We start from the raw sequence: 56,335 nt of genomic DNA on the forward strand, positions 1-56,335 counted from the left end.
CGCGCGCCCTCGCGCGCGGTCGAGCTTGGCCATTTTCTGAAGGAAGGCCGGCACGGCAGCATGCAATGGATGGAGGAAACGGCGGACCGCCGCGCCCATCCGCGCGATCTGTGGCCGCAGGCGCGCTCTGTCATCATGCTGGGCATGAACTACGGCCCGGACGAAAACCCGCTGGAGATTCTGGAGCGCCGGGACCGGGCGGCAATCTCCGTTTATGCGCGCAACCGCGATTACCACGATGTCATCAAGGGCAGGCTGAAACAGCTTGCCGGCAAACTCGCCGCCCGCACCGGCGAGGATGTGAAGGTGTTCGTCGACACCGCGCCGGTGATGGAAAAACCGCTGGCCCGCGAGGCTGGCCTCGGCTGGCAGGGCAAACACACCAATCTGGTGAGCCGCGAATACGGTTCCTGGCTGTTTCTCGGTTCCATCTTCACCACCGCGGAGCTTGCCCCGGATGCGCCCGAGCACGACCATTGCGGGTCCTGCCGTGCCTGCCTCGACATCTGCCCGACCAGGGCCTTTCCGGCCCCCTACCAGATCGATGCACGGCGCTGCATCTCCTACCTCACCATCGAAAACAAGGGGCCGATCCCGCGTGAGTTCCGCGTGCCCATGGGAAACCGCATCTATGGCTGTGACGACTGCCTCGCCGCCTGCCCGTGGAACAAGTTTGCTCAAGGCGCCGCCGAGGCGAAGCTTCAGGCGCGCGAGGATCTGAAGGAACCGCCGCTGTCCGCGCTTCTGGAGCTGGATGATGCCGGTTTTCGCGCTTTGTTTTCCGGCTCACCGGTCAAGCGCATTGGCCGCGACCGTTTCATCCGAAATGTGCTGATTGCGGCGGGCAATTCCGGCGAAGCCAGCCTGGTTGACCCGTGCAGGCGCCTCGCCGAAGATGATGCGCCGCTCGTGCGCGGCGCGGCCGTCTGGGCGCTTTCCCGACTTCTGGACGACAAGGCCTTCCGGGCAATCGAAACCCGGCTGCGCCCGCAGGAAACGGACGCACAGGTGCAGACTGAATGGGACGGGCGATCATGACCAAGAAATTTTTCATCTTCGGCGCAGGCTATTCGGGCCGGGCCATCGCCCGTGAGGTCGCCGGCGAAGCCGCCCTGGTGGCCGGCACCACGCGCAGCGCAGGGAAGGCCGAAAGACTGAAGCACGCAGGCATTGTGCCCTTTTTGTTTCAGGACACCGTTTCTCCCGATGCGAAGGAAGCGCTGGCCACCACCACGCATCTCATCGTCAGCGTTGCACCGGATGCGGCGGGCGATCCCGTATTGACCGCCGCCCGTGAGATCATTTCCGGCGCCATGCCCGCGCTCAAATGGATCGGCTATCTCTCCACCGTTGGCGTTTACGGCGATCACGGCGGTGCCTGGGTGGATGAAACAGCGCCCTGCGATCCGGTCTCGGATCGCTCGAAACAGAGGCTCGTTGCGGAGAACGACTGGCTTCAGCTCGGCGAGGAGCTCGGCCTCCCGGTAGCCATCATCCGCCTGTCCGGTATTTACGGGCCGGGCCGCAACCCCTTCTGCAATCTCGAGGCCGGCAAGGCGCGGCGCATCGTCAAGCCGGGCCAGGTGTTCAACCGCATTCATGTCGACGACATCGCGGGCGCGACGGCCCATCTCGCGCGCCGTTTCGAAACGGGCATTTTCAATGTGACCGATGATGCTCCCTCGCCCCCGCAGGACGTGGTGGCATATGCGGCCGCACTGGCCGGACAGGCCGCCCCGCCGGAAGTTGCCTTCGAAGATGCCGGTCTCTCCCCCATGGGTCGGTCGTTTTACGGCGAATGCAAACGTGTCTCGAATGCGCGCCTCAAAAGCACGGGCTACCGGATGCGGCATCCGGATTATCGCGCAGCGCTCGAAACCATGTGGGCGGATGAAAGCTGGCGCGCAGAAGAATCGTAAACGACAGCGGTAAGCGAATCGCAAGCTGTGCTATGATTCGATAATCGCGGGGGTAGGCTCACAACGAGGAAGCGATGCGATTCCAACGGACTCTGAAACTGGTGGCCATGGCCCTGCTGGGACTTTCCACCACGGTTGCCGCCGTTCAGGCCGAACCTCTCGCCAAGGAGCTGTTCGGAGCCAAAAAGCTCCCCGCCGCCACCAGGCCGGCAGCTTATGGTTTCTACTCGAAAGGGTGTTTTTCCGGTGGTGTCGCCATCGCGCGCGACGGGCCGCACTGGCAGGCCATGCGCCTCTCGCGCAATCGTCGCTGGGGGCACCCGGTCCTCATCTCCCTGATCGAGCGCCTGTCGCGGGAAGCCGCGCAGGATGGCTGGCGCGGCCTTCTCGTCGGGGATATTTCGCAGCCGCGTGGCGGCCCCATGCTCACGGGTCACGCCTCGCACCAGATCGGCCTTGACGCCGACATCTGGTTCACGCCGATGCCGGCGCAGCGCATGAGCGTGGCCGACCGCGAACGCATCAGCGCCATCTCGATGCTGAAAAAGGATTCGCTCTACGTGGATGACCGCAAATGGACCCCGGCTCATGAGGGGGTCCTGCGGCGTGCGGCGAACTATCCGGAGGTGGAGCGCATTCTGGTGCATCCCGGCATTAAGAAAGAGCTCTGCGACACGGTGCGCGGCGATCGCTCCTGGCTCAGCAAGGTCAGGCCATTCTGGGGACATCACTATCATTTTCATGTCCGCATTGGCTGCCCCGCCGGCTCCACCGGCTGCAAGCCGCAAAGCCCGCCACCGCGCAGCGAGGGATGCGATGATTCACTCGCCTGGTGGTTTACCGACGAGCCGTGGAAGCCGGCAAAGGGCCCGGCCAAGCCGAAAGCCCGCGACGTGATGACCATGGCGGCCCTGCCCTCCGCGTGCCGCGCCGTGCTCAATGCGCCGAATCCCGCTTCGGAAGCCGCCGTCACCGTCGCCGGCCAGGGTGGTGTTCCGCAGGCCGCCGCAGCGGATCTGCCGGCACTCGGCTATCAGGCGGTCAGCCCCGCAAATGTCCTGTCCGCGATGCCGCCGGCTCAGGTGCCGAGGCCGAGCAGCCGGCCCGGATTTCAGTAAAACCGCCCGGCGTTGAAGTGGTGGGCGCATCGACTTTTTGCCGCCGATGCGCTTGCCTTCCGTCTTCAACCGATTTAATCCGCTTTAACCTGGTCTTTGGAGCGGCAAATCGTCAGAGTCTGTGCCATGCATTTCAAGAATGAGAACGATACAGCCCTGCGATTTCCCGTCCTGATCGGCGACATCGGCGGCACCAATGCGCGCTTCGCCATCCTGGTGGACTCCAACGCCGAGCCCAAAGCCTTTCCCGTGGTGCAGACCGCGGACTACGCCACCATCGACGAAGCCATCCAGAGCGCCATCCTCGATCGCACCTCCATCATCCCGCAATCGGCGGTGCTGGCGGTGGCTGGTCCGGTGGAGGGCGACGAGATCGACCTCACGAATTGCGACTGGGTGGTGCGCCCCCGGAAGATGATGGAGACGATGGGCTTTAGCGACATCGTCGTCATCAATGATTTCGAGGCGCAGGCGCTGGCCGTGGTGGCGCTCGACGACGACAATCTTGAGATGGTCTGCCCCGGCACATCGCAGCCCACGGGCAGCCGCGTGGTGCTTGGGCCCGGAACGGGGCTCGGCATGGCCGGGCTTGTTCACGCGCAGCACACCTGGTTTCCCGTGCCGGGCGAAGGCGGGCATGTGGATCTGGGCCCGCGCACCGAGCGCGATCTGGAAATCTTCCCGCATCTGGAGCGGATCGAGGGCCGTGTCGCCGCCGAGCAGATCCTGTGCGGGCGCGGCATGGTCAATCTTTACCGCGCGATCAACGCAGCCGACGGCAACAAACCCGTTCACGAGACGCCGGCGGAGATCAGCAGCGCCGGGCTCGACGGGTCCGATCCCGTGGCCGTGGAAACGCTCGATCTCTTCGTGACCTATCTGGGGCGGCTGGCTGGTGACATGGCGCTCATTTTCATGGCGCGCGGCGGTGTCTATCTGAGTGGCGGCATTGCGCAGAAGATCGTTCCAACGCTCAAGAATGGCCATTTCCGGGCGGCATTCGAAGACAAGGCGCCCCACAGCGCTCTGGTGAAAGACATCCCCGTTTATGTCATCACCCATCCAAAAGCTGCCCTTGTCGGCCTCGCCGCCTATGCGCGCACACCGGTCCGTTTCGGCATCGAAACCCAGGGGCGGCGCTGGAAGGCCGCATGAAAAGCGCCGGCCAGAGCCGGATTCACCGTTGCATGAGCGCAGTCGAACGGGCATAGCCTGTTGCTGGAAAGCGCGGCTGCTCAACGCCCGGTCGCCCGGCTGAACAGGAACGGATGTTTTGAAGCTTGGAAAGAACAAGGCGGATGTGGGAGAGGTTCTCCCGGTCATTCGCCGCATCTTCGCGGAAAACGGCCGCGACTATATCGGCCACTATCTGATCGCGATTGCCTGCATGCTGGCCATTGCCGCCACCACCGCCTTCAGCGCGTGGATCATGCGCGACATCATCGACGAGGTCTTCTATCGCCAGCGCTGGGAGCTGGTTGGCTGGATTTGCGGCGCCATTGTTGCTGCCTTCGCCATTCGCGGCTTCGCCACCTATGGCCAGTCGGTCATGCTGGCAAAGATCGGCAACAACATCGTCGCCCGCTATCAGCAGCGCATGTTCGACCATCTGATGCGGCTCGGCATCGACTATTTTACGACCACCCGTTCTGGCCAGCTCGCCGCCCAGATCAGTCAGAACGTGACCGGCATCCGCGACCTGCTTAACATGACGGTCGCCTCCATCGCCCGCGATCTCGTCACCCTCATCGGTCTCGTTGCCGTGATGGTGATGCAGGATCCCCTGCTCTCGGTCATCGCGCTGGTGATCGGCCCGCCGCTCATCTATTCGGTCAACTATCTGATGCGCCGGCTGCGCCGCGTCACCCGCGAGGCGGTCGATGTGAACTCGCGCCTTCTGGGCGCGATGCAGGAATCAGTGCAGGGCATCGCCATCATCAAGGCCTTCACCATGGAAGACCAGCTTTCGGGCAAGATGTCCGGGCTGATCTCCTATGCCGAGGACCGTTCCAACAAGATCGCCCGTGTCTCCGAGCGCCTTGGGCCGATCACCGAGCTTCTGGCCGGTCTCGCGATTGCCGGCGTGATCGGCTATGCGGCGTGGCGCGCCTCCGTCAGCGCGCAGCCGCCGGGTTCCGTCTTCGCCTTCATCACCGCCCTGCTTCTCGCTTATGACCCGGTGCGCAAGCTCGCCCGCGTGCAGGTCAATCTCGAACGCGCGCTGGTCAATGCCCGCATGATCTACGAGATTCTCGACACCGAACCCCAGCAGCGTGATGCGCCGGGGGCGGGCACGCTGGCCGTAAAAAAGGGCACTGTCACCTTCGACAAAGTGGCCTTCTCCTATGGCGACGACCTGCCGGTGTTGTACGGCATCAGTTTTGTCGCCAGAGCGGGTGAGACCACGGCCATTGTCGGCCCGTCCGGTGCCGGCAAGTCCACGCTCTTCGCGCTTCTCCAGCGCTTTTACGATCTCGATGGCGGCAGGATCGAAATCGACGGGCAGGACATATCCACCGTCACCAAGAGCTCGCTGCGCAATGCCATCGCCTATGTGTCGCAGCAGCCCTATCTCTTTGAAGGCACGATTCGCGACAACATCCGCTATGGCCGCCCCGATGCGACCGATGCCGAGGTTGAGGAAGCGGCAAGGCTTGCCTTTGCCGACGATTTCATCCGCCAGCAGGCAGAGGGTTACGCCACTCTGGTGGGCGAGAACGGCGCAAACCTCTCCGGCGGCCAGCGCCAGCGCATTTCCATTGCCCGCGCCATTGTGCGCGACGCGCCGATCCTGCTGCTGGACGAGGCGACGTCCGCGCTCGACAACGAGTCTGAGGCGCGTGTCCAGCAGGCGCTGGAAGGCATTATGGAAACCCGCACCACGCTCGTCATCGCGCACCGGCTTTCCACCGTTGTCAATTCCGACCGCATCGTCGTGCTTGAAGAAGGCCATCTGGTGGAAGAAGGCACGCATGAGAGCCTTCTTGCCAAACCGCACGGCATCTATGCGCGTTTCCACCGCATGCAGAGCCAGAAGGGCGAGAACCTGCTCGCCAACACCACAGCCGAGCCGCAGGAGCAGAACACATGAGCGATATGGGGCTTGTCATCGTTGGGGCGGCTGGTCGCATGGGCCAGACGCTGATCCGCACCGTGCACACGATGGACGGGCTGCGCGTCGCCGCAGCCGTGGAACGGCCTGGTTCCTCCTTCCTGGCGCGCGATGCGGGCGAGCTTGCCGGCATCGGCACGATCAATGTCTCCATCACCGACGACCCGCTCGCCGCCTTCGCAAAGGCCGATGGCGTGCTGGACTTCACCTCGCCGGACTCCAGCGTGGAGTTTGCCGGCTACGCCGCGCAGGCGCAGATCGTCCACGTAATCGGCACCACCGGTCTTGCTCCGGAACACGAGGCGAAAATCAGGGCCGCCGCGCATCACGCCACCATCGTCAAGTCGGGCAATATGAGCCTTGGCGTGAACCTGCTTGCCGTGCTGGTCGAAAAGGCCGCCCGCGCGCTGGAGGCGTCCGATTTCGACATCGAGGTGCTGGAAATGCACCACCGTCACAAGGTCGATGCTCCTTCTGGCACGGCGCTGCTCCTGGGAGAGGCCGCTGCAAAGGGCCGCGAGATCGCGCTGGCGGAAAAGAGCGTGCGCGTACGCGACGGCCATACCGGCCCGCGCGAGGAGGGCACGATAGGCTTTGCCACGCTGCGCGGCGGTTCGGTCGTTGGCGAGCATTCCGTGATTCTCGCCGGTTCCGGCGAGCGCATCACGCTGTCGCATCAGGCAGAGGATCGCGGCATCTTCGCCCATGGCGCGGCGAAGGCGGCCCTTTGGGCGCATGGCCGCAAGCCCGGCCTCTATTCCATGCTCGATGTGCTCGGGCTCAACTGAACCTTCCACCACGAAGCAACAAGGAACGCACCATGTCCGGTACCCTTATTCTCGTTCGTCACGGTCAGAGCGAATGGAACCTGAAGAACCTGTTCACCGGCTGGCGCGATCCGGGCCTCACCGAAAAGGGGCATGAAGAGGCAAAGGATGCCGGCCGCCGGCTCAAGGCGCGCGGCTTCAAGCCGGACATCGCCTACACGTCGGTCCTCTCCCGCGCGCAGGTCACCAATGATCACATCCTGAAGGAGCTCGGGATGGAGGATCTGGAAACCATCCGCGACCAGGCGCTCAACGAGCGCGACTATGGCGACCTATCGGGCCTCAACAAGGACGATGCGCGCGAAAAATGGGGCGAGGAGCAGGTGCATATCTGGCGCCGTTCCTACGACACCCCGCCCCCCGGCGGCGAAAGCCTGAAGGACACGGGCGCGCGCGTGTGGCCCTACTTCCTGCATGAGATTTTGCCGCATGTGCTGCGCGGCGAGACGGTTCTGGTGGCCGCGCACGGCAATTCGCTGCGCTCTCTCGTGATGGCGCTCGACGGCCTTTCGGGCGAGGAGATCGTGAAGATGGAAATCGCCACCGGCGTTCCCATCGTCTACCGGCTCAACGCCGATTCGACCGTAGCCTCGAAAGAGGTTCTGGACGACTGAACGCCTTTCCGGGGGCGTCCAAATGCGCCCCCGCCCGCTTTTGCGCGAGGCCCGCGCGGGGCTTTTGTCATTTTCCTGACAAACAGCAAGAATCCGCGTTGACACGAACCGGCTTGGCCCTTACATCGGCATCGCACACCTGCCCAGGTGGCGGAATTGGTAGACGCGCACGGTTCAGGTCCGTGTGCCGCGAGGCGTGGAGGTTCGAGTCCTCTCCTGGGCACCATTCTTCCAGTTCGATACGAGCATTTCCCGGCGCTGCGCGTTTGCTCCCGCAGCGTTTTTTGTATGTCGATCAGGATGGCCGCTTCACGAAGCCGTGCGCAGCTGCACGGTCGCGCTCTGCATCTCCGGTACGGAAACCTGGTTTCGGCCGCGCCGCTTCGCCATATAAAGCTGCTCGTCAGCGGTCGCCATCAGGGTGGAGAAGTCTGCGGCTTCCTCGACAAAGGCGATGCCGATGCTCACGCTGAGCCGGGCGAGCCCGTTCCGTTCCGTGTGAAGCTCGATGCGCTCGACGCCGCGCCGCAGCCGTTCGGCAAGCGCTTCGCCTTTTGAAAGTGTGGCCGCTTCGAGAAACACGCCGAATTCCTCGCCGCCGATGCGGCCGGCAAGACCGCCTCCGCAAAACACGTCCCGGATGACATCTGCGATGGTCGCCAATGCGCGGTCCCCGGTCAGATGCCCGTGGGTGTCGTTGATTCCCTTGAAGTCGTCCGCGTCAATGACGAGCAGAACGCCACCGGCGCCCCGCTGCCCGGCCTGGTTCAGTTCCGCGATGAACGTGCTGCGATTGAGCAGCCCCGTCATCTCGTCGATGCGCGCCGCCGCGGCAAGTCTGCGATAGACACCGGCCAGCTCGCGATGGGTCGCCTCCAGCTCCTGATGCGCCAGCGCGATCCTGTGGTTCTGGTAAAATGTGTACATGCTGGCAGGAAAAGCGATGAGCAGCGGGCAGAGCGCGCTCAGCAGCGCCGCAAACCAGTTCATGGAGCCGCCGGTCAGATGGATGGCAATCCAGCAGATCGCCAGAGAGGCGATGATGGACAACAGCGTTGCAATGACAGCTTTGAGGACAACCAGTTTCATGATCTGCCGGATATCAGCCGCCCCTTACCCCAACGTTAAGGGCGTTAGAATCTGCCGTTGGGGAAAGTGCCCCGTCCTCGCCTCATTTGGCCGTTAGGCCCCCGGCAACGACAATCCTGGACGAAAAAATGCACAAGCGACTTTCCCGCGGCGCGAAGATAGCGCCCGCAGCCGCCCTGTTCGTCAGCGTGCTTTCTGCGCCGGCCTTCGCGCAGTGCGGTAGCGCATCATGGTACGCGCTGACCTCCATGACCGCTTCCGGCGAGCGAATGAACCCCGCGGCGATGACAGCGGCGCATCGCACCCTTCCCTTCGGCACGAAGCTGCGTGTGACGAACAAGCGCAATGGTCGCAGCGTGGTGGTGCGGATAAACGATCGCGGCCCCTTCGTGCGTGGCAGGATACTGGATCTGTCGAAAGCCGCCGCCGCAAGGCTCGGCTTCATCCGGACCGGGCATACCAGGGTCTGCCTCAAGACACAGTGACGCCCTGCGCGCGACCCGGTCAGATGACGCTTTGCGCTGCGCCGGCGCCTCGTTGTTCTGGCGAAGATAGCCAAGCGTCGCATCGGCGTTGCAGGGGCGGCCGAAGAGATAGCCCTGCCCGCCCGCGCAGCCAAACTGCACCAGCCGGTCGGCCTGTGCTTCGGCCTCGATGCCTTTTGCGACAACATCCATGCCCAGCCCTTCGCACATGGCAAGAATGGCCCGGATGATGTGTTCCGACGGCCGGTCGTCGAGGATAGATGCCACGAAGGCGCGGTCGATCTTCAGCTTGTCGAAATGGAACTCGCGCAGCCGCCCGAGGCTGGACTGGCCGGTGCCGAAATCATCCAGCGATACGCGGATGCCGACACGGCGCAGATCTTCCACGATGCGACGCGCCGAGGCGGGGTCGTTCATCAGGCCGGTTTCGGTGATCTCGATCTCCAGCCGGCGCGGGTCGAAGCCCGTCCGTTCCAGAATGGAGAGGATCTGCAGGCCGGTATTGTGGTCGACGAGCTGCGATGGCGAGAGATTGAACGACAGGAACAGGTCCTTGGGCCAGTCGCGCGCGGCTCCGTGGCCTTGCGCAGAACGAGCTGCGAAAGCTGGCCGATAATGCCGCGTTCTTCGGCGATGGGAATGAAGATGCCGGGGGAAACCGGCCCGAGATCCCTGTCTGTCCAGCGGGCGAGCGTCTCGAAACCCACCGTATGGCGTGTGTTCAGGTCCACGATCGGCTGGAAATGCGGCTCCACCTCGCCTGCGGCCACGGCGCGTCTCAGCGCCTGTTCGATATGGGTCACGCGCTTGGCGGCTTCTTCCATTTCGCGTGTGTAGACCACCACGGCCCCGCGGCCGGTACGCTTGGCCTGGTAGAGCGCAGTCTCCGCCTTGTTGAGCAGAACCTCGCTCGTTTCCTCTTCCGAATAATAGAGCGAGCAGCCGGCCGAAGCCGAAAGCCTGGCCGTGCGCTGCCCCACATCATAGGGGGCGGAAAGGATTTCGATCAGGAGCCTGGTTTTCTCGCGCGCCGCCTCCTCGCTGAAGACGAGAGGAAACAGAAACGCAAACTCGTCGGCACCGATCCGCGTCACCGTGGAGTGCGCATCCATCGCCGCCCGAAGCCGCATGGCAACCTGTTGCAGGATTTCGTCGCCGGCAGCGCGGCCGAAGAGGTCGTTGATCGGCTTGAAGCCGTCAAGGTCGAGAACGCCAATCGCAAAGGGGGCGGGGTCGTCGGCGCGTTCTTCGATCAGTCGGTTTATCTTGTCGAAGAACCGACGCATGTTTCCCAGGCCCGTCAACGCATCGGTGAAGGCAAAGTCGGACTGGTCCGCCGTTATCGTCCGTTCTTGTGCGGGCGCCGGCTGCATCGAAACTCCGTTGCTCTGGCGATTTTTTGATCACATGCGCCGAACCATGGACCTAAATTGTTTAGGAATCGTATCCAATATTCGGATAAAGCGCACCTGATTGTCGCCGATCCGGCGCGGCACCGCGCCCGGACCGCTCCACCGGCTTGACACGGGCGCGCTCGCGCCGTCATCTGCTGCCGCCATTGGAATGAATTTGACACCGATATTTGCGTGGTCCCACCTTGAGATCGAATGTCGAATTCATAAATTCCATCAGGGTCCCGACCCAGGAAATATAAAGCGGCCAGTGGCACCATAGTTTCCGGCCTTTGCTCTCGCCGTCGAAGCGGATGGGATGCGAATGTTGGAAGTGAGCTGCCAGTTTCCCTCCGGAGTTTATTCCATGCCCCTTAAAGTCGCGGTCCAGATGGACCACATTTCCACCGTCTCGATTGCCGGCGACACGAGCTTTGCGCTCGCTCTGGAAGCGCAGGCGAGGGGCCATGCGCTCTGGCATTACACGCCGGACAGGCTCTCCATGGTCGATGGAAAGGTCATTGCCTGGGCCGAGACGCTGGAAGTGCGGGACGAAGAGGGCAATCACTTCACGCTGGGCGCGCCGCAGCGGCTCGATCTGTCGGAAATGGACGTGGTGCTTCTGCGCCAGGACCCGCCCTTCGACATGAATTACATCACCACCACCCACATCCTCGACCGCATCCACCCGAAGACACTGGTCGTCAACGATCCGTCCTGGGTGCGAAACAGTCCCGAAAAGATCTTCGTCACCGAGTTTGCGGACCTGATGCCCGAAACCCTCATCACGCGCGACACGCGCGAGGTTGACGATTTCCGGAAAAAGCATGGCGACATCATCGTCAAGCCGCTTTACGGCAATGGCGGTGCGGGCATCTTCCATTTGAGGGAGGGCGACCGCAATCTCGCCTCGCTGCTGGAAATGTTCATGGGCGCCTTCCGCGAGCCTTTCATCGTGCAGCGCTATCTGAAAGAGGTGCGGGGTGGCGACAAGCGCATCATCCTCATCGAGGGCGAGCCCGTCGGTGCCATCAATCGGGTTCCCGCCGAGCATGATTCCCGCTCCAACATGCATGTCGGCGGCCGCGCGGAACATGCGGAACTGACCAACCGCGAGCGCGAGATCTGCGCGCGCATCGGCCCGTCCCTGCGCGAACGCGGCTTCACACTGGTCGGCATCGATGTGATCGGGGACTGGCTGACGGAAATCAACGTGACCTCGCCCACGGGCATCCGGGAGGTGAAAAGGTTCGGCGGAGCCGACATTGCCGCCCTGTTCTGGGAGGCCGTTGAGGCGCGTCGGGCCGGCGGCTGATATGACCCTGTTCCGCCGGCACAACCGCCTGCAACCCGAAAACAACCCTTACGCATCCCTGTTCCCGAAACGTTCTTGATCTGATCGCCGGAACCTGCTTCAATGAAGTTGCAGGGCGATGAGATTTCTTGTTCTGGCTGTATTTCTGATGCGTCTTGCCGGGATGCAGGCCTGCCTGCGTCTTGTGGATGCTGTGTCTTGTGGATGCTAGGGCATCGGACCGAAAAGTGGGTACCGGTTTTCGGGTTGTTCCGATGCCCTTTCAAAGACCTGGATCGCCCTTTTGCGCCCGAATGGGCGCATGGCGATCCAGAAACAGCCGGTTCGGGCGTGGCTGGGGGGATAACACATGGTTTCGCATGTCCGCACTGTGGCCTTCCAGGGGGTGGAGGCCGTTCCCGTCGACGTGCAGGTCATGGTTGCCCCCGGCAAGATGGGAATGCAGATCGTCGGGCTCGCCGACAAGGCGGTGGCGGAAAGCCGGGAGCGGGTGCAGGCCGCACTTCATGCCTCCGGCCTGTCCATGCCGCCGAAGAAGGTGACGGTCAATCTCGCCCCCGCCGATCTGCCGAAGGAGGGAAGCCATTATGATCTCCCCATCGCCCTCGGCCTCATGGCGGCGCTCGGCGCTGTCCCTTCAGATGCGCTGGCGGGCTACGTCGTTCTCGGCGAACTGTCGCTCGATGGCACGGTCGCTGCGGTCAACGGTGTTTTGCCGGCTGCCATTGGCGCAAACGCCATGGAACGCGGCCTGATCTGTCCCCACGCCTGTGGCGCGGAAGCGGCATGGGCCGGCGCGGATATAGATATTCTCGCTCCGCGCAGCCTCATCGCGCTGGCCAATCATTTCCGGGGTAGCCAGGTCATGAGCCGGCCGGAGCCGGCGCTCTATCCGCCACCGTCCACGGTGCCGGACCTTGCCGATATTCGCGGGCAGGAAGCCGCCAAGCGAACGCTCGAAGTGGCGGCTGCCGGTGGCCACAATCTCCTGATGGTCGGGCCACCGGGCGCCGGCAAGTCCATGCTGGCGCAGCGCCTGCCGTCCATCCTGCCGCCGCTCTCGCCGCGCGAGCTTCTGGAGGTTTCGATGATCGCCTCCATCGCCGGCGAACTGGCGGATGGGAAACTGTCGGACCGTCGCCCCTTTCGCGCGCCGCACCATTCCGCATCCATGGCGGCCATCGTGGGCGGCGGGTTGAAGGCCCGGCCCGGCGAAGCCTCGCTATCCCATCATGGCGTTCTGTTTCTCGATGAATTGCCGGAGTTCTCCCCGCAGGTTCTCGATTCCCTGCGCCAGCCACTCGAGACCGCCGAGTGCGTGATCGCCCGTGCCAATCACCGGGTCAGCTACCCGGCGCGCATCCAGCTTGTCGCCGCAATGAACCCGTGCCGCTGCGGCATGGCGGGGGAGCCCGGCCATCGTTGCCGGCGCGGGCCGCGTTGCGTGACGGATTATCAGGCGCGCATTTCAGGTCCGCTGCTCGACCGCATCGATCTTCGCATCGATGTTCCGGCGGTTTCTGCCGGAGATCTCATCGGCGGGGCAGGGCGGGCCGAAACGAGCGCTGCCGTGGCCGAGCGTGTCGCCATTGCCCGGCAAAAACAGCAGGCAGCTACGCGGCGCATGGCCTGCCGGCGTGGACCACGAATGCATCCTGTTCCGCAGCACTTATCGAAGACGTCGTTTCTCTCGATGCCGATTGCACGGCCCTGATCCGTCAGGCGAGCGAGAAACTTGGCTTTTCTGCCCGCGCCTATCATCGCGTGCTCAAGGTCGCGCGCACGCTGGCGGATCTCGACGGTGCCGATGCCGTTGCGCGACCGCATATCGCCGAAGCGATTTCCTATCGCATGGCCGGGCAGGCAAGGGCGGAGATTGCCTGAATCTGTTGCGCGCGGGGAGCGAGGTTGCTGCAGTCTGAAAAGCACCGCATAGTTGCGCTGGCGGCTCTGGAGCATTTTGCGGTCAGATGGGATCATCTGGTGTCCGCATCGATGGGGAAGAGTGCAGAGATTGAACGTCTTTTAAGTGCCCGCAAGCGCATGGCGCTTCACAGAGAGGATGAAATGATCGAGACCGGAACCCTGTTGACCTACGTACTCGTTGTCCTGGGACTGTTTCTGATCCCCGGTCCTGCAGTGCTGATGACACTTGCCCGTGCCGCCAGCGGCGGTCGGCGGATCGGCATCGCCACGGGGCTCGGCATCGCGGCGGGCGATCTTGTTCACACGATCATGGCGACAGTCGGTCTGTCCGCGATCCTCATGACCTCGGCGCTGGCCTTCACCATCGTCAAGTATATCGGTGTCGCTTATCTGATCTACCTTGCATCAGCGCTTTTCTGGAGAAGACGGATCGGTTTGATCTGCCCGTCGTGCGGCCGCTGACGGCGCCGCGGGCCTTTCGGCAGGCACTGTTTGCCGAGGTGCTCAACCCGAAGACGGCTTTGTTCTTCCTTGCCTTTCTGCCGCAGTTCGTTCAGCCGGTAGGCTCGGCCGTCCTCCAGCTCGCGACACTGGGATTTGTCTTTGTCGTGATGAGCGCGGCCTTCACCTCGCTCATTGCGATCGGCGCCGGCTCGGTCGGTGCGTGGCTGCGGCGCAACCCTACGGTCGCACGCTGGCAGGGGCGCGTCGTCGGCACCATCTATCTGGCTCTCGGCGCACGGCTTGCCCTGCAGGAAAGATGATGGCTCTGACGAGGAATAAAGCTGGCTAATTAATGCACCGCGCCAGGCGTCGGGATTGGATCATGAAACGGTGAACTGTTCCAGAGCATCGGACCGAAAAGTGGAAACCGGTTTTCGGGTTATCCCGATGCTCCATCATTAGTCTAGATCGTCCTTTGTGCGTCCGGACGGACGCACGGCGATCCAGAGCATCGGGCCGAAAAGTGGGAACCGGTTTTCGGTTTATTCCGATGCTCCATCAATAGTCTAGATCGTCCTTTGTGCGTCCGGATGGACGCACGGCGATCTAGGGCACCCAGCCGGGCAGGGCGGATGCCTGCCGCACCCATGAGGTGAAGCGGGCTTCGTCGAGCACTTCATCCTCATGAAGGTGAAAATAGCGCGTGTTGGCGTCTTTGGATGCCACGGGCGGCAGCGGCTCAAGCGCGGCGCCGTGAAAGAACGCCATTTTGATATAGCGCGTGTAGCAGTGCATCCCGAGAAACCAGCCCTGGCCTTCGATCCCATAGAGCGGTGAGTTCCACTTCACCGCCTTGCGAACCTGGGGAAGCTCGCGCACGATCAACCGGTCGATCAGGCGACCGGCCTCACGCTTCCAGCCTGGCATCGCCGCGATGTAGGCCTGAACGGGTGCATCCCCATCGCCCTTGGGTATCTGCGGGTTTCCGCCGGAGAGGAGGCGTGGCGGTTCCGTCTTGCCCTGTGCTTTACCGGAAGGCTTCGCAGGCATTTGCTGCCTCCTATGCGCTCGCTCTTCCATGCGCGCGGCGGCGCGTCACATAGGGAAGCGCAAAAAGATAAAGTCCGGTGATCAGCAGCAAGATGAGCGGGCCACCGGCCAGAAAGTAAACCCAGACGGGCGGTTCCTGGCCGCGCATCGCCGCGATGGTGTTGATGATCACGCCAAGCGTGAAGGCGATCGAAATCCAGCGATGCGCCTGTCGAAGCCAGAGATTCCACTTCATCTGGTGCGCTCCCGCTTGTGCGTCGATGCGTTCAGTCGGGCGGCGGCGCGAAGAAGCGCCTTCAGCGCGTCCTCGTCGATGGCATCCCCTTCATGGAAATCGATGGCGCGCCGTGTGTTCCCTTCAAGACTGGCATTGAAGAGGCCGGAAGGGTCTTCAAGCGAAGCGCCCTTGGCAAAGGTCATTTTCACGGCCTTCTTGTAGGTCTCTCCGGTGCAGAGCATACCGTCCTGATACCAGACCGGCACGCCGCGCCATTTCCACTCCTCGGTCACGTCGGGAAGCGCCTGTTTGATGATGTCGCGAAGCCTTGAAAGCAACTCGCCGCGCCAGTCGCCCAGTTCCGCGATCCTGGCGTCGATCAGCTCGGGCAATGATTTTCCGGTATCGGCTGTGGTCATGTATCGTCCTCATGCATTCCAGGTTCGCATTCGTTCGGCTTTGCGCACCCGCCTCAGTCGAGCCTCTCGACCACCCGTTCGAGCGCGGAGATAAAGCGCGGCCATCCCACACTTGCGCCCTGAAAATAGGGTTTCTGGTTCGGCTGAAACCCTTCCTGCTCCATGCGCAGGAGCGTTCCGTCCTTTGTGGGAGTGAGGGTCCAGCTGACGGTGCTGCGCAGGTCCTTCGTGTCCCAGGCATAGGAAAGCGCCCTGTGCGGCTCCACCGTCTCTACCACGCAGTCCACTCCGCCCCAGTCGGCGGTCAGGCTGAACCGGTGGCCCTCACGCGCTTCGAAATCGTTTTTCATCAGCCATTCCGCGATCAGGTGGGGCTGCGTGAGCGCGCGCCAGATCTTTTCCGGCGGGTGCGGAATTTCACGCTCGACCACCACGGAGCGCGTTTCGGTTGCGGCATGTGTCATTGATCCATCCTGTTGAGCAGGTCTTCAAGGTCGTCGAAGCGCCTTTGCCAGAAGCCGTTCATCTCTTTTGTCCAGTCGATGAGGGGGGCCAGCGCTTCGATCTGCGCGCTGTAGCGGGTCTGCCGGCCCTCCTGATGATCGCGTACGAGCCCCGCGCGTTTCAGCACGCCGAGGTGTTTTGAGACGGCGGGTTGCGACACACCGGCGCCGGCCGTCAGCGCCCCGACCGTCAGGTCGCCGTCACGGCAAAGACGTTCAAAGAGCGCGCGGCGCGTCGGGTCCGCCAGCGTACGAAAGAGGGCATCGCGGGACTGCTGCATCACAACTCATAACTAGAGGGCTATGAGTTTAACCGATAGCTCTCCAGTTATGAGTTGTCAAGACCATGCCATGGAGCCTGGCGCGTTGCAGTGCGCGCCGATCTAATGTGCGCCCGCAGCCTGCAATATCTCAACGATCTCCGCATAGCCGCTGCGCTTTGCATGCTGCAGGGCGGTCACGCCCGCGCGGTCGGCGATGTCGGTGTCGGCACCGGCGTCGACCAGCAGTTTGACGATGGCCACATGGTCCGGCCCTCCGTCGCCGAGGATCACCGCCTCGAGCAGCGCCGTCCAGCCAAGCCTGTTGATGTGATCCGGGTCCACGCCGGCAGCGATCAGCGTCTGCACGGTTTCGACATGGCCGCGCTCGGCAGCGGGAATGAGTGCCGTGCCACCGAACCGGTTGGTGCTTTCAAGATCGGCCCCGTTTTCGAGCGTCAGGCGAAGAATTTCCAGATAGCCCCGCGCGCCCGCGAGAAGATAAGGGCTGTCCTCTATCTCGTCCCGCGCATTGACGTCGGCACCCGCTTCGATGAGAAGGCGTGCGGCGTCGGTCTGGTTTGTCTGGACGGCCGCCATCAGCGCCGTTCTTTGCCGCGCGTCGCGCTCTTCAAGGGCCGCGCCGGCCTGCAGCGCGCGTTGTAGCGCGGCGAGGTCGCCGCTTTCGGCAGCCGCGATGAGAGGGGTCTGCGCAAAAGCGCCGGTGTGAGAGGCCACAGCCATCAGAAGCGCTGCCACAAGGCACAAAACCTGTCGGCCGGGCAAAGACATGAAGCCATGCATCCAGAACTCCCGTTTCAGCAGGTTCGGAGAGTTTAGGGCATCGGACCGAAAAGTGGAATCCGGTTTTCGGGCTATTCCGATGCTTTATCAATGGTTTAGATCTCTGTGCGTCCGGATGGACGCACAGAGATCTAGAAGCCAATGGTGACGAAGATTGGGGCGGACGTGATCTGTTATTCGCTGACCGCGCCGACAACCGGGTTGTTGCCCTCCCGAAGGCTGACCCACCGTCCCGTGTGGTTGCTGGCCTGCCGTTTCAGGTAGCGATAGTTCGTGGCGCTCCACAGCTTCACGCTGTCATTCAGGTTGTCGAGCACAAAGTCACCCCGGTCGGTGCGCACGGTCAGGACGGCATGACCCTCGCCATTGGGCTTGCGGACAACGGTGATCAGCAGGTTGGTAAGCGATAACCCCGCGCGCTTCAGCGCCCGGCGCTTTTCCAGAACATAGTCCTCGCAGTCGCCCACCCCGGTCGAGGGATAGGTCCAGACTTCTTCCGCGCCATAGATGTCGATGTCGTTCATCGGCTTCACGGCGCGATTCACCGCCGCGTTGACATCGCTGACCGTCTTCCAGAGCGTTTTCGTCATGTGCTCCGGTCCCTGGTCGCGCATGCGAATGGAGCATTCAACGGGATTGGCCTTGCAGAACTCATAATGCCCGATCGGCTGGGACGTGAATCCGCCGGTCGCCATCATGCCCGTCGCTCCGGCCGGTGCCGTCATGGCGCCAGCCAGAATCAGGCCCGCAAAAACCCCGTTGCGGATTACCCCCCGCAAAGCAGCCATCATGCCGCTCCCCGCTTGTTTCTATCGTTAACGAAACGTTAAGAAACGCGAGGGGTCGCTGTCAATCGGCGGGCGGGCAATCTTACCAGCTATGGTTACCAACGCCGGGTCGCGGCGCTGGTTTCATCCGCTCTGTTGCTGAAATGCACAGCGGGTTGAGGTTGCTGTTCAGCAGGGGTCTTCGACGTGCCCTGAAATTCTGGAAAACGGTCCCGTTTTCCGGAATTTCAGGGCCGTTTAGCCCGAATTTGTCGTTTCTGGACCTTTTTCCGGGAAACGCCGGTGGGTGCTTTTGTCGTGGTTTTCAGCCCGCCGGCAGGGTGGCTGCGCATGAAGTCGAGAATGCGTGGCGCGATCTCGGAGCGGAAACGCGAACCGTTGAAGACGCCATAATGGCCAACTGTCGGCTGCATGTAGTGATGGCGCATGTCTTCGGGAATGTTGACGCATATATCATGCGCGGCCTTCGTCTGGCCGACGCCGGAAATGTCGTCGTTCTCGCCTTCCACGGTCAACAGTGCCACACGGCGAATGGCGGCGGGATCCACCAGCTCGCCACGATGCCGCATCCGTCCGCGCGGCAGGTCGTGGCGAATGAACACGGTCTCCACGGTCTGCAGGTAAAACTCGGCGGTCAGGTCCATGACGGCGAGATACTCGTCATAGAAGTCGCGGTGCTTCTCGGCGGAGTCGCCGTCATTCTTCACAAGGTGCATGAAGAAGTCCTTGTGCGCCGTGATGTGCCGGTCGAGGTTCATGCTCATGAAGCCGGAGAGCTGAAGAAAGCCGGGTAGACATGCCGCATGAAGCCGGGATTGGGCCACGGCACCGGCATGATCACATTGTCGCGAAACCAGGAGATGTCCTTCTGCTCGGCCAGTTCGTTGACGGCCGTCGGGTTCTTGCGCGTGTCGATCGGCCCACCCATCAGCGTCATGCTGGCGGGCACGTTTTTCTCACCGCGCGCTTCCATCAGCGCGATGGCCGCAAGCACCGGAACGGAAGGCTGGCAGACTGCCATCACATGCGTGTCGGGCCCCATATGGTCGAAGATGTCGATCAGGTAATCGATATAGTCGTCGAGATCGAATGACCCATCGGTGACCGGCACCATGCGTGCGTCTGCCCAGTCCGTAATGTAGACATCCGCATAGGGCAGCATGGTCTCCACCGTGCCGCGCAGCAGCGTGGCATAATGGCCCGACATCGGTGCGACCATCAGGATCTTCGGACCCGGATGCGCGCTTTCAGGCAGGTCACGTTTGAAGCGTATGACATCACAGAAAGGTTGCGACCAGACGGTCTGTTCGCGCACAGCCACCTTCACGCCATTGACGCTGGTCTCCGTGAGGCCGAATTCGGGCTTGGTATAGCGGCGTGTGCTGCGCTCGAAAACCTCGGCGGCCGCAGCCACCGTGCGACCGAAATAGGTCTTGGCGACGGGGTTTAAAGGATTGCTGTAAAAGAGCCGAACCGCGTCGGCATAAGCCCGCGCCGGTTGAAGCGCGGCGTGGTTGAATTCATAGAGCTGATAATACATTGCTAGGTTTCCTGGGAGGACCTTCGCTATGGCCAGACCGCCGGGGGAGGTGTGTGTAGAACGGTGTAGCCTTGGTCGTTTGCATACCAATTAGAGTAAACGACTTTTGCTGCGTTGCAATAGAACCGCTGGTTTCTCGGCAATTGCCGCAGTGTAGAATTTGCAACACACTGATATTAATAGATAATTAGGCATGCAATATTAGCCGGGTCTGTTGCGACGCAGCATCAAAACACGGCTTCCCGCTTCAATTCCCGGCGGAATCTCGGAGAAAAAACGCTCTCTCAGCGCTTCTGGCGCTGAAATGAGTGGCTGCTCCACAAAGCCATGACGCGCATAAAACGGCGCATTGAACGGCACGGCCCGAAAGGTGGAGAGGGACACACCGTCAAGCCCGCGAGAAACGCTTTCTCCAACCACCGCCGAAAGCAGCGCCGTGCCCAGCCCCCGCTTCCCGTGCTCCGGCGCGACGGAAAGCTCCTTCAGATGAAGAAACGGACCGATGGTGCCGCAAATGGCGAAGCGACGGCGCCATCGGTTTCGTGCTCCGCGACAAGGGTTTGGTTCTCAAGGGCGATCCTGTCGAACGCTTTCGACGCCATGGCCGGAGTGGCGGCCAGGGCGGCATACCCATGTGTGGCAAAAAGCTGTGCGGCGCGCGCCTCCACCCCCGGCAGCAGCGCAGCGTCTGCGCTCCGATAGGGCCGGATCGTATAATTCTCAGGCAGATCGATCGTGGCTCTGTCCTCTTCGTGCGCCGCTTATTCCGCACCCTCGACAAGGATCATGTCGGCCTGCGCAACGGTCGTGCGGATCGCCTTTGCGGCCTGATATTCAGGCGAGTTGTAGCAATCGCGCGCTGCCTGAAGCGAGGGAAACTCGATCACCACATTGCGCCCGCGCCCCGTGCCTTCCAGCCCTTCCCAGTCGCCGCCGCGTGCGAGAAAACGCGCACCGAACTTCTCGAAGGCCGGTTTGGCCGTAGCCACATAGTCCTTGTAGCGCTCGGGATCGCGCACATCGACATGGGCAATCCAGTAACCCTTGGGCATGATTTCCTCCTCCGTGGACGACGTCCGGCCCACTCTGTCAGGCTGCGGCCATCTCGTCGAGAATGGATTGAGCTGCGGCCTTCGGATCCTGCGCCGCCACGATCGGGCGGGCCACCACCAGGTGGGAGCCTCCCGCGCGGATCGCGTCGCCGGGCGTCATCACACGCTTCTGGTCGCCATGGTCGCTGCCTGCCGGGCGAATGCCGGGGGTCACCAGCGCCATGCCGGGACCTGCCACATCGCGCATTTCGTTCACCTCGGTCGGTGCACAGACAATGCCGCCCATGCCTGCTTCGCGCGCCTGCGCGACGCGCTTCTTCACCAGCTCACGCGCCGTCAGCGCATAACCGGCCTCGTTGAGGTCCGCATCGTCCATCGAGGTCAGAACTGTCACGCCAAGCAGGGTCAGCCCCGAGCCTTCCGCCGCCTGCACGGCCGCGCGCATCGCCTTTGGGTAGGCGTGGATGGTCAGCATCGTCATGCCCATACGGGCGATGTTTTCCACGCCCTTGGCCACGGTGTTGTCTATGTCGAGGAGTTTCATGTCGAAGAAGATCTTCTTCCCCGAGCCGGCCAGCTCGCGTGCAAAGCCCAGCCCGCCGGCAAAGGCGAGTTGGTGGCCGATCTTGTAGAATGAAACGGTATCGCCGAGTGCCGCGACCACCCGGTCGGCTTCGGTCAGGGTCGGCACATCCAGGCCTACGATCAGGCGGTCCCGCATTGCTTCGCTCATAAGGTCAGGCTCCCACTCTTGTCGATGTCAATCTGGCGTGTTCGATCAGGCTGCTGCACACGGCTTCCATCATCCCGCGCGTGCGGTCATCCCTGAAGTCGCCATTCTCGTCGAAGGCGTCCTGTGCGCGGGCAACGGAGCACTGCTGCGTGATGATGTCGGCCTTGCAGTTCATCAGCACGGCACGCAGGTGATAGAGCCCGCGTATACCGGCGAAATTGCCGTCTGAGGAGGAGCAGAGCCCGATGGACTTTCCAGCCCATGGGCGCAGTGGCTTTCCACCGTCCTTCGAGATGCGGCTTACCCAGTCGATGGTGTTCTTCAACAGAGGCGGGATGGAGGCGTTGTATTCCGGGCTGGCGATCAGCACACCGTCATGCGCGGCGATCAGCCGGCCGAGTCTGTAGGCATTCTCGGGAATGCCTTTCTCCTTCTCCAGATCCTGATCCATGATGGGAAGCGGGTAGTCCGCCAGCGAGATGCGCGTCACCTCGGCGCCTGCTGTGCGAGCTCTTTCATGGCGGCGTCGGCAGTCTGGCCGCTAAAGGCGCCGGTGCGGATCGATCCCGCGAACACCAGAATCTTGGGGGTCATTGGCCACAGCTCCTTTTTGAGAGAGCCGTATAGCCAATGTCGGCGTGGATGAACAGGCCCCGAACCCGGGCCTTGCGGCGGGCGGGGCGGTTAGGTCAGGAGGCGGAGTGAAGAATCAGTGTTTGCCGCGGCGGTAGACCCAGAGCTGCGTCGGCGGAATGTTGCGCAGCACGAAATCGAAATGCTCGACCGTATAATCGCCCTGTCCGGGCGGGATCGGCGATTTCGGTCCGTAGGTGAGCTGTATCACGGGGCGCCCGTCGGGAATGCGATCAAGCAGGGAATCCAGATAGGCGATGCGCGCTTCAACGGGGAAGTTGAGCAAGGGCACTCCGGAGATGACGCTGTCGAAGACCTGTGGCGCCGTGTCTCCCAGGGCCTGCGTCAGCGTCTGGTCCAGGTTGAACGCGTCGCCCTGAATGACGTTGACTCCAGGATAGGTTTCCCGCAGGTGCTTGACGAAATCCGGAGAGTATTCGACCGCATAGAGGTTATCGGGCTTCACGCCATGGGCCAGAATGGCCTTCGTGATGACGCCCGTGCCGGGGCCTACCTCAAGAACCGGCAGGCCGGAACCCGTGTTGATGACCGAGGCCATTCGCCTCGCCGTTACACTGCTTGTGGGAATGATGGAGCCGACGGCCTTGGGCTGCTCGATCCAGCCGCGAAAGAAACGCAGCTCTTCTCCAAAGCGATCCGCGATGGCCTTGCGCACATCCAAGCCCTTGTTCATCTTCCCGGCGTCCTCCGTCACGTTCCCGATCTCCCTGCAGCCCTGTCAGAATGCCCGGCCGCATAGGAGCAACCGGGCAACCGGCCCGGTGGTTCCTCTTAGCATGGTTTGGCTACTCACCGAAGGATTCGAAGAAGTCCTTCATCCGCGAGAAGAAGCCAGCCGACTGGGGACTGTTCTCCTTGGAAGAAATGTTCTCGAACTCCTCAAGAAGCTCCCGTTGCTTCTTGGTGAGGTTTTGCGGCGTTTCTACGGCCACCTGAATGTAGAGATCACCGACCTTGGGTTGCCGGAGAACCGGCATGCCCTTTCCGCTCAGGCGGAACTGTCGTCCGTTCTGGGTGCCCTCGGGCACCTTCACTCGGGTCTGGGTCCCATCGAGCGTGGTGACCTCAAATGCGCCACCCAGCGCCGCCGTGGTCATCGAGATGGGAACCTTGCAGTAAAGGTCCGCACCGTCGCGCTGGAAGAACTCGTGCGGCTTGACCGAAAGGAAGATGTAGAGATCGCCGGCCGGTCCGCCGCGCAGGCCCGCTTCGCCTTCACCCGCAAGGCGGATGCGTGTGCCGTCTTCGATGCCGGCGGGAATGTTGACCGAGAGCGACCGCTCCTCGGCTACGCGTCCCTGTCCGGAGCATTTTGGGCAGGGGTCGGAAATGGTTTCGCCACGCCCCTGACAGGTCGGACAGGTGCGCTCGATGGAGAAGAAGCCCTGCGCGGCGCGCACGCGGCCGGAGCCGTGGCACATCTGGCACTGTGTCGGAGAGGTGCCGGGCTTCGCGCCCGTGCCGGCACAGTCGTCACAGGCCACGGCCGTCGGCACGCGGATCTGCCCCGTCTTGCCCGTGAAAGCCTCTTCGAGGGTGATTTCCATGTTGAAGCGCAGATCCGCGCCATGCTGGCGGCCACCGCGGCGTCGTCCGCCGCCGCCCATCATGTCGCCGAAAATGTCTTCGAATATATCGGCGAATCCGCCGCCGCCGCCACCGAAGCCACCACGGCCGCCCATCCCGCCATTCTCGAAAGCGGCGTGACCGAACTGGTCATAGGCTGCCCGCTTCTGAGGATCGCGCAGCGTCTCGTAGGCTTCGTTGACTTCCTTGAACTTCTGCTCGGCTTCGTCGTCGCCCGGATTGCGGTCAGGATGGTACCGCATGGCGAGCTTGCGAAAAGCGCTTTTAAGTTCCTTCTCGTCGGCGTTTCTCGACACGCTGAGCGTCTCGTAAAAATCTGCCTTCATCAATGAGAGTCCCGCATAGTCTATCTGGAGCGAACACCGTTCCCCGATCAGTGCCCGTTATTTAGGTATTCGCGACAGCGAATGCCATAGTTTTCATGAGATTGCCAGCCATGGGAATGAGACAGAGGCTCCATCTGGCTGCATGGAGCCGATTTCAGTTTGTCTCGGCTGCGGGCCTGGCCGGAGCGGGGCTGGGCCGTGCAAGACCGGCGGCCCGCAACAGGTATCCGGACAGCGTGTTTTCGAAGAAGCGGAAAGACGCCATGGCGACGATCACGGTGAGCAGCATGACAAAGCCCGTATAGCCAAAGAAAAGCGCAATGGAATGCGACTGAATGTGATGGCTCCACAGATAGGAATAAAAGAGGCTCTCGGTAACCGGATGCCAGAGATAAACACCAAACGAGACCGCGGCGGCCGGGCGCAGGAAGGCCGGATAGCTGTACCTTTCAGGATCGTTGCGCTCAACAAGCCCCGCCAGGAAGACAGCGACCGCCAGCAGGAGCAGCGTCACATAGATGTTCAGCTGCAGCAGCATGGAGGCGCAGGCAAGCAGGATGGCGGCCCAGGCGGGCCACCGCGCTGAAACCGTCACGGCAGAGCGGCGCACGAGAACCGCGAGCAGGGCGCCCAGAACAAAATCGGCGAAGGTGCGGTACGCGCCCCAGGTATCGGCCATGACCCAGCTTTCGAACGGCATCACACCCGTGTGCACCATCAGCTCAAGCACCGCATAGCAGGCAACAAGCAGGACGAAGAGGCCGGCAAGTCCGGCACGGCGAAAGGCGAGGATGATGACGGGCAGCAGGAGATAGGCAAACCACTCCGCCGAAAGCGACCAGGAGACAAAGTTGAAGGAGAGCCTGTCTTCCACCCCCCAGGCCTGTATGAGCAACAGGTTCGAAGGCAGCGCGCTCCAGTCGTAGAGCTGCGGCTCCCCACCCGTACGCAAGACGCCCACGGAGACGAGAAGGCCGATCAGAACGAAATAGGAGAGCGTGGCGAGATGGAGCGGGTAAAGGCGGATCAGTCGCTTGTAGAGATAGATACCGTAGCTCCGGGCATCGCGGACCTGCTCTCCATAACGCGCGAAGATCAGAAAGCCCGATATGATGAAGAACATGTCGAGCAACGGCCTGAGCGGCGCCAGTTCGTTTTTCAGGGCAAGCCCTTCACCGGGCGCGAAATGCCCGAATGGTAGAGCATGATCAACAGCGCCGCGACAAAGCGCCATATCTCGAAGAGCCGGTACCGGATCATTAGCCTCCCCTGGCCAATCCGCAGTTTTTATTTTGCCGGCAAGTCTATTGGGAGGAGGTTTAAGAAGATGTGAAAAAGCCCGGGACGCAAATCCCGGGCTTTTCTGGTCGTTCTGTCAGGGTGTTCAGGCCGACTTCTTGTCGTCTTCGTCGATTTCCTCGAAATCGGCATCCACGACATCGTCGCCGGAGGCTTTTGCATCGGCAGCAGCGTCTGCCTCTGCCGCTTCTGCCTGGCTGGCCTCGTACATGGCCTGACCGAGCTTCATGGAAGCCTCGGCGAGCGTGTTGGTCTTGGCCTTGATGTCCTCGGCGTCGTCGCCTTCGACAGCGGTCTTCAGCTCGGCGAGAGCATCTTCGATAGCCTTCTTCTCTTCCTCGGAGACCTTGTCGCCATATTCGCCGAGCGACTTCTCGGTCGAGTGGATGAGGGCTTCGGCCTGGTTCTTGGCTTCAACCGCCTCGCGGCGCTTCTTGTCGGCCTCGGCGTTGGATTCGGCATCCTTCACCATGTTCTCGATCTCGTCGTCGCTGAGACCGCCTGAAGCCTGAATGCGGATCGCCTGCTCCTTGCCGGTGCCCTTGTCCTTCGCGGACACGTTCACGATGCCGTTGGCGTCGATGTCGAACGTGACCTCGATCTGCGGCACGCCGCGCGGTGCGGGCGGAAGGCCGGTCAGGTCGAAGCGGCCGAGGCTCTTGTTGTCGGCGGCCATTTCGCGTTCGCCCTGGAACACGTTGATGGTCACCGCATTCTGGTTGTCCTCGGCGGTCGAGAAGACCTGGCTCTTCTTGGTCGGGATCGTCGTGTTGCGGTCGATCAGGCGGGTGAACACGCCGCCCAGCGTCTCAATGCCCAGCGAAAGCGGGGTCACGTCGAGCAGCAGAACGTCCTTCACGTCGCCCTGCAGAACGCCGGCCTGAATGGCGGCACCCATGGCGACCACCTCATCCGGGTTCACACCCTTGTGCGGCTCCTTGCCGAAGAAGCTCTTCACGGTTTCCTGAACCTTCGGCATGCGGGTCATGCCGCCGACCAGAACCACTTCGTCGATCTCGCCGGCATTCATGCCGGCATCCTTGAGCGCCGCCTTGCAGGGCTCGACCGTGCGCTTGACCAGATCCTCGACGAGGCTCTCGAACTTGGCGCGGGTGAGCTTCATGGTCAGGTGCTTCGGACCCGACTGGTCGGCGGTGATGAAGGGCAGGTTGATTTCGGTCTGCGACGCGGACGACAGCTCGATCTTGGCTTTCTCGGCAGCCTCTTTGAGGCGCTGGAGAGCCAGCTTGTCCTGCTGCAGGTCAATGCCCTGCTCTTTCTTGAACTCGGCCGCGAGATATTCGACCAGACGCATGTCGAAGTCTTCACCGCCAAGGAACGTGTCGCCATTGGTGGATTTCACCTCGAACACGCCATCGCCGATCTCCAGGATCGAGACGTCGAACGTGCCGCCGCCAAGGTCGTAGACGGCGATGGTCTTGCCGTCCTTCTTGTCGAGACCGTAGGCGAGGGCGGCCGCAGTCGGCTCGTTGATGATGCGCAGCACTTCAAGGCCGGCGATCTTGCCGGCATCCTTGGTGGCCTGACGCTGGGCGTCGTTGAAGTAGGCAGGAACGGTGATCACCGCCTTCTCGACCTTCTCGCCGAGATAGGATTCAGCCGTTTCCTTCATCTTCTGCAGCGTCATCGCCGAGATCTGCGAGGGCGAATAGGTCTTGCCATGCGCCTCGACCCAGGCATCGCCATTGTCGGCCTTGATGATCTTATAGGGGACCAGCTTCTTGTCCTTCTCGACCGTGGGGTCGGAGAAGCGGCGGCCGATCAGGCGCTTGATTGCAAAAAGGGTGTTTTCCGGGTTGGTGACCGCCTGGCGCTTCGCCGGCTGGCCGACCAGACGCTCGTCCGAATCCGTGAAGGCCACGATGGACGGCGTGGTGCGTGCACCTTCCGCGTTCTCAATAACCTTGGCGTCCTTGCCGTCCATGACGGCGACGCAGGAATTGGTTGTTCCGAGGTCGATACCGATAACTTTTGCCATGTCTTCTCTCCGCAAAGCAGACTGTCAGGACCCATTCCGGCGTTCCAGATGACAGCCCCTGTTCACACGAATTTGCTGCGGCCGCATCTCTGAGTGAAACGCGCCGAACAGCTTCCGGGCGTATATAAGAACGCTATTTTTGCAACGCAAGGCGGGATTTGCCTCGATTTGGAACGAACCGGCCCTCGGTTCGGCAACGCGCGTCTCCACCAGCCCCGCCCCGGGCGCGCCGGCCATGCATATCGACATTTGAAGCAAAGCCAATTTGTTTGCGCGCAAAGGTTGTGTGAGTGCTCTTCGTCTGGGGGGCAGACGGGTGTGGCATCGGCTCGGTGCCCGCAGGAGTGTCGATGCTCGCAGAAAGTCTCGTGTCTGGGGGATTGTACGTTTCTTCTTTGTTTCAGGCGATTCCGGCATGGGAGCCCGCCACCCTGTTCCCGGCCGCCTCCAGCATGGTTGCGGACGTAATAGACAAGGGTTCTCATGCGCAGCGGCGTTCGGCTTTCCGGGCAGTGTTGCCGGCGCTCAAAAGGGAGGTCGAAGCGACCTGCCTCTCCGCCGCCGTCTATCACGAAGCGCGGGGCGAGCCTCTGAGCGGACAGAGGGCAGTTGCAATGGTGATCGTGAACCGTGTTCGCTCGCCGTCGTTTCCCCATACCATCTGCGGCGTGGTGTTTCAGAATGCGCACAGGCCATATCGCTGCCAGTTCTCTTTCACATGCACCGGTATCGCTCTTCTCCCAAAGGAAAAGCGGCCATGGCGTCTTGCGCAGGAAATCGCCGTTTCCATGCAGAACTGCACGCCAGACTGTCGCGTCGAAGCCGGATCGGAGGATGGCGGCCTGCACGCCGTGAGCGCGGCCACGCACTATCACGCCAGCTATGTGCGGCCTGGGTGGGCGCGGCGTCTGCACAGGCTGGGGCGGATCGGAAGACACATCTTCTTCACCGGAAAGGGCGGGGATAAGGCCTGAATGCAGCTGGGTTCTTAAACGGCCTCCCAGCATCATGGCCAGCAGCGCGATAGATGGCATCGATCAGCTTCTGGTTCTTCACCGAATCCTCAAGCGTAAAGATCGGCACTTTTTCCCCCTGCGCGGCCAGCACGATGGCTTCCGCCTGCAGTCGGTATTGCCGTGCACGGGGAAAGCGGTGGACGCTGGCGCTGTTGTGATCGGCGCTGAACATCGTCACCCGCGTGTCGCCGTAATCGGGTGTGTTGAAGGGCGCATTGACCTCGATGAAGCCCCTGTCGCCGTGGAACAGCATGCTCTGGCGAAGTGCCATCTGTGTCGACACATAGAAGCTCAGCTCGAAGGAGCCGAAATCGGCCTTGACGCTTGAATAGATGTCGGTGCCGAAGTTGGGATCGCGCTCGACCATGGCCTGCACGCGTTCGGGCTCCAGCCCGGTGGCAAAGCGCGTGGTCACCGTCGGATAGACGCCGATGTCGGGAAGACCGCCACCGCCAAGCTCCGGCTTGTTGCGCATGTTGTCGGGATCGACATTGTGGTAGCAGAACACGCCCTGCACATGCCGCAACCGTCCGATCGCGCCTTCGGCGATCAGATCGCGCACCTTGTGCCATTGCGGGTGATAGGTGACCATGAAGGCTTCCGAGACGACGACATTGTTGCGGTCGCGCGCCTCAATGACGCGGGCAATGTCCTTGGCGTCGAGCGCCAGCGGCTTTTCCACCAGAACGTGCTTTCCGGCATCCGCCGCCTTGATGGCAAAGGCAACATGGTCGGAAGTCGGCAACGGAATATAGACGCCATCCACATCGGGTGAGGCGAGAAGCGCGTCATAGGAAGAAAACACATGCGGTATGCCAAAACGTGCTGCCACCGCTTCCGCCCGCGCGGCATCGCGGCTGGCGATCGCCGTCACGACGCCGTTTTCCGAATCCTGAATCTGCGGAATAACCTGCTCGCGACCAATCCTGGCCGTCGAAAGAACGCCCCAACGGAACATGCACTTTCCTCCTGTTTTGCGCAGCAACACATAGAGCATTTTGCAGTCAGGTGGAATCACCTGACGTCCGCACAAATGCGGGAAGAGAGGGAAGGATTGAGCGGAGAAGCGTTTCTATGAAACGGTGATCCGCTCTATGCCGGGGGTTGAAAACTGACAAGGTTTCGCACGCCTTTTTGTTCTGCTAATGTTCTGAAAACCCCTTGGAGAGGCGTATGTCAGTGGATGAACCCGTCCATCTTGTGGAAGATGCGGAAACCGGAGACCGGTTTCTGATCTACGATGGTGAAAGGGGGCTGCGGCTCGATATTCGATACGAGGGCGAAACGCTCTGGATGACGCAGGAGCAGATCGCCCGACTTTTCGGGCGCGACGTTTCCGTCATATCCCGGCACATTTCGAATGTGATCGCCGAAGGGGAGCTGGAGCAGGAGAGCAATTTGCAAAAAATGCAAATTGCTCGGTCGACAAAACCAGTCACGCTCTACAGCCTCGACATGATCATTTCAGTCGGCTATCGGGTTTCCTCCGCACAGGCCACGCTGTTCCGGCGCTGGGCAACCGGCATTCTGGTTCAGTTTGCGCGCAGCGGCTTTGTGGTGGATTCAGCGCGCCTCAAGCAGGAGCGCGACCGCATCGCCGAATTGCGGGAGATCATCCGTGACATTCGCTCAGATGAGGCCAATGTCTATCGTGAACTGCAAGCCATCTGCGCTCTCTGTCAAGACTATGACGGCAGCACCGCCAGGGCGCAGGGCTTCTTCCAGAAAACGCAGGCCAAGCTGATCTATGCAGTTGTTTCTCAGACACCCTCGGAGTTGGTGATGGCGCGTGCTGATCATCAGGTCGAGAATATGGGGCTGCAAAGCTGGCCGGGCGATAAGATGCGTAAGCGGGACGTAACCGTCTCCAAGAACTATCTTGCCGAGGCCGAAATCGGTGAACTCAACCGCCTGACCACCATCCTTCTGGATATCTTCGAGGATCAGGCCAAGCTGGTCGATTGGTTGTCATGGACGATGCGTCGCGTTTGCTCGACAAACAGTTGGAAAGTCTTGGCCGGAGCGTCCTGCGATCGGGCGGCAGTGTGAGCGCGGATACTGCAAAGGATCATGCGCGCGCGGAATTCGAGCGGTTTTCTGAACAGCAAAAGATCGAGCGCCACAAAAAAGCGGACGAGCACATTGCTGTGCTCGTCCGCGAAGCGAAACGGCTGCCGAAAGGGCGCCGCTGAACGCAATCAGCCCCGCAGCGTGCCGCCGGTCTGTTTGCCGACATTGGCGACGATGCGGCCGGCGATGGCTTCCAGTTCCTCATCCGTCAGCGTCTTGTCGCGCGGCTGGATCGAGACTTCGATGGCAACGGACTTCTTGTCTTCACCGAGCGAGGGGCCTTCAAAGATGTCGAACACCCGCACACCGGTGACGAGCTTCTTGTCGGCCGCCGCCGCCGCCCGCTCGATGGTTGCTGCCTCCACCGACTTGTCGACCACGAAGGCGAAATCGCGCCGCACGAGCTGGAAGGGCGAAAGGTCGAGACGCGGCTTGGTGCGTGTTGCCTTGGCCTTCGGCTCGGGGATCGCGTCGAGGAACACCTCGAAACCGCAGATCGGTCCTTCGGCATCCAGCGCTTCCAGCGTGCGTGGGTGGATTTCGCCGAATGCGGCGAGCACGATCTTCGGTCCAAGACGGATCGTTCCCGAGCGACCGGGGTGATACCAGTCGGGGCCGCCTGCAACGATCTGCAACTTGTCCACTGGAGCGCCCGCAGCCTCAAGGGCCGCCAGCGCATCGGCCTTGGCATCGAACACGCCGACGGAGGCGCTGTTGCCCGACCAGTGGCGTCCCGCACCGTCCATCACCGCTGTGCCGCGGCGAATGCCGCCCGCCACACGGCGCTGGCCTGCATAGCTGTCGTTCTCATAAGTGCTCGACACCTCGAACAACGCCACATCGGCGTAGCCACGCGCGGCATTGCGCTGGGCGGCTGCGATGAGGCCCGGGAGAAGCGAGGGGCGCATGTCCGACATGGAGGCGGCAATGGGGTTGGAGAGCTTCAGCGACGCATCGCCACCGCCGAAGAGCTTTGCCTGGGCCTCGTCGATGAAGGTCCAGGTGACCGCCTCCATCATGCCGCGCACGGCCAGCGCGCGCCGCGCATTGCGGGTGCGGTTTTGCAGAACGGTGAGGATCTGGCCGTTGACCGCGCCATGGGAGGGCAGGGGCTGCGGCGCAATCTCGTTGACCCCGTGAATGCGCATCACCTCTTCCACCAGATCGGCCTTGCCGTCGATGTCGGGTCGCCAGGACGGCACTGACACTTCCAGCACATCGCCATCGCCGGTGGAGGCGAAGCCGAGGCGGTTGAGAATATCTTTGCTCTCGGCGCTTGAAACCTCAAGGCCGGTCAGGCGCTTCACCTCGCTCACCGGGAAGGTGATGCTGCGAGGCTCATAGCCTTTGTATCCAACCACGCGGCTTTCGCTCGGCTCACCGCCGCACAGGTCGAGAACGAGCTGCGTGGCAAGCTCCAGGCCGGGTTCCATCATCTCCGGGTCGACGCCACGTTCGAAGCGATAGCGCGCATCGGTGATAATGCCGAGATCGCGGCCCGTACGGGCGATGTTCATCGCGTCCCACAGGGCGGATTCGATCAGCACATCCGTGGTGTTCTCATCGCAGCCCGAATGCTCGCCACCCATTATGCCGGCAATGGATTCCACGCCGTTTTCGTCGGCAATGACGCACATTTCCGGCGTCAGCTTGTATTCGCGCTCGTCGAGCGCCTGCACCGCCTCGCCATCCCTGGCGCGGCGCACGGTGAGATTGCCTTTCACCTTGGCGGCGTCGAAGACGTGGAGCGGGCGTCCCCGGTCGAAGGTCACATAATTGGTGATGTCGACCAGCGCATTGATGGGACGCAGGCCGATGGCCGCGAGGCGCTGTTGCATCCATTTTGGCGAGGGGCCGTTCTTCACGCCACGCACGAGCCGCAGCGCGAAACCGGGGCAAAGCTCCGGCGCTTCGATGGCGAGTTCGACCGGGCAGGCCCCCTTGCCCGCCACCGGCGCGATGGGTGCATTCTTCAGCGTGCCGAGGCCTGCGGCTGCCAGATCGCGCGCAATGCCATGAACGCCGGTACAGTCTGGCCGGTTCGGCGTCAGGCCGATCTCGATCACCGGATCGTCGAGCTTCGCCCAGCTTGCGAAGGAGGTGCCGACAGGGGCGTCTTCGGGCAGGTCGATGATGCCGTCATGCTCCTCCGACATCTGCAATTCGCGTTCCGAGCACATCATGCCGTGGCTTTCCACGCCGCGGATCTTGCCGACCGAGAGCGTGACGTCGATGCCAGGCACATAGGTCCCGGGCGCGGCAAAGGCACCGACGAGACCGGCACGCGCATTGGGCGCACCGCACACCACCTGCACCGGCTTTCCGTCGCCCGTGTCGACGGAAAGCACGCGCAGCCGGTCGGCATCGGGATGCTGCTCGGCGGTCAGAACCTTTGCGATCACGAAAGGCTTCAGCGAGGCCTTGTCGTCCACCTCCTCGACCTCGAGGCCGATCATGGTGAGCTTTTCGACGATCTCGTCGAGCGTGGCATCGGTCTCAAGGTGCTCCTTGAGCCAGGAGAGCGTGAATTTCATTGGTCTATCTCCTTAGGCGCTCAATCCGCCGAATAGTGTCGGCAGGTCCAGCGGGCGGAAGCGTAATGCTCAATCCAGCGCACATCGGCGTCGAAATAGTCGCGCAGGTCCGGCATGCCGTATTTCAGCGTGGCGATGCGGTCGATTCCCATGCCCCAGGCGAAGCCCTGGTATTCGTCTGGATCGAGATTGCAGGCGCGCAGCACATTGGGGTGCACCATGCCGCAGCCGAGGATCTCCATCCAGTCATTGCCCTCGCCGAAGCGCACTTCGCCCGGCTGCGAGCGGTCGCACTGGATGTCCACTTCCAGGCTCGGCTCGGTGAAGGGGAAGAAGGACGGTCGGAAGCGCATGTTCAGCTGCGGCACTTCGAAGAACGCCTTGCAGAACTCCTGGAGGACCCATTTCATGTTGGCGACATTGGCCGTCCTGTCGATCACCAGCTTCGAGCTGGTGGAACATGGGCGAGTGGGTCGCGTCCGAATCCTGCCGGTAGGTCTTGCCGGGTATGACAATGCGGATCGGCGGTTCCTGGGCTTCCATCGTGTGGATCTGCACCGGCGAGGTGTGCGTGCGCAGAAGCTTGCGCTCACCCTTCTCATCCGGCGGGAAGAAGAAGGTGTCGTGCATCTCGCGGGCCGGGTGGCCTTCAGGGAAATTCAGCGCCGTGAAATTGTAATAGTCGGTCTCGATGTCCGGTCCTTCGGCGATGGAAAAACCCATGTCTGCGAAGATGGCGGTGATCTCGTCGATGACCTGGCTGATCGGGTGGATGCGGCCGCGCTCGGCGGGTGCCCGCCGCACCGGCAGGGTGACATCCACCTTTTCGCGCTGGAGCCGTGCGTCGATGGCGGCGTTGCGCAGTGCGTCGCGCCGTTCAGTCAGCGCTTCGGTGACGCGCGCCTTCAGCCCGTTGATTGCAGGGCCCATCACCTGCCGCTCTTCCGGAGACATGGAGCCGAGCGTCTTCAGCATCTGCGAGACCGAGCCCTTCTTGCCGAGCGTGGCGACGCGCACTGCCTCGATCTCCTGCTCGTCGGCGGCAGTCTCAATCTGCCCGGCGATGGTCTTTTCCAGTTCCTCGAGTTCGCTCATGCCTCGTAGCCCTTTTTGGGTTTGATGTCGTGCTGGCTCATTTCCGCGGGCGTGGCCGCCGCGTTGCCGAGAGCCGTTTTCAAAAACCGTGTTGCTTTCAACACGCGCTTGCCGTCGCTGCCAAGCCCCCAGTGCTCGATTGCGCCAAGAAGGGGGATGAGCGGCGCGAAAAATCGGATGATCCGCCGCAGTTCTTCCGCCACCAGCCGCGGCGGCTCGGCGAAATAGGCATCGAATGCCATTTGCGGCGTGTCGGGCCGCTTCGCCTGCATGCAGATCTGCAGGAACAGAAGCCACACATCGCGCGCCTGCGCCGTGGCCAGCGGCATGGCGGCTTCGGGCTCCTCTTCGAAGTCGACAAAGCCCCAGCGGCCGTCGCTGGTGATGAACATGTCGCGCGGGTGCGGCCTGCCATGGCACAGGCCAAGGCCATGTGCCCTGCGCAACGCCTCCGCTGCCTGCACCAGAAGCCCGTCATGGGCGCCGTCCTCGCCATGGCGCGCGAGCATGTCGAGCTCGCTCTGCGCGATGGGCGCGACATTTGACAGAACCAGAACCCGGTCGTTGCGGAAAAGCAGTTTCGCCGTCGGCAGCCCTGCCTCGCGGAACGCTTCAAGCTTGCGCACTTCGCGCTCGATGGCGGTTGCTGTGTTGGTGCTGGGTGAGGCGCGTAGAAAGGCGGCGGGCATCAGCGGCGTCAGTGTCGTATGCAGCCATTTGGCCGCCGGTTGCCGCTCTACGTCATAGCGTTTGATCCAGACGGTATGCCCGTCCAGCACAGTTGACGAAACGCGCTGACGCTCACCGGTGATGAGCAGGCGCAGGAGCTCCGCCGTCGCCGCCGGCGAAAGCACGTCCTTTTCGCTTGTCGTTTCGTTGTTCATGGTCTTCATCGCAAAGAAAAACCCGCGCCAGCCCTGCCAGCGCGGGTTTCCCGAATTAAACCTGTTTGCTTCGGGAAGCGCTAGCCTTAAGCGACAGCGCTTTCAAAAGCATTCGGGGTGGTGTCCTTGAGGTACACGAGCGCTTCCTTGGACTTCTTCACCAGAGCGGCGAAGGCCTGCGGCTCATGCACGGCCATGTCGGCCAGAACCTTGCGGTCGATCTCGATGCCGGCCTTGTTGAGGCCGTCGATGAAGCGGCCATAGGTCAGGCCGTGTTCGCGCGCGCCGGCGTTGATGCGCTGGATCCACAGAGCGCGGAAATTGCGCTTGCGGGCCTTGCGATCGCGGTAGGCGTACTGCAGCGACTTCTCGACCGCCTGCTTGGCGATGCGAATGGTGTTCTTGCGACGGCCGTAGAAACCCTTGGCGGCTTTCATGACCTTCTTGTGCTTGGCGTGGGCGGTAACGCCCCTCTTTACGCGTGCCATGACATGATCTCCTTAAATCTGTTCCGGGTTCCTGCGATCACAGGCCGTAGGGCATGAACTTCTTCACGATCTTCGTATCGGGATCGGAAAGAACCATCGTGCCGCGGGCATCGCGGATGAACTTGTTGGAACGCTTGATCATGCCGTGGCGCTTGCCAGCGGCTGCGACTTTCACCTTGCCGGTGGCGGTTACCTTGAACCGCTTCTTGACAGAAGACTTCGTCTTCATCTTGGGCATTTTGCTTCTCCGTTCTTTCGCCTGCGTCGATCTGCGTAAAAAGCGCGCCGGGTGGCGTCGGCTTCTCACAGTGTCGCGCATGCGCATTTCAGCATTAGGGACCGCCACGGCATGCCCTGCCGGCCGGTCCAGGAACGCGGCCTTATAGCGGCGGCGGGCGGTTTGCGCAACTCCTGATTTGACCGCGTGGCGGCGCCGGCTCAGTAGAGACGGAACAGTATGGGCAGCAGTCCGAGATCCTGAACATACTCCACCAGCTCGAAGGCCGGCATGGCCAGGAAGAAGATCAGCCGTCCCGCAGCGTGCCATAGAGCCGCTCGGGCAGAATGGTCAGTGTCTTTGGATCGTGGAAGAGCTTCGGGTTCGGGATGAAGCCCGGCACGCGTGCCAGATAGGCCTCATAGGCCTCGCCGAATGTTTCGCGCAGGTGGTGTTCTTCCCGGCGTGTGGTGATGCTGAGAATAAAGGCCGCCAGCACGCCGCAGATCGCCGCAGCCACCATGCTTCCGGTCTGGGCGCCGACCCCCATGGCTCCAAGGGTGGAGAAGAGATAGAGCGGATTGCGCGTCATGGAATAAGGTCCATCCTGCACAAGTTCCGCAGCCTTGCGCCCGCCAATGTAAAGCGTGCACCAGAGTCTGCCCGCGATGGCGATGCCGATCAGACCAAGGCCCGCGATCTCGATGATCTCCTCGATATCGATGCCGAGAGGTTGATAGTGCGCCCAGCCCGAGTGGAAGAAGAGAACGAAGCCACATAGCAGCGCCGCGATGAGCCAGAAACTCGCGATGCGCAGGCGCTGGAACTGCCCCAGCGCAATTTGATGGATCGACATTCTCATATCCCCGGATGATGGTTTGCCACAGCGCCGTGCATGCTCCTGGGCGCACGGGGCCACGCGTAGGGAAAGAATGCGGCGCATTTGCGAAAGAAAAAGCCGGAGCGAGCCCCGGCTTGTTGTCGTGTTGGTGTGCGTCTTTAAGGGCGCAGTGCCAATCAGGTGGTGCGCGGCGCCAGGACCATCATCATCTGACGGCCTTCGAGCTTCGGCTCGGCTTCCACCTTTGCGATGGGCTCGACCTCTTCCTTGACACGGTTGAGGAGCTGCATGCCGAGTTCCATATGCGCCATTTCGCGGCCGCGGAAACGCAGCGTCAGCTTGACCTTGTCGCCAGCCTCGAAGAAGCGGCGCACGGCCTTCATCTTCACCTCATAATCATGGGTGTCGATGTTCGGACGCATCTTGATCTCCTTGATCTCGATGGTCTTCTGCTTCTTGCGCGCCTCGGCAGCCTTCTTCTGGCTCTGATACTTCATCTTGCCAAGATCGGTGATCTTGCACACGGGCGGCTTGGCGTTGGATGCCACCTCGACCAGGTCAAGGCCGGCTTCCTCGGCAAGACGCAGGGCGTCTTCCGTGTCGAGAACGCCACGGTTGTTGCCTTCGTCGTCGATGAGCTGAATCTGGGGAACCCGGATGTCGCGGTTTGCGCGCGGGCCTTCTACTTTCTGAGGCGGCGCTTTGAATGGTCTGCGAATGGTCGTGATCTCCTCGAATTGTTAAATCACTGGTTACGGCATTGTCTTCAGGCCGAGGCGTATGTCGTCTCGGCAGGTGAAGTGTCAATAGCATATAAGGTCAAAAGAATCACGTTTCTCGTTTTGCCTGAATGGGAATGCGTGTGATCGATGGTTGGTTCCGGCATGGGAGACAGTTGATGAATGACGGCAGGGCGAGCTTTCTGACGATCGGCGAGACGCAGATCGCATACCGGCGTCGGGAGGGCCGCGCACCGGGCGTCGTCTGGCTGGGCGGCTACAAGTCCGACATGCTCGGCACCAAGGCCGGGGCGCTGGACGCCTGGGCCGCTGAACAGGGGCACGCCTTCCTGCGGCATGATTATTCCGGTCACGGTGAATCCGGCGGTGCATTCATGGATGGCACGATCTCGCTATGGCTGGAGCAGAGCCTTTGTGTCCTCCGGGCTCTCACGAAAGGGCCGCAGATCCTCGTCGGATCGTCCATGGGGGCGTGGATCGCGCTCCGCATGGCGCAGGAACTGCACCGGGCAGGTGAGGGCGACCGTCTCGCCGGCCTTCTGCTTCTGGCTCCCGCTCCCGATTTCACCAGCGAACTGGTCGAGCCCAAACTGTCTGACGCAAATCGGCGGGAGCTTGAGGAGAAGGGCTATATGGAAGAACCTTCCGAATATTCCGACGAGCCCTACATCTATACGCGCGCGTTGTTTGAAGACGGCAAGCGCAACCTGGTGCTCAATGGCATTCTCGATACCCACTGCCCCGTCCATATCCTTCAGGCAAGGCCGATCCCGATGTCCCCTTCACCCATGCCATGCGGCTGACCGAGCATCTGCCGGCAGACGACGTCACCCTGTCGCTCATTGGCGACGGCGACCACCGGCTTTCCAGACCGCAGGACATAGCCCTGATCCTGCGGTCACTGGAAGGTTTGGTGGACCGTGTCGTTTAGCCCGGTTGCCGGGATGTCGCGGAACTGCGCAAATAAATATCGAAAAAACAATGATTTGCGCGATTCTCGTTTATCAATTCCTTGAATCTGGGAAAACAGCACCCATCTCGAAATCATGCAGCTTCCCGGGGGTTGCATGCTCAAGGAAAGGAACGGGTGAACATGACAAATTCTGCGCTTATCCGTCCCGCCTGGACGCCTGCGACGATTGCTCTGATGGTGGTGGGTTTCATGGTGTTCTGGCCGCTCGGCTCGCCATGCTCGCCTACATTCTGTGGGGTGACCGGCTCGGGGAGTTCAAGAAGGACGTGAACCGAAAAACCGATGAAGTCTTTGCCGGCTGCCGGCGTGCATCAAAACGCCATGCGTTTACAGGCAACGTTGCCTTTGACGACTGGCGCACGAAAGAGCTGGAGCGCCTCGCCGAGGAACGCCGCAAGCTTGACGAGATGCGCGACGAGTTCGACGATTATATGCGCGAGCTGCGCCGGGCCAAGGATCAGGAAGAGTTCGATCGTTTCATGAACGAACGCAACAAGGGTCGCAAATCGGGCCGCGGCGAGTCCGTCCCGGATGTGACCGACGAAGACTGATCTGTTGGATGGCAGGTAAACGGTTGAAACGGCATCTCATTGAGGTGCCGTTTTCTTTGCGCGTTTTTCTCCGCGAATCGCTTATCCTTCTCCAATGGCGCTTGGTTTCCTCAACAAGATGATCGGGCTGAAAGTGGCGGCTCCTCCGGCCGAGCGCATGCACCGCGTTGCCGGGCGCGAACTGCCGCTGCGCATTGTCGAAAATGCCAGAGCAAGGCGTCTCACCCTGCGCATCGAGCCGGGTGGGCGTGGGCTTCGCGTTACCGTGCCGCGGGGTCTCTCCCGCTCCCGCGAGGTTGAAGAGTTTCTTGACCGCCACACCGGCTGGCTTGAGGAAAAGCTTAAAAAACTGCCTGAGCGTCCTCTGGTCCGGCCGGGCATCAAGATCCCTGTGCGTGGTCTGCCGCATCTCATCGTGCACGATCCTGCGGGTCGGGGTGCCGCGCGGCTTGTCGTGCAGGAGGGGGGCCCTGTGCTCATTGTACCGGGTGATGGGGAACGCCTGCCGCGCCGGGTCGCCGATCTCCTGAAGCGCGAGGCCAAGCGCGACATCGAGGCGCTGGTGGCAAAACATACCGCATCAATCGGCAAACGCGCCCGCGCCATCCGCTTCCGTGATACGAAGAGCCGCTGGGGGTCATGCACCTCCGACGGTGCGCTCTCCTTTTCCTGGCGCATCATGATGGCCCCGCCGCTGGTGATCGACTATCTGGTCGCCCATGAGGTTGCGCATCTGAAAGAGATGAACCACGGCGCCCGCTTCTGGAAGCTCTGTCGCGAGCTCTGCCCTGAAACCGATCGCTGCAGGGACTGGCTGAAGCGCAACGGCACCGCCCTGCAGGCCATCGGTTTCGAGTGAGCCACGGTCGCGCCAGGCAGGGGCGCGGGTTTCTGGGGCGTTGGGCGCCTGGCGCGACCGCCTCCTGCCTCGACTCCGCCGCCATTTCGTGCCACTTCCCTGTTATGACACTCGACGTGAAAATCTGCGGGCTGAAGACCGAAGATGCCATGGCGGCAGCACTCGATGGCGGTGCGAGCCATATCGGCTTTATTTTCTTCGAGAAAAGCCCTCGCCATGTGGAGGCCGATACGGCTGCAAGCCTGCGAAAAGCAGCCCTTGGCCGCGCAAAGGCTGTTGCCGTCACGGTCAATGCCGATGATGCGGGACTGGATGCCATTGTGAGCGCGGTCCGGCCTGATATTCTGCAGCTTCATGGCGGTGAAAGCCCGGAGCGTGTCGCCGAGGTGAAAGCGCGCTACGGCCTGCCGGTGATGAAGGCGTTCGCCATCCGCGAGGCGACCGATCTGGAGCGGATCGCGGCCTATCGCGGCGTCGCCGACCGTTTCCTGTTCGACGCCAAGCCGCCGAAAGGATCCGAGCTTCCCGGCGGCAATGGTGTGTCCTTCGACTGGCAGCTTCTGGCGGGCCTTGACGATACTGTCGATTACATGCTTTCCGGTGGCCTGAATGCGGCCAATATCGGTGCGGCTCTGAAAGCCGTGTCGCCGCGCGGAATAGACATTTCGTCTGGCGTTGAAAGCGCGCCCGGCGAGAAAGATCCGGAACTGATACGCGCGTTCTTCGCCGCCGTCCGGCTGGCGCTTGAAACCGACACGGCTCCGGCATGAGGAGAACGCCTTGAACAAACCGGCAGAACCCAATTCCTTCCGGATCGGCCCTGACGATGAGGGCATGTATGGGATCTTCGGCGGCCGGTTTGTGGCCGAGACGCTGATGCCGCTGATCCTCGATCTGGAGAAGCACTGGAACGAGGCCAAGGACGACCCGGCGTTTCGCGCCGAGCTTGAGCATCTGGGCCGTCATTATACGGGCCGCCCCTCGCCGCTCTATTTCGCCGAACGCCTGACCGAGCATCTGGGCGGCGCGAAGATCTACTTCAAGCGCGAGGATCTGAACCACACCGGTTCGCACAAGATCAACAACTGCCTCGGCCAGATCCTGCTCGCCAAGCGCATGGGCAAGACCCGCATCATCGCCGAGACCGGCGCCGGCCAGCATGGCGTGGCCTCTGCCACCGTGGCCGCCCGCTTCGGCCTGCCCTGCGTGGTCTATATGGGCGCGACAGACGTGGAGCGGCAGAAGCCGAATGTCTTCCGCATGCATCTTCTGGGCGCCGAGGTGAAGCCGGTCTCTTCCGGCCACGGCACGCTGAAAGACGCCATGAACGAGGCACTGCGCGACTGGGTGACCAATGTCGAGGACACCTATTACCTGATCGGCACCGCAGCAGGCCCGCATCCCTATCCCGAACTGGTGCGCGACCTGCAATCGGTGATCGGCACGGAAGCGCGCGAGCAGATCCAGGAGCTCGAAGGCCGGCTGCCCGACGCCATCGTGGCGGCAGTGGGCGGCGGCTCGAACGCCATCGGCCTGTTCCACCCCTTCCTTGATGACCGCCAGGTGGAAATCCACGGCGTCGAGGCCGGCGGACACGGGCTGGAGGGTGACGAGCACTGCGCCTCCATGACGGCGGGCCGCCCCGGTGTGCTGCATGGCAACCGCACTTATCTTCTGCAGAATGACGACGGGCAGATCCTCGACGGGCATTCGGTCTCTGCGGGGCTCGATTATCCTGGCGTTGGGCCGGAGCACAGCTGGCTGAAGGATACGGGCCGTGTGATCTATTCGCCCATTCTGGACGATGAGGCGATCGAGGCGTTCCAGATGACGACGCGTCTTGAGGGGATCATCCCGGCGCTGGAATCGGCCCATGCGATTGCCCATGCGATCAAGCTCGCGCCGACCATGGGCAAGGACCAGATCATGATCGTCAATTTCTCCGGGCGCGGGGACAAGGACGTCCACACCGTTGGAAAGATGCTCGGCATGGAGATGTAAGCATGTTCGAAATCTATCGCTCCAAGCAAAACCTGCACCACTACGTGGCCATTCGCCAGGACGACGATAGGGAAAATCCGAAGGGGATAAGGGAGAGCCAGAACCTTGCTTTCCTGACCCATGTGGCCGATGACGGCGCGCCGCGCATCGCCTTCGACCCTGAAGAGGCGAAAAGCCGGATCGAGCGCGATGGCTTCTATGCCTTTGCCGTCACCATTGAAATCCGCGAACACGCTGAGGGATAAGCTGGTCGCATTGCATTGCCGCGTTCGTGATCGAGCGTAGAGGCCGCTGCAACCGCAAGGACTGCAAGACGGCGTGGGGGCGCCGCGCTGGACGTACGAGGACCCGGAACCATCATGATCACCCGCATTGACCGCCGCTTCGCGCGGCTGAAGGAAGAAAACCGCCCCGCACTCGTGACCTATTTCATGGGCGGCGACCCGGATTATGAGACCTCGCTCTCGATCATGAAGGCGCTGCCTGCGGCCGGCAGCGACGTGATCGAACTGGGCATGCCCTTCTCCGACCCCATGGCCGATGGCCCGGCCATTCAGGCCGCCGGCCTGCGCGCGCTCAAGGGCGGGCAGACGCTGGCGAAAACGCTGCAGATGGCACGTGACTTCCGCCGGGATGACGACGACACGCCCATCGTGATGATGGGCTATTACAACCCGATCTACATCTATGGGGTTGAGCGCTTCCTCTCCGACGCGAAGGAGGCCGGCATTGACGGGCTCATCATCGTCGACCTGCCGCCGGAGATGGATCAGGAGCTTTGCGTTCCAGCCATCAAGGCCGGGCTGAATTTCATTCGCCTTGCAACACCGACGACCGACGAAGAGCGGCTGCCGAAGGTGCTGGAGAACACGTCGGGCTTCGTCTATTACGTGTCGATGACGGGTGTGACGGGCTCGGCCCTGCCGGACACGAACAATGTTTCGGCGGCGGTTTCGCGCATCAAGGAACACACGGATCTGCCGATCTGCGTGGGCTTCGGCGTGAAGACGGCGCGTCAGGCCAGGGCGATTGGCGAGGCGGCGGACGGTGTTGTGGTCGGCAGCGCCATCGTTGCGGCCATCGCGCAGTGCTATGACGCGAACGGCAAGCGGATCGAAGACCCCGCAGAGGCCGTCGCAACTCTTGTGAAGGGGCTGGCGGACGGCGTGCGGGAAGCGCGCCTTGCTGCTGCCCGATAATTGGCGCATCCTCGGTATGCGGTAAGAAAAAAGGCATATGGAATGAACTGGATCACCAGCTATGTGAGGCCGAAGATCAACTCGATGCTCGGCCGCCGGGATATGCCGGAGAACCTCTGGATCAAGGATCCCGAGACCGGCGAGATGGTCTTTCACAAGGATCTGGAAGACAATCTCTGGGTCATTCCCTCTTCCGGTCACCATATGAAGATTTCCGCCCGCGAGCGGCTGAAAAGCTTCTTCGACGGTGGCGAATACGAGGCGCTGGAAAGCCCGAAGGTCGTCACCGACCCGCTGAAATTCCGCGACGAGCGCCGGTATACCGAGCGCCTGCGCGATGCGAAGGCCAAGACCAGTATGGAAGATGCCGTACTGAGCGGCGTTGGTCGTGTTCAGGGGCTGGAGCTGCTTGCCACGGTTCAGGATTTCGCCTTCATGGGCGGCTCGCTCGGCATGGCCGCCGGCGAGGCCATCGTTCGCGCTTTCGAGACGGCGGTGGAGCGCAGGCTCCCGCTGGTGCTCTATGCGGCCTCGGGCGGTGCGCGCATGCAGGAAGGCATCCTCTCGCTGATGCAGCTGCCGCGCACCACGGTCGCGCTCGACCGGCTGAAAGAGGCGGGGCTTCCCTACATCGTCGTGCTCACCAACCCCACGACCGGCGGCGTGACGGCCTCCTACGCCATGCTGGGCGATGTGCATATTGCAGAGCCGGGTGCGCTGATCGGCTTCGCCGGCCCGCGCGTGATCGAGCAGACCATTCGCGAAAAGCTGCCGGAAGGTTTCCAGCGCGCCGAATACCTGCGCGATCATGGCATGGTCGACATGGTCGTTTCACGGCTGGAGATGAAGGAAACTATCGCCCGTCTGCTGAAAATCCTCTTGAAGGAAAAGGCAGACGCCGCGCCCGATATGCTGGAAGACGAAGCATCGGACGACGCCGAAATGGGGCCGGTGCCCGTCGAGGCTGCGGAAGCGCCAGCCGAACAGCCGAAGGCATGAGCGGTTAAAAGTTTGCCGGCTGAAAACCCCACCCTTCGGGCAGGATTCTGATGACCACTCTCTCCGCCGAGCGGGAAATCGAGCGTCTTCTGTCGCTCCATCCCAAGGGATTCGACCTTTCGCTTGAGCGCATCACGCGCCTGCTCGAGCGGCTGGGCAATCCGCATCTGAACATGCCGCCGGTCATCCATGTGGCGGGCACGAACGGCAAGGGCTCGGCCACGGCCTTCGCGCGCGCCGTGCTGGAGGCGTCGGGCCGCATAGTCCACGTCCACACTTCGCCGCATCTGGTCAACTGGCACGAGCGCTACCGGCTGGGTGCGGAAGGCGGCGGAAAACTGGTTGAGGATGCCGTTCTGGCCGATGCCGTGGCGCGGGTGGCCGAAGCGAATGAAGGCGAAAAGATCACCGTCTTCGAGATATTGACGGCGGTGATGTTCGTGCTCTTCTCCGAGCATCCGGCGGATGCCGCGATTGTCGAGGTCGGGCTTGGCGGCCGCTTCGACGCCACCAATGTCATACCCCGACCTGCCGCCAGCCTGATCATGCCGATCTCGCTCGACCACGAAGCCTATCTCGGCGATCGGGTGGAGCTGATTGCCGTCGAGAAGGCAGGCATCATCAAGCGGGGCTGTCCGGTCGTCGTTGGCCAGCAGCCCTTCGATGCGGCGCGCGAGGTGCTTGTCGACACCGCGGAAAGACTGGCCTGCCCGCTCACCGTCTATGGCGAGGATTTCCTGGCATTCGAGGAAAACGGCCGCATGATCTATCAGGACAATGATGGCCTGTTCGACATGTCACTGCCGCAGCTCGCGGGCCGGCATCAGATCGCCAATGCGGCGGCGGCCATCGCCACCGTCAAGGCGGCGGGCTTTCCTGTTGGCCTGCGTTCGGCCGAGGCGGCGATGGAGCGCGTTGTCTGGCCCGGCCGTTTGCAGCGCCTGCCAAAGGGCGCGCTTTCGGAACTCGGGCCCGAAGGGGCGGAGATCTGGATCGATGGCGGCCACAATCCCGGTGCCGGCGAGGCGATTGCCGAGGCACTGGCTTCGGAGGAAGACCGCTCGCCGCGCCCGCTTTTCCTGATCGCCGGCATGATCAACACCAAGGACCAGACCGGTTACTTCCGTGCCTTTGAGGGCATGGCCCGCCATGTCTATACGGTTCCGGTGGATGCGAGCGATGCCGGTGTGCCCAACGCCGAACTGGCGGCGCGCGCCATGGAGGCGGGGCTTTCGGCCGAGCCGGTTCATTCGGTGGTCAATGCGCTGAAGCTTCTGCGGGACACGCTGGATGCGGGCCGCGACGGCACCGAACCCCCGCCCCGCATCCTGATCTGCGGTTCGCTCTATCTGATCGGCGCGGTTCTCGCCGAAAACGGCACCCCGCCGCGCTGAAGAGACCTCATGAACGTCCATGCGGCCTTCGCTCTGCCAGAAGGCGGTGAAGGACGGGTCGAGGCGCGGCTCGCCCGACTGGCGCGCGGCTAGCAATATCTCCACATCGTCACTTTCGAATGCCAGTCTGGCAGTCGTGAGAGCCCACCGTCGTCGATGCGGCCGGCCAGCGTGACTGGCGCAGGCATCACCGGCACGCGGCCATTGATCGCGATCTTCGTTTCGTATCCATCAGCAGGTTTCATTTGCCGCGCACTATGATACGAAATGAAATTGGAATAGGATTCCAAAAACGGAGGAGAAGCATTTTGAGCGTGACCAGGTGGGAGGATGACGCGTCGGTCTGGACCGGCCCGTCCTATGTGGATCAGAGAATCGCCTATCACCCCGATGTCGGTTCGGCCCCGGTCGCAGGGCGCATCATCACCTGTGTCGATGTGGTTGACTGGGATGGCGACGGCGGTCGCGATCTGCTTCTGTCCAGCTGGGACACATGCTATGAGGCCGCGTCTTTCTCTATCCGCAGATCGGCACGAAATCGGACGGCACACCGTTGTTGGGCCGCGAACGGATTGTCGAGGGTGTCCGTGGGTACGTCACCGCCGTACGCGATGGCGACCGCTTCCACCTCCTCTCCGTGTCGCGGATGCGCCGGCAGATTTACCTGTTCCCCAACATTGGCACCGCTCGCGAACCGCGCTTCGGCGATCCGGTGGCGCTCGACCTTGAGGCAGACTGGGTCAAGGGCAACGAATATTTCCATATGGCCCGCTTCCACGACATCGATGGCGACGGCGTTCCCGAGCTCGTTGTCGGCACCGATTCATGGGACGACTACTGGCCGAACGGTCTGGAATGGAACGATGTCGGCTATCGCGCCTATGATGCAGCGGGCCGGTGGCTTGGCGGGCCGCTGCGCGGTTTCCTCTATGCTTTCAAGAACACGGGAACACTGAGCGCACCGGAGCTCGGCCGCGGAAGACCGGTTCTTGGGGGCGAAACCCCGCTGGAGGTCTATGGGCAATGCGCGCCGGCCTTTGGAGATTTTTCCGGCGGCGGGCGCGACGCGTGGTTTGCGGCGAGTTCTGGAACATCCTGCACTTCGCGCGCCAGACCGGGCCTTTCGCCTTCGAGCAGCCGAGGCTGGTTGGCGATGCCGCCGGCGCCCCCGTGCTTCTGGATCAGTGCATTCACCTGCCCTGCGCCGTCGACTGGGACGGCGACGGGCGGCTTGATATTCTGGTTGGCGCTGAGGACGGCTATGTGACGTTCCTCCGCAACACGGGCACCGGTCCCGATGGGCAGCCGGCTTTTGAGAAGATCGGACGCGTGGAAGGCGTTGAACCTTCGATACATGCCGGCGTCCTGCCCTCGCCCGCCGCGCACGATTTTTCCGGCAATGGCCTGCCCGACCTCGTGGTCGGCAACAGCACGGGTGAGCTTCTGTTCTACGAGAACCTTGGCCCCCGGGAGGCCCCGGCGCTCGCACGGGAAGTCATGATCGAGGCGGGCGGAAAGCCGGTGCGCATTGCCGCCGGGCTAACGGGCTCCATTCAGGGGCCATCTGAAAAAATGTTTGGCTATTCCTGTCCTACGATCGCCGACTGGGACGGCGACGGCCATCCCGACCTTCTCGTCAGCGACGTCAACGGCCACCACAATTTCTACCGTAATGACGGGGGAACGGTACCGCCCCGTTTTGAAGCGCCGCGCCCGCTGACATGGCAGGGCAGGCCGCTGAAGACGGTCTGGCGTGTGCGTCCTGCCGTGATCGACTGGCTGGGCAACGGCCAGCTTCATTATCTCGCGCTGGACGAAGACGGTCTGTTGTCGGACTTCCGCCGTGCGTCAGACACCGAGCTTGCCGATAAGCGGCATCTGCGGTGGGAAGACGGCTCAAAAATGCGTTTCACGCAGGATGTCGGCGGTGGTCGCGGACGGGTGAAACTCTGCGCCGTGGACTGGACCGGCGATGGCCGGATCGATCTCGTTATCGGTACGCATGCGCGCGCCTCCGTGCCGCCCGGCCCCACCGGCCAGCCGCGCAACACGACCGGCCAGGCCGGTATCTTCCTGCTCGAGAACATCGGCTCCAATACCGAACCGGTCTTCGCCTTCCCGAAAGAGTTCAGGTTTCGCGGTGAGACGATCCAGATGGCCATGCACGTCGCTTCGCCCGAAGCCGTCGACTGGGACGGCAGCGGCGAGCTCGGCCTGCTGGTCGGCGTTGAAGACGGCAGCCTTGTGTGGCTGAAGCGGGAGGATCTCTCATGGTAGCCCCGGGCATCACAGTCGATGGATCGACGAAGATCATGGGTGTCATCGGCGACCCCATCGCGCAGGTGATGACACCGACGACGATCAACCCGATCTTCGCGGCCCGCAAAGTCAACATCGTGTGCGTACCGCTGCACATAAGCGTTCATGAGCTCGACACGGCCTGGAAGGGGCTCAAGGCACTTGGAAACCTGATTGGCTTCGGCATCACCCTGCCGCACAAGCAGGCGGCAATGACACTTTGCGACAGCCTTGAACCACTCGCCGAGCGAGTCGGGGCCGTCAATCTCGTGCGGCGGGAGGCCGATGGTTCCTTCAGGGGGTATCAGTTCGACGGAAAGGGGTTCGTTCGCGGTCTGAAAGGGCAGGGCCACACGCCCTCTGGAAGCCACTGCCTCATGCTCGGCGCCGGCGGGGCCGCGATAGCAATAGCCTTCGCGCTCGCTGAGGAAGGGGCCGCATCGCTGACCATCGCCAACCGTACCCATGCCAAAGCCGAGGAGTTGGCAGAGGACGTGAATCGAAAAATGGGCCGCTCCTTCGCGCGCGCCGGGGAACCCCGGCCCGAGCCCGGCCAGATCGTCATCAACGCAACGTCGCTCGGTCTTTCAGCCAGCGATCCTCTGCCCTTCGATACAGACCTTGTCGACGGGACGATGCTGATTGCGGAGGTGATCGCCAAGCCTGAAGTGACGCCGTTTCTGGAAGCTGCCCGGGCGCGTGGTGCACAAATCCATTCAGGCATTCATATGATCCGCGGGCAGGTGGACCTCATTGCCGCCCACATGGCCGAGGCACAGGCGAAGGTCTGACTTCAGAGCGGCGTTCCGGCCTCTAGTCCGGCCACAAAGCCGGCGATCAGTGCGATCTGGGCCTCAAGCATGTCGCGGCCATCGCTTGTTGCCGCGCCACGCTGGCGGGCCAGCGTCAACAATTCCGTATCGCGCGCCAGCGCCGCGATATCGGCTACCAGCATTTCCGGCCCCAGATCATTGAGATCGACAGGGAAAGCCTCTGCGGATTTCAAACCGACCGGCGTTGCGTTGATCAGGACGTCGATGCCCGCCAGATCGCAGGAACCCCGCTGCGCGACCGGTGCGCCCATCACGCGATTGACCATGTCGACGGTGAATCCAAGCGCGTCGTCATCAACATCGATCACCGCCAGCCGGCCGATCTGCTCGCCAGCGAGTGTGTGCGCGATGGCGCGCCCCGCGCCACCGGCGCCGACGAGCATAACCGACGCGCCGGCGAGACGGTCGCGATTAACGGCAAGTCCGCGCACGAAGCCCAGCCCGTCGAAAAGCGCGCCATGCATGGAGCCGTCGCCCCGGCGCTGGATGGAGTTCACCGCGCCGACAGCGGCGGCGGCGGGGGTCAGCTCGTCGCACAGGCGCGCGGCTGCGATCTTGTGCGGCACCGTCACGCCAATGCCTGCGACATTGTCCATCGCCGCAAAAACGCGCCAGGCGGCCTCCAGGGTTTCGCCGGTCACATGGAACGGAACGGCATAGAGATCGATCCCCTTTGCCGCGAACATCGGATTGATGAGGGTGGGTGTCTGGACCTGAGTCACCGGGTCGCCGAACACCGCATAGATGCGCGAGGCGCCTCCCAGATTTGGAATACTGTCGCTCATGATCCGGTCATCCTCCCGAAAAGATGCTCCGGCACCGCGCGAGCGCCGTGTCGAGGACAAGATCGGGGTCTTCCGCCCACCATCGATCCGAGAATATCTCTATCTCGACAGGGCCGGCATAGCCGGCAGCCTGCACCTGACGCCACATTCCGGCCAGGTCGATGATACCGTCGCCCATCATGCCGCGATCACGCAGGACATGCCGTGTCGGCACCAGCCAGTCGCTGACATGGAAGCCCAGTATCCTTCCGGCTGCGCCGGCGCCGGCGAGTTCTGCCTCCAGGCGTTCGTCCCACCAAATGTGATAGGCGTCGGCCACGATGCCTATCCCCCCGCCCAGCCGCTCGCAGAGAGTGTTGGCGTGACTGAGGCTCAGGATCACCGCGCGGTCGCCAGCGACCATGGGATGCAACGGCTCCAAAGCCAGCGTCATTCCGACCGCGCGCGCATGGTCGAGAAGCTCGCCGAGTGCGTCTTCGGTTTGTGCCCGCGCGCCGGAGAGATCGCGACTGCCTCCATGAGCCCACCGGAAAAAACCAGAACGTGGTCCGCTGCAAGTTCGGCAGCCATGTCCACCGCGCGCCGCGCGCGGTCGAGACATTCCGTTCGCGCCGCAGCTCCCGCACCCAGAAGCGGTCCCGCCCGATTGAAGCCGAATGTGGAAATGCCTGTGCGGGCCAGTATCCGGCGGGCTTCTTCAAGGCCGACCTTGTCGATCTCATCGCCCCACAGGGACGCGCGTGACAGACCACGAGCGGCGCATCCTTTAAGGAAGGGTTCAAGACCCCACCTCTCGCGAACGGTCGCTTCATTGAACACGAATTCAGGCAATTGCGACGTTTCAACCATGACTCTAGAATTTGTAGACGCCAAGTTTCTCGAATATCCGATAGATTCTTTCGGCATATTTCGAGAACTCGGGATACTCGCCCAGATGGGCCGGGCGCGGGCGCGGCAGGTCGATGACGATCTCCTCGACAATCGTGCCAGGGCTCTTCGACATCACCAGAACACGATCCGACAGGCCGACCGCCTCCTCGATGGAATGGGTGATGAACAGCACCGTCTTGCGCGTTTCAAGCCAGAGCATTTCCAGATCGTGCCGGATCTGCGTTCGTGTGATCGCGTCGAGCGCGCCAAATGGCTCGTCCATCAACAGCATTGAGGGATCGTGAACCAGAGCGCGCGCAATCGAAACGCGCTGGCGCATGCCGCCGGAGAGCTGCCACGGATAGCGGTTTTCCGCCCCCGAAAGGCCGAGCCGCTCGAAGAGAGCGTCGGCCCGCCCCCTGAGTGTGGCCTTGTCGAGACCCCGGATCTCCTGCTGCAGCATGACATTGTTGATGGCGGTGCGAAAATCCAGGAGCAGGTGATCCTGAAAGACGATGCCGATCTCCGAAATCGGAGCGGTGAGCGGCTTCCCGTCAATCTCCACCGAACCGGCGCTCGGCGGCTCCAGTCCTGTCACCAGGAGCATGGTCGTGCTCTTGCCGCACCCTGACGGGCCGATGATGGAAACGAACTCTCCCGGCTTGATATCCAGATCGATGGGCCCCAGCGCGTGGAATGCTGTGTCTCCACTGCCGAAGACCTTTGTCAGCCCGCGCGCATTGATCGAGGCGCCCGCAGCGCCTGCGTTGCCGGCTGGATGCGCCAGACCGGAAGGAGTTCGGGTTTTCATGTCTGCCTTCGTCATGTCCTTCATTGTCGCCTTGTGCGGGTTCAGTGTCTGGACCACGGCATCAGCCATTGCCCGATAATGCTCATCGCACCGTTGAAGATCAGCGCGACGATCGCCGCAGCTACAAGCCCGGAGAACATCAGTGTCATGTCCATAAACGCCGAGGCGCGCACGATCATGAAGCCCAGCCCTTTGTTTGAGGCGATGAATTCGGCGATGATGACGCCCTCGACCGCCTTCACCACGCCGATCCTCATGCCAGAGAAAATATGCGGCATTGCGGCCGGCAGCCGGACCTTCCAGAAGGTCTGCCACGGGTTCGCTCCCATGGACCGCGAAATGTAGAAGAGCCTCCGGTCAACCAGTCGGAAGCCCGACATGGAATCGACCAGAACCGGAAAGAAGCTCATCAGGAAAACGATCAGCGCGGCAACCAGCGGGCCTATGCCGAACCAGATGATCAGGATGGGTCCGATCACCGTCTTTGGCATGATGTTGAGAAACACGATAACCGGATAGAGTCCCCGCTCCAGGCGCCGACTGAAACGATTGCCAGCGCCAGCGGGATTGCCACCAGCACGCCAAGGGCGAAACCTTCCACGATTGTGAGGGAGGTCCAGAACGCGTGACCGGCGATCAATGCCCTGTCGGTGTAAAGCCGTGCCAGGAAATCCGATGGTTTGGGCGCAAGCCATATGGGCACTTCAAAGAAGCGAAGCGCGGCCTCCCACAATCCAAGCAGCAACAGCACCGCCACCGTCCCGATCAGGATGGAAGAAAAATACGAACCGCCGAATGCCGCCATGAGACGCGCACGCGTTCCCGTTTGTGCTGGCGTGATGGCAGAAGCTGTTTGCGACATGCCTACGAAACTTTCCGCGTGAGATTGATGCCCGGGCGCTGTGCGCCCGGACAGGATCCTGCGACCAACCAGCCTCAGGGGCAGGTCACCGGCGTGCCCGGCAGATAGTCGAGCGTGTAGTAATCCGTCACCGGCTTGGTATCGGGAAGGTTCATCGCCGACGTCATGACGCTGTACATCTTTTCCCAGGTTTCAGCGTCCGTCACGCCAATGGCGTCACCGGGACCGCCGGGACAGACCGATGCAAAGCTGAACTTTGCCGACTGAAGGAGGTTCTCCTTCGAATGCGCCGTCTCCGGGAAAATCTCGAGCAGGGCGTCGACTGCGGCTTCGGGGTCCTTCATGGCTTCCTGCCAGCCCAGTGCCGTCGCTTCGACAAAGCGCTTGTAGACATCCGGACTGGCCTCGAGCTTGTCCTCACGCGCCACCAGGGCGAGGCTCGCGATGGGAACGCCGTTGTTGTAGAAGTACATATTGCCGGCCTCGATGCCCTGCGCAGCCAGCGGCACGACGATGTTTTCCGGCGTCTGCGACACCGCATCGACCTGCTTGGATGTCAGAAGGCCGATAAAGGCGCTTTCCGCCGCCGAGACGATCTCCACCTGAGATTCTTCGATGCCGTTGGCACGCAGGAAAACCGGAATGAGCGGCAGCATGGCCGATCCCGGAGAGACCGCCAGCTTCTTGCCGATAAGATCCTTCGGTTCCCTGATGCCGGAATCGGCCAGATACTGAATGCCGAACTGGCCGGATTTCCAGATGGTTGCGATGATCCTGATCGGCGCGCCCTGCGCAGCAACATTGAGCGTTGCGCCGGTGTCGGCATAGCCGAGCTCCGTCTGCCCGGTTGCCACGAGCTGTGCGGCCACGGCCGATCCGCGCCCCTCCGTCAGGGTGACTTCGAGATCATGGTCCTTGTAGATGCCCCTGGCCTGGGCCACCGCGAATCCGAGATGCGCGGAATCGGCTGTCCAGTTCATTTGCATCTGGAGCTTGTCCTGCGCCAGCGCGGGAATGCTTCCTGCGAGCAATGCGAGCATTGCCCCCGCCGCCACATGCCTCAATTTGAACTGCATTCCTTCCTCCCTTTGTTTATCTTGATGCCTGTTCCTCGATTATGAACCGGTCAGCGCCGCCGCCAGGGCAGCAATGTCCTTTCGGCCAGTTCCATCCCCCAACTGAGCAAAACGCCGATCATCGAGCCGACCACGAGTACGGCGAAAATCAGCGACGTGTCGGAATCGTCCATCCCCCTGAGGACCAGATACCCGAGCCCGTTCTGCGAATTCATCCACTCGACGACGATCACCACCGTGACCGCAATGACGACAGTGATCTTGAACCCGGAAAAGATGCTGGGTGCGGCGGACGGCAGTTCGAAGAGCCGGAATGTCTGCCACCACGACGCACCGACCGAGCGGCTGAGGTAATACTGCCGGGGATCGATGGACTTGAACCCGGTGACGCTGTCGACCAGAATCGGAAAGAAGGTGATCAGCGCGGTAAGCAGTATCTTCGGGAAATCCGCGAACCCGAACCAGACCAGCATGAGCGGTGCGAGTGTGATCTTCGGCAGGCCCTGAATGAACACGACGAGCGGATAGAGCACCTGCTCCGCGAGCCGGAATTTCGCAATCAGATAACCGAGTACGACACCGGGAATTGCTCCCGCGACGAAGCCGTAGATGATCAGCCGTGTCGTCACCAGTGCGTGATAGCCGAGCCTCTGATAATCCTCGAAAAGGCGCGACAGGAATTGCGACGGTGCCGGCAACACGTAAACCGGCACATGCAGCGCCCGGACCAGCACCTCCCAGATGAGCAGCAGGCCGGCGAACCAGAGGACCGGCTCCAGAGAACGCTGCAATATCGAAATGCGCCGCATCATCTTGTGTCTCAAACTTCCGCCGGCGCATGCGGGCGCGGTGCCGCCATGACAGGCTTGTAACCGCGCTGACGGCTTCGCAGAGACCAGATTTCGGCAACTTCGGTGGCGGCCCTCTTCAGGGCGGTCGCCAGCTCATCGTATCGATCGGGCGTGATCCGCACGAGGGGGCCGGCAACGCTTATCGTACCGGCGACAGGCGCTTCCGGCCCAACTCCGTTGAAGAAGGGCACCGCCACAGCGCCCGTTCCTGCCTCGGCCTCCTCGACGGAAGTTCCGTATCCGCGCTCGCGCGTTTCGACGAGCCGAGCACGGAACTCATCGACATTGGTCGCGCTGTTGGGGCCCAGAGGCCGCCGCGCGCCGAAGCCGCGGGCGCATACAATGCGCAACGCCTCGGATTCGGGAAGTGTGGAGAGCCAGGCCTTGCCGTTGGCTGTGGCATGCAGAACGATCTCCTGCCCCATCTCGGGATCGTAGCGAAGGCCCGTGACGGCACCCTGCGCGCGGGCGACCCAGACGAGGTCCTCGCCCTCGACGATTGCCAGCCGGCAGTACTCACGTGTCTCGCGCGCCAGCTTGTCCAGAACGGACTGAACCACATCGGGCACCGCGCGGACATCGAGATTGCGAAAGGCGAGTGTGCTCATGCGAAGCGAAAGCGCATAGCGTTGGGTTCCACTGTGCTGCAGCACCCACCCATGCGAGACGAGTGTCGTCAGCGTGCGGTGAACTGCACTTGCCGGCATGTCCAGCCGATTGGCGAGGTCTGTCAATTCGATCGGTTCGCGCTCGCCCGCAAGGGCCTCCAGTATCGTTAGACAGCGGTCTACAGCGGCAACGGTCAACCATTCCTCCCTAGTCTAGAGCAGCTTATACAACATTTGATTCCAAATTGGAATAGAATTCCATTTTGGTGAAGTCGTGCAGACATCACGGCATCCGTCCTGGATATTCGACCGACCACACGATGCTGATCTGCCAGATATCCCAACCGGCGCAAAGGTGGAAAGCGAGATGCCGGTCTGGGCCGGTCCATTCTGTCAACGCCACTGGTCTGGGGTTGAGGTTTACAGATCCCCTGGGACAAGCGGCTTCTGAAAGCGGCTGTCAGCGAAGGCGATCCCGTCTCCGGCGCCGGTCTCAAAATTCCCGAACCAACACCTTTGGCTGGAGCTAAGAGTCTTAACTCTAGAACTGCATCTTGCCTGCCTGCCAGTCGGCGAGCATTCCCCGCATTTCCTTCAGGAAGAGCTGGCTGGCGACCTTGCTTGCCGTCGCCCCCATGGAGATCGACTGGATATCGAGCGGCAGGTCGGGCTCCAGCGGCAGTGTCACCAGTCCGTCGAGACCGTGAAAGGCGGCGGTGAACTCGTCGACTACGGCGGAACGCTGCATCGCCAGAACGAGATGGGGTACCGAGACCAGTGTGTTGCCCGTCACCGTGTTGTCGAAAGGCAGCCCGCGCTCCAGAAGCGCCTCGTTCAGCACACGTCCGATGGGGCCACGCGGGGTCAGCCCCAGCATCGGCACGGAGCTGAGATCCTCCAGCCTGACACGGTCCAGCCGCGTCAGTGGGCCGTCCTTTGGGCTGAGCACCACCAGACGGCCACGCCCCAGCGGCTCTGTGGATATGTCGTCAGCCTGAAACCTGCCGATGACGAGCCCGACATCGACCATGCCCGCACGTATCGCCTGAACCTGCTGCTGTGCGGTGCCCACATCCACGGCAACGCGCAGGCCCGGCATCGCATCCAGCACCCTGCGGAGTGCGGTGGGCACGAAATAGGGCGCGAAAAGCCCGACCGACATTACCAGAAGACGTGTGCCGACGCCCTTTCGCAGCGAGTCGATGCGTCGCTCCAGCCGGCTGATCCCGTCATAGAGAAAACGGCTCTCATTGTAGATGGCGTCCGCCTCGACGGTCGGGATCACACGCCCCTTGTCGAGCACGAAAAGCGTCAGGCCGATGGCCGCTTCGAGGTCACGCAGATGCCGGCTCACCGTGGGTTGCGACAGGTTCATCTGCCGCGCCGCTGCCGTGATCGACTGCCGCTCGTAGACCGCGCAGAAAACCTGCAAGCGCTGCAAAGTCAGTGGTTTCACGGCCGCGTAACCTCCCCGTCTTTCCGCCAGCCCATAGATATATACTATGGAATAGTGAAATCTTTTCTATTTTCTATTGCAAGCGCTTTCGCCAGATTTGTGTGAGCCATCGGGGAGGGGAACCCAAGAGCAATGCAGGCGCCGCTTATCATCGCATTCACCGTTTTCGGCCTCATGGCCGGCGCCGCCATTGCTTATGTCATTGGCGCTTCCGCGATCCTGACCTTCATTGCCGCAGACCGTCAGATGTATATGGCGGTGCTGCCCCAGCGGCTTTTCAGCCAGCTCGATGTGTTCGCCTTTCTTGCCATGCCGCTGTTCATCTTCGCGGGCGACCTGATGAACCGTGGTGGTCTGGCAACCGCGCTGATCGATTTCTGCATGTCTTTCCTCGGACGCCTCAAGGGTGGCCTGGGCCATGTCAACGTGATGACCTCGGTGTTCTTTGCCGGCGTATCGGGATCGGCTGTCTCCGACGCCGCCGCACTCGGCAATTCGCTGGTGCCCGAAATGCGCCGACGCGGTTATTCGCTCGACTACGCAGCTGCGATCA

General features: G+C 62.2%; 52 protein-coding genes, 1 tRNA gene and 9 pseudogenes (1 of these 62 cut by a window edge). 27 read left to right on the forward strand and 35 right to left on the reverse strand.

Going from position 1 to position 56,335, the window contains the following annotated elements:
* From queG to JCM21793_RS05295, 8 genes are all read left to right on the forward strand, one after another.
* Window positions 1-1,038 (forward strand): tRNA epoxyqueuosine(34) reductase QueG (gene queG / locus JCM21793_RS05260; RefSeq protein ID WP_025029682.1); only part of this gene is annotated, 1,038 nt, incomplete at its 5' end.
* A complete protein-coding gene (locus JCM21793_RS05265; protein WP_025029683.1) occupies window positions 1,035-1,919 on the forward strand; it encodes an SDR family oxidoreductase in 885 nt (294 codons plus the stop codon). The genes queG and JCM21793_RS05265, both read left to right, overlap by 4 nt.
* A 74-nt stretch (window positions 1,920-1,993) precedes the next feature.
* On the forward strand, window positions 1,994-3,037 hold the full coding sequence (gene mepA, locus JCM21793_RS05270; protein ID WP_025029684.1) for a penicillin-insensitive murein endopeptidase: 1,044 nt from the start codon (window positions 1,994-1,996) through the stop codon (window positions 3,035-3,037).
* Between the two features lie 126 nt (window positions 3,038-3,163).
* Window positions 3,164-4,192: a glucokinase gene (locus JCM21793_RS05275; RefSeq protein WP_007009086.1), complete on the forward strand. Its 1,029-nt coding sequence runs from the start codon at window positions 3,164-3,166 to the stop codon at window positions 4,190-4,192.
* Window positions 4,193-4,310: 118 nt separating this feature from the next.
* Complete coding sequence (locus JCM21793_RS05280) at window positions 4,311-6,128, forward strand: ABC transporter ATP-binding protein (protein WP_025029685.1); 1,818 nt, start codon at window positions 4,311-4,313, stop codon at window positions 6,126-6,128.
* Window positions 6,125-6,937, forward strand: coding sequence for a 4-hydroxy-tetrahydrodipicolinate reductase (gene dapB / locus JCM21793_RS05285; RefSeq protein WP_036539699.1), 813 nt, complete (start codon window positions 6,125-6,127; stop codon window positions 6,935-6,937). The genes JCM21793_RS05280 and dapB overlap by 4 nt, the downstream gene beginning before the upstream one ends.
* A 32-nt stretch (window positions 6,938-6,969) precedes the next feature.
* The gene (locus JCM21793_RS05290; RefSeq protein WP_025029687.1) at window positions 6,970-7,590 is read left to right on the forward strand and encodes a 2,3-bisphosphoglycerate-dependent phosphoglycerate mutase; all 621 of its coding nucleotides are present in this window, start codon (window positions 6,970-6,972) and stop codon (window positions 7,588-7,590) included.
* Between the two features lie 141 nt (window positions 7,591-7,731).
* Window positions 7,732-7,816, forward strand: a tRNA-Leu gene (locus JCM21793_RS05295).
* 83 nt (window positions 7,817-7,899) lie between these two features.
* Here JCM21793_RS05295 and JCM21793_RS05300 read toward each other — a convergent pair.
* Entirely contained in the window at window positions 7,900-8,679 is a 780-nt protein-coding gene (locus JCM21793_RS05300; protein ID WP_025029688.1) for a GGDEF domain-containing protein, read from the reverse strand.
* 128 nt (window positions 8,680-8,807) lie between these two features.
* On the opposite strand from JCM21793_RS05300, the gene JCM21793_RS28585 reads away from it, so the two are divergent.
* Window positions 8,808-9,164 (forward strand): septal ring lytic transglycosylase RlpA family protein, encoded by a 357-nt coding sequence (locus JCM21793_RS28585; RefSeq protein WP_025029689.1) that lies wholly within the window; start codon window positions 8,808-8,810, stop codon window positions 9,162-9,164.
* A gap of 27 nt (window positions 9,165-9,191) precedes the next feature.
* Here JCM21793_RS28585 and JCM21793_RS24290 read toward each other — a convergent pair.
* A pseudogene (locus JCM21793_RS24290) lies at window positions 9,192-10,537 on the reverse strand (putative bifunctional diguanylate cyclase/phosphodiesterase); the annotation flags it as partial.
* Window positions 10,538-10,922: 385 nt separating this feature from the next.
* Between JCM21793_RS24290 and gshB the strand changes: the two are divergent.
* The 3 genes and pseudogenes from gshB (at window position 10,923) to JCM21793_RS24300 (ending at window position 14,560) form a co-directional block, all read left to right on the forward strand.
* Complete coding sequence (gene gshB / locus JCM21793_RS05315; RefSeq protein WP_025029690.1) at window positions 10,923-11,870, forward strand: glutathione synthase; 948 nt, start codon at window positions 10,923-10,925, stop codon at window positions 11,868-11,870.
* A 349-nt stretch (window positions 11,871-12,219) separates the two neighbouring features.
* Window positions 12,220-13,754 (forward strand): annotated as a pseudogene (locus JCM21793_RS24295) (YifB family Mg chelatase-like AAA ATPase).
* A 183-nt stretch (window positions 13,755-13,937) separates the two neighbouring features.
* Window positions 13,938-14,560, forward strand: a pseudogene (locus JCM21793_RS24300) (LysE family translocator).
* 286 nt (window positions 14,561-14,846) lie between these two features.
* On the opposite strand, the gene JCM21793_RS05330 reads toward JCM21793_RS24300, so the two are convergent.
* From JCM21793_RS05330 to dnaK, 16 genes and pseudogenes are all read right to left on the reverse strand, one after another.
* Window positions 14,847-15,290, reverse strand: coding sequence for a DUF1801 domain-containing protein (locus JCM21793_RS05330; protein ID WP_025029691.1), 444 nt, complete (start codon window positions 15,288-15,290; stop codon window positions 14,847-14,849).
* Window positions 15,291-15,300: 10 nt separating this feature from the next.
* Window positions 15,301-15,525, reverse strand: a complete 225-nt coding sequence (locus JCM21793_RS05335; protein ID WP_007009074.1) for a hypothetical protein — start codon at window positions 15,523-15,525, stop codon at window positions 15,301-15,303.
* Window positions 15,522-15,926, reverse strand: a complete 405-nt coding sequence (locus JCM21793_RS05340) for a DUF1801 domain-containing protein (protein WP_025029692.1) — start codon at window positions 15,924-15,926, stop codon at window positions 15,522-15,524. Before JCM21793_RS05340 ends, JCM21793_RS05335 begins: the two co-directional genes overlap by 4 nt.
* Window positions 15,927-15,979: 53 nt before the next feature.
* Complete coding sequence (locus JCM21793_RS05345) at window positions 15,980-16,390, reverse strand: SRPBCC family protein (protein ID WP_025029693.1); 411 nt, start codon at window positions 16,388-16,390, stop codon at window positions 15,980-15,982.
* On the reverse strand, window positions 16,387-16,710 hold the full coding sequence (locus JCM21793_RS05350) for an ArsR/SmtB family transcription factor (protein WP_025029694.1): 324 nt from the start codon (window positions 16,708-16,710) through the stop codon (window positions 16,387-16,389). Before JCM21793_RS05350 ends, JCM21793_RS05345 begins: the two co-directional genes overlap by 4 nt.
* A gap of 102 nt (window positions 16,711-16,812) precedes the next feature.
* Window positions 16,813-17,433 carry an ankyrin repeat domain-containing protein gene (locus tag JCM21793_RS05355; RefSeq protein WP_244439670.1) on the reverse strand — a complete coding sequence of 207 codons (621 nt, stop codon included), beginning with the start codon at window positions 17,431-17,433 and terminating at the stop codon, window positions 16,813-16,815.
* A 233-nt stretch (window positions 17,434-17,666) separates the two neighbouring features.
* Window positions 17,667-18,281 (reverse strand): transglutaminase-like cysteine peptidase, encoded by a 615-nt coding sequence (locus JCM21793_RS05360; protein WP_081784642.1) that lies wholly within the window; start codon window positions 18,279-18,281, stop codon window positions 17,667-17,669.
* Between the two features lie 227 nt (window positions 18,282-18,508).
* Window positions 18,509-19,821, reverse strand: a pseudogene (locus tag JCM21793_RS24305) (polyhydroxyalkanoate depolymerase).
* Between the two features lie 201 nt (window positions 19,822-20,022).
* Window positions 20,023-20,337 (reverse strand): GNAT family N-acetyltransferase, encoded by a 315-nt coding sequence (locus JCM21793_RS30075; RefSeq protein WP_306306730.1) that lies wholly within the window; start codon window positions 20,335-20,337, stop codon window positions 20,023-20,025.
* Between the two features lie 245 nt (window positions 20,338-20,582).
* A complete protein-coding gene (locus JCM21793_RS05375; protein ID WP_025029697.1) occupies window positions 20,583-20,873 on the reverse strand; it encodes a DUF1330 domain-containing protein in 291 nt (96 codons plus the stop codon).
* A gap of 37 nt (window positions 20,874-20,910) precedes the next feature.
* A complete protein-coding gene (pyrF, locus tag JCM21793_RS05380) occupies window positions 20,911-21,594 on the reverse strand; it encodes an orotidine-5'-phosphate decarboxylase (protein ID WP_036539729.1) in 684 nt (227 codons plus the stop codon).
* A gap of 16 nt (window positions 21,595-21,610) precedes the next feature.
* Window positions 21,611-22,200 (reverse strand): annotated as a pseudogene (locus tag JCM21793_RS24320) (NADPH-dependent FMN reductase).
* Between the two features lie 115 nt (window positions 22,201-22,315).
* Window positions 22,316-22,933 (reverse strand): phospholipid N-methyltransferase PmtA, encoded by a 618-nt coding sequence (gene pmtA / locus JCM21793_RS05390; RefSeq protein ID WP_025029699.1) that lies wholly within the window; start codon window positions 22,931-22,933, stop codon window positions 22,316-22,318.
* A 112-nt stretch (window positions 22,934-23,045) separates the two neighbouring features.
* On the reverse strand, window positions 23,046-24,173 hold the full coding sequence (gene dnaJ / locus JCM21793_RS05395; protein WP_025029700.1) for a molecular chaperone DnaJ: 1,128 nt from the start codon (window positions 24,171-24,173) through the stop codon (window positions 23,046-23,048).
* Window positions 24,174-24,327: 154 nt separating this feature from the next.
* Window positions 24,328-25,407, reverse strand: a complete 1,080-nt coding sequence (locus JCM21793_RS24325; protein WP_244439671.1) for an acyltransferase family protein — start codon at window positions 25,405-25,407, stop codon at window positions 24,328-24,330.
* Window positions 25,408-25,557: 150 nt separating this feature from the next.
* Complete coding sequence (dnaK, locus tag JCM21793_RS05405) at window positions 25,558-27,471, reverse strand: molecular chaperone DnaK (protein WP_025029701.1); 1,914 nt, start codon at window positions 27,469-27,471, stop codon at window positions 25,558-25,560.
* 452 nt (window positions 27,472-27,923) lie between these two features.
* On the opposite strand from dnaK, the gene JCM21793_RS05415 reads away from it, so the two are divergent.
* Window positions 27,924-28,445, forward strand: coding sequence for a cell wall hydrolase (locus JCM21793_RS05415; RefSeq protein ID WP_100213198.1), 522 nt, complete (start codon window positions 27,924-27,926; stop codon window positions 28,443-28,445).
* Here JCM21793_RS05415 and JCM21793_RS05420 read toward each other — a convergent pair.
* Window positions 28,417-29,445: a Gfo/Idh/MocA family protein gene (locus tag JCM21793_RS05420; RefSeq protein ID WP_025029703.1), complete on the reverse strand. Its 1,029-nt coding sequence runs from the start codon at window positions 29,443-29,445 to the stop codon at window positions 28,417-28,419. The genes JCM21793_RS05415 and JCM21793_RS05420 overlap by 29 nt on opposite strands.
* Window positions 29,446-29,780: 335 nt before the next feature.
* Between JCM21793_RS05420 and rhuM the strand changes: the two genes are divergently transcribed.
* Window positions 29,781-30,536 (forward strand): RhuM family protein, encoded by a 756-nt coding sequence (gene rhuM / locus JCM21793_RS24330; protein ID WP_244423475.1) that lies wholly within the window; start codon window positions 29,781-29,783, stop codon window positions 30,534-30,536.
* A gap of 149 nt (window positions 30,537-30,685) precedes the next feature.
* Here the strand turns inward: rhuM and pheT are convergent, their stop codons facing one another.
* The 7 genes and pseudogenes from pheT to infC form a co-directional block, all read right to left on the reverse strand.
* A complete protein-coding gene (gene pheT, locus JCM21793_RS05430) occupies window positions 30,686-33,091 on the reverse strand; it encodes a phenylalanine--tRNA ligase subunit beta (protein ID WP_025029704.1) in 2,406 nt (801 codons plus the stop codon).
* A gap of 12 nt (window positions 33,092-33,103) precedes the next feature.
* Window positions 33,104-34,186 (reverse strand): annotated as a pseudogene (pheS, locus tag JCM21793_RS24335) (phenylalanine--tRNA ligase subunit alpha).
* Window positions 34,183-35,070, reverse strand: coding sequence for a BUD32 family EKC/KEOPS complex subunit (locus tag JCM21793_RS05440; protein ID WP_025029705.1), 888 nt, complete (start codon window positions 35,068-35,070; stop codon window positions 34,183-34,185). Before JCM21793_RS05440 ends, pheS begins: the two are co-directional and overlap by 4 nt.
* Window positions 35,071-35,156: 86 nt before the next feature.
* The gene (gene rplT / locus JCM21793_RS05445; RefSeq protein WP_025029706.1) at window positions 35,157-35,558 is read right to left on the reverse strand and encodes a 50S ribosomal protein L20; all 402 of its coding nucleotides are present in this window, start codon (window positions 35,556-35,558) and stop codon (window positions 35,157-35,159) included.
* A gap of 37 nt (window positions 35,559-35,595) precedes the next feature.
* Entirely contained in the window at window positions 35,596-35,796 is a 201-nt protein-coding gene (rpmI, locus tag JCM21793_RS05450) for a 50S ribosomal protein L35 (RefSeq protein ID WP_007009054.1), read from the reverse strand.
* A 200-nt stretch (window positions 35,797-35,996) separates the two neighbouring features.
* Window positions 35,997-36,631 (reverse strand): annotated as a pseudogene (locus JCM21793_RS24340) (methyltransferase family protein).
* 161 nt (window positions 36,632-36,792) lie between these two features.
* Complete coding sequence (gene infC, locus JCM21793_RS05460) at window positions 36,793-37,335, reverse strand: translation initiation factor IF-3 (protein WP_081487733.1); 543 nt, start codon at window positions 37,333-37,335, stop codon at window positions 36,793-36,795.
* A 179-nt stretch (window positions 37,336-37,514) separates the two neighbouring features.
* Here infC and JCM21793_RS24345 point away from each other — a divergent pair.
* The 12 genes and pseudogenes from JCM21793_RS24345 (at window position 37,515) to JCM21793_RS05530 (ending at window position 48,421) form a co-directional block, all read left to right on the forward strand.
* Window positions 37,515-38,287: pseudogene (locus tag JCM21793_RS24345) on the forward strand (alpha/beta hydrolase).
* Window positions 38,288-38,449: 162 nt separating this feature from the next.
* Window positions 38,450-38,880, forward strand: a pseudogene (locus tag JCM21793_RS24350) (DUF2852 domain-containing protein).
* A 94-nt stretch (window positions 38,881-38,974) separates the two neighbouring features.
* Window positions 38,975-39,739: a M48 family metallopeptidase gene (locus tag JCM21793_RS05480; protein ID WP_025029708.1), complete on the forward strand. Its 765-nt coding sequence runs from the start codon at window positions 38,975-38,977 to the stop codon at window positions 39,737-39,739.
* Window positions 39,740-39,843: 104 nt separating this feature from the next.
* The gene (locus tag JCM21793_RS05485; protein ID WP_025029709.1) at window positions 39,844-40,509 is read left to right on the forward strand and encodes a phosphoribosylanthranilate isomerase; all 666 of its coding nucleotides are present in this window, start codon (window positions 39,844-39,846) and stop codon (window positions 40,507-40,509) included.
* 10 nt (window positions 40,510-40,519) lie between these two features.
* Entirely contained in the window at window positions 40,520-41,740 is a 1,221-nt protein-coding gene (trpB, locus tag JCM21793_RS05490) for a tryptophan synthase subunit beta (protein ID WP_025029710.1), read from the forward strand.
* A gap of 2 nt (window positions 41,741-41,742) precedes the next feature.
* Entirely contained in the window at window positions 41,743-41,985 is a 243-nt protein-coding gene (locus JCM21793_RS05495; protein WP_007007162.1) for a hypothetical protein, read from the forward strand.
* A gap of 114 nt (window positions 41,986-42,099) precedes the next feature.
* A complete protein-coding gene (trpA, locus tag JCM21793_RS05500; RefSeq protein ID WP_025029711.1) occupies window positions 42,100-42,939 on the forward strand; it encodes a tryptophan synthase subunit alpha in 840 nt (279 codons plus the stop codon).
* Between the two features lie 42 nt (window positions 42,940-42,981).
* On the forward strand, window positions 42,982-43,938 hold the full coding sequence (gene accD, locus JCM21793_RS05505; RefSeq protein ID WP_025029712.1) for an acetyl-CoA carboxylase, carboxyltransferase subunit beta: 957 nt from the start codon (window positions 42,982-42,984) through the stop codon (window positions 43,936-43,938).
* Window positions 43,939-43,988: 50 nt separating this feature from the next.
* Entirely contained in the window at window positions 43,989-45,332 is a 1,344-nt protein-coding gene (locus JCM21793_RS05510) for a bifunctional folylpolyglutamate synthase/dihydrofolate synthase (RefSeq protein ID WP_025029713.1), read from the forward strand.
* Window positions 45,333-45,885: 553 nt separating this feature from the next.
* Window positions 45,886-46,599 carry a hypothetical protein gene (locus JCM21793_RS29440; RefSeq protein ID WP_162175212.1) on the forward strand — a complete coding sequence of 238 codons (714 nt, stop codon included), beginning with the start codon at window positions 45,886-45,888 and terminating at the stop codon, window positions 46,597-46,599.
* Window positions 46,503-47,609 (forward strand): FG-GAP repeat domain-containing protein, encoded by a 1,107-nt coding sequence (locus JCM21793_RS05525; RefSeq protein WP_162175213.1) that lies wholly within the window; start codon window positions 46,503-46,505, stop codon window positions 47,607-47,609. The genes JCM21793_RS29440 and JCM21793_RS05525 overlap by 97 nt, the downstream gene beginning before the upstream one ends.
* A complete protein-coding gene (locus JCM21793_RS05530) occupies window positions 47,603-48,421 on the forward strand; it encodes a shikimate dehydrogenase family protein (protein WP_036539712.1) in 819 nt (272 codons plus the stop codon). The genes JCM21793_RS05525 and JCM21793_RS05530 overlap by 7 nt, the downstream gene beginning before the upstream one ends.
* A 2-nt stretch (window positions 48,422-48,423) precedes the next feature.
* Here the strand turns inward: JCM21793_RS05530 and JCM21793_RS05535 are convergent, their stop codons facing one another.
* From JCM21793_RS05535 to JCM21793_RS05575, 9 genes are all read right to left on the reverse strand, one after another.
* Window positions 48,424-49,248: a shikimate dehydrogenase family protein gene (locus JCM21793_RS05535; RefSeq protein WP_036539715.1), complete on the reverse strand. Its 825-nt coding sequence runs from the start codon at window positions 49,246-49,248 to the stop codon at window positions 48,424-48,426.
* 7 nt (window positions 49,249-49,255) lie between these two features.
* The gene (locus JCM21793_RS28130) at window positions 49,256-49,849 is read right to left on the reverse strand and encodes a sugar phosphate isomerase/epimerase family protein (protein WP_081784638.1); all 594 of its coding nucleotides are present in this window, start codon (window positions 49,847-49,849) and stop codon (window positions 49,256-49,258) included.
* 252 nt (window positions 49,850-50,101) lie between these two features.
* On the reverse strand, window positions 50,102-50,998 hold the full coding sequence (locus tag JCM21793_RS05545) for an ABC transporter ATP-binding protein (RefSeq protein ID WP_025029718.1): 897 nt from the start codon (window positions 50,996-50,998) through the stop codon (window positions 50,102-50,104).
* On the reverse strand, window positions 50,971-51,435 hold the full coding sequence (locus JCM21793_RS05550; protein WP_007007155.1) for an ABC transporter permease: 465 nt from the start codon (window positions 51,433-51,435) through the stop codon (window positions 50,971-50,973). Before JCM21793_RS05550 ends, JCM21793_RS05545 begins: the two co-directional genes overlap by 28 nt.
* Complete coding sequence (locus JCM21793_RS30080) at window positions 51,405-51,791, reverse strand: ABC transporter permease family protein (RefSeq protein ID WP_007007154.1); 387 nt, start codon at window positions 51,789-51,791, stop codon at window positions 51,405-51,407. The genes JCM21793_RS05550 and JCM21793_RS30080 overlap by 31 nt, the downstream gene beginning before the upstream one ends.
* A 74-nt stretch (window positions 51,792-51,865) precedes the next feature.
* Window positions 51,866-52,867 (reverse strand): ABC transporter substrate-binding protein, encoded by a 1,002-nt coding sequence (locus tag JCM21793_RS05560; protein ID WP_025029720.1) that lies wholly within the window; start codon window positions 52,865-52,867, stop codon window positions 51,866-51,868.
* Between the two features lie 50 nt (window positions 52,868-52,917).
* Window positions 52,918-53,679: an ABC transporter permease gene (locus JCM21793_RS05565; protein ID WP_025029721.1), complete on the reverse strand. Its 762-nt coding sequence runs from the start codon at window positions 53,677-53,679 to the stop codon at window positions 52,918-52,920.
* An 8-nt stretch (window positions 53,680-53,687) separates the two neighbouring features.
* A complete protein-coding gene (locus JCM21793_RS05570; RefSeq protein ID WP_025029722.1) occupies window positions 53,688-54,524 on the reverse strand; it encodes an IclR family transcriptional regulator in 837 nt (278 codons plus the stop codon).
* A 343-nt stretch (window positions 54,525-54,867) separates the two neighbouring features.
* Entirely contained in the window at window positions 54,868-55,782 is a 915-nt protein-coding gene (locus tag JCM21793_RS05575) for a LysR family transcriptional regulator (RefSeq protein WP_081784640.1), read from the reverse strand.
* Between the two features lie 132 nt (window positions 55,783-55,914).
* Between JCM21793_RS05575 and JCM21793_RS24360 the strand changes: the two genes are divergently transcribed.
* Window positions 55,915-56,335, forward strand: partial view of a TRAP transporter large permease gene (locus tag JCM21793_RS24360; RefSeq protein ID WP_280113490.1) — the beginning only. The gene runs 527 nt beyond the window's last position; 421 of the gene's 948 nt are visible here — the first part of the coding sequence; its start codon is at window positions 55,915-55,917; its stop codon lies beyond the right edge, outside the window.

It is taken from the genome of Nitratireductor aquibiodomus NL21 = JCM 21793 (genome assembly GCF_000615975.1).
GTDB lineage: Bacteria > Pseudomonadota > Alphaproteobacteria > Rhizobiales > Rhizobiaceae > Nitratireductor > Nitratireductor aquibiodomus.

What these genes read in the sequence shown, in the direction of transcription:
- JCM21793_RS05265 (WP_025029683.1), top strand. Translation starts at nt 1,035, where the DNA reads ATGACCAAGAAATTTTTCATCTTCGGCGCAGGCTATTCGGGCCGGGCC.
- mepA (WP_025029684.1), top strand. Translation starts at nt 1,994, where the DNA reads ATGCGATTCCAACGGACTCTGAAACTGGTGGCCATGGCCCTGCTGGGA.
- JCM21793_RS05275 (WP_007009086.1), top strand. Translation starts at nt 3,164, where the DNA reads ATGCATTTCAAGAATGAGAACGATACAGCCCTGCGATTTCCCGTCCTG.
- dapB (WP_036539699.1), top strand. Translation starts at nt 6,125, where the DNA reads ATGAGCGATATGGGGCTTGTCATCGTTGGGGCGGCTGGTCGCATGGGC.
- JCM21793_RS05290 (WP_025029687.1), top strand. Translation starts at nt 6,970, where the DNA reads ATGTCCGGTACCCTTATTCTCGTTCGTCACGGTCAGAGCGAATGGAAC.
- JCM21793_RS05300 (WP_025029688.1), bottom strand. Translation starts at nt 8,679, where the DNA reads ATGAAACTGGTTGTCCTCAAAGCTGTCATTGCAACGCTGTTGTCCATC.
- JCM21793_RS28585 (WP_025029689.1), top strand. Translation starts at nt 8,808, where the DNA reads ATGCACAAGCGACTTTCCCGCGGCGCGAAGATAGCGCCCGCAGCCGCC.
- gshB (WP_025029690.1), top strand. Translation starts at nt 10,923, where the DNA reads ATGCCCCTTAAAGTCGCGGTCCAGATGGACCACATTTCCACCGTCTCG.
- JCM21793_RS05330 (WP_025029691.1), bottom strand. Translation starts at nt 15,290, where the DNA reads ATGCCTGCGAAGCCTTCCGGTAAAGCACAGGGCAAGACGGAACCGCCA.
- JCM21793_RS05335 (WP_007009074.1), bottom strand. Translation starts at nt 15,525, where the DNA reads ATGAAGTGGAATCTCTGGCTTCGACAGGCGCATCGCTGGATTTCGATC.
- JCM21793_RS05340 (WP_025029692.1), bottom strand. Translation starts at nt 15,926, where the DNA reads ATGACCACAGCCGATACCGGAAAATCATTGCCCGAGCTGATCGACGCC.
- JCM21793_RS05345 (WP_025029693.1), bottom strand. Translation starts at nt 16,390, where the DNA reads ATGACACATGCCGCAACCGAAACGCGCTCCGTGGTGGTCGAGCGTGAA.
- JCM21793_RS05350 (WP_025029694.1), bottom strand. Translation starts at nt 16,710, where the DNA reads ATGCAGCAGTCCCGCGATGCCCTCTTTCGTACGCTGGCGGACCCGACG.
- JCM21793_RS05355 (WP_244439670.1), bottom strand. Translation starts at nt 17,433, where the DNA reads ATGGCTGTGGCCTCTCACACCGGCGCTTTTGCGCAGACCCCTCTCATC.
- JCM21793_RS05360 (WP_081784642.1), bottom strand. Translation starts at nt 18,281, where the DNA reads ATGGCTGCTTTGCGGGGGGTAATCCGCAACGGGGTTTTTGCGGGCCTG.
- JCM21793_RS05375 (WP_025029697.1), bottom strand. Translation starts at nt 20,873, where the DNA reads ATGCCCAAGGGTTACTGGATTGCCCATGTCGATGTGCGCGATCCCGAG.
- pyrF (WP_036539729.1), bottom strand. Translation starts at nt 21,594, where the DNA reads ATGCGGGACCGCCTGATCGTAGGCCTGGATGTGCCGACCCTGACCGAA.
- pmtA (WP_025029699.1), bottom strand. Translation starts at nt 22,933, where the DNA reads ATGAACAAGGGCTTGGATGTGCGCAAGGCCATCGCGGATCGCTTTGGA.
- dnaJ (WP_025029700.1), bottom strand. Translation starts at nt 24,173, where the DNA reads ATGAAGGCAGATTTTTACGAGACGCTCAGCGTGTCGAGAAACGCCGAC.
- JCM21793_RS24325 (WP_244439671.1), bottom strand. Translation starts at nt 25,407, where the DNA reads ATGGCGCTTTGTCGCGGCGCTGTTGATCATGCTCTACCATTCGGGCAT.
- dnaK (WP_025029701.1), bottom strand. Translation starts at nt 27,471, where the DNA reads ATGGCAAAAGTTATCGGTATCGACCTCGGAACAACCAATTCCTGCGTC.
- JCM21793_RS05415 (WP_100213198.1), top strand. Translation starts at nt 27,924, where the DNA reads ATGGTTGCGGACGTAATAGACAAGGGTTCTCATGCGCAGCGGCGTTCG.
- JCM21793_RS05420 (WP_025029703.1), bottom strand. Translation starts at nt 29,445, where the DNA reads ATGTTCCGTTGGGGCGTTCTTTCGACGGCCAGGATTGGTCGCGAGCAG.
- rhuM (WP_244423475.1), top strand. Translation starts at nt 29,781, where the DNA reads ATGACGCAGGAGCAGATCGCCCGACTTTTCGGGCGCGACGTTTCCGTC.
- pheT (WP_025029704.1), bottom strand. Translation starts at nt 33,091, where the DNA reads ATGAAATTCACGCTCTCCTGGCTCAAGGAGCACCTTGAGACCGATGCC.
- JCM21793_RS05440 (WP_025029705.1), bottom strand. Translation starts at nt 35,070, where the DNA reads ATGAACAACGAAACGACAAGCGAAAAGGACGTGCTTTCGCCGGCGGCG.
- rplT (WP_025029706.1), bottom strand. Translation starts at nt 35,558, where the DNA reads ATGGCACGCGTAAAGAGGGGCGTTACCGCCCACGCCAAGCACAAGAAG.
- rpmI (WP_007009054.1), bottom strand. Translation starts at nt 35,796, where the DNA reads ATGCCCAAGATGAAGACGAAGTCTTCTGTCAAGAAGCGGTTCAAGGTA.
- JCM21793_RS05480 (WP_025029708.1), top strand. Translation starts at nt 38,975, where the DNA reads ATGGCGCTTGGTTTCCTCAACAAGATGATCGGGCTGAAAGTGGCGGCT.
- JCM21793_RS05485 (WP_025029709.1), top strand. Translation starts at nt 39,844, where the DNA reads ATGACACTCGACGTGAAAATCTGCGGGCTGAAGACCGAAGATGCCATG.
- JCM21793_RS05495 (WP_007007162.1), top strand. Translation starts at nt 41,743, where the DNA reads ATGTTCGAAATCTATCGCTCCAAGCAAAACCTGCACCACTACGTGGCC.
- trpA (WP_025029711.1), top strand. Translation starts at nt 42,100, where the DNA reads ATGATCACCCGCATTGACCGCCGCTTCGCGCGGCTGAAGGAAGAAAAC.
- accD (WP_025029712.1), top strand. Translation starts at nt 42,982, where the DNA reads ATGAACTGGATCACCAGCTATGTGAGGCCGAAGATCAACTCGATGCTC.
- JCM21793_RS05510 (WP_025029713.1), top strand. Translation starts at nt 43,989, where the DNA reads ATGACCACTCTCTCCGCCGAGCGGGAAATCGAGCGTCTTCTGTCGCTC.
- JCM21793_RS05530 (WP_036539712.1), top strand. Translation starts at nt 47,603, where the DNA reads ATGGTAGCCCCGGGCATCACAGTCGATGGATCGACGAAGATCATGGGT.
- JCM21793_RS05535 (WP_036539715.1), bottom strand. Translation starts at nt 49,248, where the DNA reads ATGAGCGACAGTATTCCAAATCTGGGAGGCGCCTCGCGCATCTATGCG.
- JCM21793_RS28130 (WP_081784638.1), bottom strand. Translation starts at nt 49,849, where the DNA reads ATGTCTCGACCGCGCGCGGCGCGCGGTGGACATGGCTGCCGAACTTGC.
- JCM21793_RS05545 (WP_025029718.1), bottom strand. Translation starts at nt 50,998, where the DNA reads ATGGCTGATGCCGTGGTCCAGACACTGAACCCGCACAAGGCGACAATG.
- JCM21793_RS30080 (WP_007007154.1), bottom strand. Translation starts at nt 51,791, where the DNA reads ATGTCGCAAACAGCTTCTGCCATCACGCCAGCACAAACGGGAACGCGT.
- JCM21793_RS05560 (WP_025029720.1), bottom strand. Translation starts at nt 52,867, where the DNA reads ATGCAGTTCAAATTGAGGCATGTGGCGGCGGGGGCAATGCTCGCATTG.
- JCM21793_RS05565 (WP_025029721.1), bottom strand. Translation starts at nt 53,679, where the DNA reads ATGATGCGGCGCATTTCGATATTGCAGCGTTCTCTGGAGCCGGTCCTC.